57 protein-coding genes and 4 pseudogenes (1 of these 61 cut by a window edge) are annotated in these 53,986 nt (G+C 70.3%); 21 read left to right on the plus strand and 40 right to left on the minus strand.

Annotated features, from left to right (window positions below):
* On the minus strand, positions 1–518 hold a 518-nt coding region (locus ACGFSA_RS07330), incomplete at its 3' end, for a DeoR/GlpR family DNA-binding transcription regulator (RefSeq protein ID WP_393300953.1).
* Between the two features lie 182 nt (positions 519–700).
* Between ACGFSA_RS07330 and ACGFSA_RS07335 the strand changes: the two genes are divergently transcribed.
* Positions 701–961: a hypothetical protein gene (locus tag ACGFSA_RS07335; protein WP_393300956.1), complete on the plus strand. Its 261-nt coding sequence runs from the start codon at positions 701–703 to the stop codon at positions 959–961.
* Between the two features lie 14 nt (positions 962–975).
* Positions 976–1,353 carry a VOC family protein gene (locus ACGFSA_RS07340; RefSeq protein WP_393300959.1) on the plus strand — a complete coding sequence of 126 codons (378 nt, stop codon included), beginning with the start codon at positions 976–978 and terminating at the stop codon, positions 1,351–1,353.
* A gap of 100 nt (positions 1,354–1,453) precedes the next feature.
* Here ACGFSA_RS07340 and ACGFSA_RS07345 read toward each other — a convergent pair whose 3' ends face one another.
* Complete coding sequence (locus ACGFSA_RS07345; protein WP_393300962.1) at positions 1,454–1,864, minus strand: (2Fe-2S) ferredoxin domain-containing protein; 411 nt, start codon at positions 1,862–1,864, stop codon at positions 1,454–1,456.
* Positions 1,865–2,214: 350 nt separating this feature from the next.
* Here ACGFSA_RS07345 and ACGFSA_RS07350 point away from each other — a divergent pair, with 350 nt between their 5' ends.
* A complete protein-coding gene (locus tag ACGFSA_RS07350; RefSeq protein ID WP_393300965.1) occupies positions 2,215–2,799 on the plus strand; it encodes a TMEM165/GDT1 family protein in 585 nt (194 codons plus the stop codon).
* Between the two features lie 81 nt (positions 2,800–2,880).
* On the opposite strand, the gene ACGFSA_RS07355 is transcribed toward ACGFSA_RS07350, so the two are convergent.
* From ACGFSA_RS07355 to ACGFSA_RS07370, 4 genes are all read right to left on the minus strand, one after another.
* A complete protein-coding gene (locus ACGFSA_RS07355) occupies positions 2,881–3,399 on the minus strand; it encodes a methylated-DNA--[protein]-cysteine S-methyltransferase (RefSeq protein ID WP_393300968.1) in 519 nt (172 codons plus the stop codon).
* 12 nt (positions 3,400–3,411) lie between these two features.
* Positions 3,412–4,884 (minus strand): AlkA N-terminal domain-containing protein, encoded by a 1,473-nt coding sequence (locus tag ACGFSA_RS07360; RefSeq protein ID WP_393300971.1) that lies wholly within the window; start codon positions 4,882–4,884, stop codon positions 3,412–3,414.
* Positions 4,885–4,933: 49 nt separating this feature from the next.
* Entirely contained in the window at positions 4,934–5,470 is a 537-nt protein-coding gene (locus ACGFSA_RS07365; protein WP_393300974.1) for an O-acetyl-ADP-ribose deacetylase, read from the minus strand.
* Positions 5,471–5,646: 176 nt separating this feature from the next.
* Positions 5,647–7,062: a phytoene desaturase family protein gene (locus ACGFSA_RS07370; protein WP_393300977.1), complete on the minus strand. Its 1,416-nt coding sequence runs from the start codon at positions 7,060–7,062 to the stop codon at positions 5,647–5,649.
* Positions 7,063–7,148: 86 nt separating this feature from the next.
* Here ACGFSA_RS07370 and ACGFSA_RS07375 point away from each other — a divergent pair, with 86 nt between their 5' ends.
* Entirely contained in the window at positions 7,149–8,021 is an 873-nt protein-coding gene (locus ACGFSA_RS07375) for a nucleotidyltransferase family protein (RefSeq protein ID WP_393300980.1), read from the plus strand.
* Positions 8,018–8,443: a VOC family protein gene (locus tag ACGFSA_RS07380; protein ID WP_393300983.1), complete on the plus strand. Its 426-nt coding sequence runs from the start codon at positions 8,018–8,020 to the stop codon at positions 8,441–8,443. The genes ACGFSA_RS07375 and ACGFSA_RS07380 overlap by 4 nt, the downstream gene beginning before the upstream one ends.
* A 286-nt stretch (positions 8,444–8,729) precedes the next feature.
* On the opposite strand, the gene ACGFSA_RS07385 is transcribed toward ACGFSA_RS07380, so the two are convergent.
* The gene (locus ACGFSA_RS07385) at positions 8,730–9,557 is read right to left on the minus strand and encodes an inositol monophosphatase family protein (RefSeq protein ID WP_393300986.1); all 828 of its coding nucleotides are present in this window, start codon (positions 9,555–9,557) and stop codon (positions 8,730–8,732) included.
* 78 nt (positions 9,558–9,635) lie between these two features.
* Positions 9,636–9,945: pseudogene (locus ACGFSA_RS07390) on the minus strand (gamma-glutamyltransferase); the annotation flags it as partial.
* Positions 9,946–10,056: 111 nt separating this feature from the next.
* Between ACGFSA_RS07390 and ACGFSA_RS07395 the strand changes: the two are divergent.
* From ACGFSA_RS07395 to ACGFSA_RS07410, 4 genes and pseudogenes are all read left to right on the plus strand, one after another.
* Positions 10,057–11,241 carry a M23 family metallopeptidase gene (locus ACGFSA_RS07395; protein WP_393300989.1) on the plus strand — a complete coding sequence of 395 codons (1,185 nt, stop codon included), beginning with the start codon at positions 10,057–10,059 and terminating at the stop codon, positions 11,239–11,241.
* A 249-nt stretch (positions 11,242–11,490) separates the two neighbouring features.
* Positions 11,491–11,703 carry a DUF4287 domain-containing protein gene (locus ACGFSA_RS07400; protein ID WP_266979691.1) on the plus strand — a complete coding sequence of 71 codons (213 nt, stop codon included), beginning with the start codon at positions 11,491–11,493 and terminating at the stop codon, positions 11,701–11,703.
* 759 nt (positions 11,704–12,462) lie between these two features.
* A pseudogene (locus ACGFSA_RS07405) lies at positions 12,463–12,820 on the plus strand (NUDIX hydrolase); the annotation flags it as partial.
* A gap of 93 nt (positions 12,821–12,913) precedes the next feature.
* Positions 12,914–13,432: an MFS transporter gene (locus ACGFSA_RS07410; protein ID WP_393300993.1), complete on the plus strand. Its 519-nt coding sequence runs from the start codon at positions 12,914–12,916 to the stop codon at positions 13,430–13,432.
* Here the strand turns inward: ACGFSA_RS07410 and ACGFSA_RS07415 are convergent.
* Both ACGFSA_RS07415 and ACGFSA_RS07420 read right to left on the minus strand, forming a co-directional pair.
* Positions 13,336–13,770, minus strand: a complete 435-nt coding sequence (locus ACGFSA_RS07415) for a hypothetical protein (RefSeq protein ID WP_393300996.1) — start codon at positions 13,768–13,770, stop codon at positions 13,336–13,338. The two genes, ACGFSA_RS07410 and ACGFSA_RS07415, sit on opposite strands and share 97 nt — an antisense overlap.
* Before the next feature lie 89 nt (positions 13,771–13,859).
* Complete coding sequence (locus ACGFSA_RS07420; RefSeq protein ID WP_393300999.1) at positions 13,860–14,372, minus strand: SGNH/GDSL hydrolase family protein; 513 nt, start codon at positions 14,370–14,372, stop codon at positions 13,860–13,862.
* A 46-nt stretch (positions 14,373–14,418) separates the two neighbouring features.
* Between ACGFSA_RS07420 and ACGFSA_RS07425 the strand changes: the two genes are divergently transcribed.
* Positions 14,419–14,574, plus strand: coding sequence for a hypothetical protein (locus ACGFSA_RS07425; protein ID WP_393301002.1), 156 nt, complete (start codon positions 14,419–14,421; stop codon positions 14,572–14,574).
* Between the two features lie 393 nt (positions 14,575–14,967).
* Entirely contained in the window at positions 14,968–16,032 is a 1,065-nt protein-coding gene (locus tag ACGFSA_RS07430) for a biotin/lipoate A/B protein ligase family protein (RefSeq protein WP_393301005.1), read from the plus strand.
* Between the two features lie 449 nt (positions 16,033–16,481).
* Here the strand turns inward: ACGFSA_RS07430 and ACGFSA_RS07435 are convergent, their stop codons facing one another.
* On the minus strand, positions 16,482–17,165 hold the full coding sequence (locus ACGFSA_RS07435; RefSeq protein ID WP_393301008.1) for a response regulator: 684 nt from the start codon (positions 17,163–17,165) through the stop codon (positions 16,482–16,484).
* Positions 17,162–17,293: pseudogene (locus tag ACGFSA_RS07440) on the minus strand (sensor histidine kinase); the annotation flags it as partial. The pseudogene ACGFSA_RS07440 and the gene ACGFSA_RS07435, both read right to left, overlap by 4 nt.
* On the opposite strand from ACGFSA_RS07440, the gene ACGFSA_RS07445 reads away from it, so the two are divergent.
* Positions 17,274–17,675, plus strand: coding sequence for a hypothetical protein (locus ACGFSA_RS07445; protein WP_393301626.1), 402 nt, complete (start codon positions 17,274–17,276; stop codon positions 17,673–17,675). The pseudogene ACGFSA_RS07440 and the gene ACGFSA_RS07445 overlap by 20 nt on opposite strands.
* Entirely contained in the window at positions 17,672–17,986 is a 315-nt protein-coding gene (locus ACGFSA_RS07450; RefSeq protein ID WP_393301011.1) for a hypothetical protein, read from the plus strand. The genes ACGFSA_RS07445 and ACGFSA_RS07450 overlap by 4 nt, the downstream gene beginning before the upstream one ends.
* Positions 17,987–17,997: 11 nt before the next feature.
* Here ACGFSA_RS07450 and ACGFSA_RS07455 read toward each other — a convergent pair whose 3' ends face one another.
* Positions 17,998–19,434 carry an amidase gene (locus ACGFSA_RS07455; protein WP_393301014.1) on the minus strand — a complete coding sequence of 479 codons (1,437 nt, stop codon included), beginning with the start codon at positions 19,432–19,434 and terminating at the stop codon, positions 17,998–18,000.
* A 182-nt stretch (positions 19,435–19,616) separates the two neighbouring features.
* Here ACGFSA_RS07455 and ACGFSA_RS07460 point away from each other — a divergent pair, with 182 nt between their 5' ends.
* A complete protein-coding gene (locus tag ACGFSA_RS07460; RefSeq protein ID WP_393301017.1) occupies positions 19,617–19,949 on the plus strand; it encodes a hypothetical protein in 333 nt (110 codons plus the stop codon).
* A 251-nt stretch (positions 19,950–20,200) separates the two neighbouring features.
* On the opposite strand, the gene ACGFSA_RS07465 is transcribed toward ACGFSA_RS07460, so the two are convergent.
* From ACGFSA_RS07465 to hydA, 3 genes are all read right to left on the minus strand, one after another.
* Positions 20,201–21,760, minus strand: coding sequence for an NCS1 family nucleobase:cation symporter-1 (locus ACGFSA_RS07465; RefSeq protein ID WP_393301020.1), 1,560 nt, complete (start codon positions 21,758–21,760; stop codon positions 20,201–20,203).
* An 80-nt stretch (positions 21,761–21,840) separates the two neighbouring features.
* Positions 21,841–22,842, minus strand: coding sequence for a TIGR03842 family LLM class F420-dependent oxidoreductase (locus ACGFSA_RS07470; RefSeq protein ID WP_393301023.1), 1,002 nt, complete (start codon positions 22,840–22,842; stop codon positions 21,841–21,843).
* Between the two features lie 11 nt (positions 22,843–22,853).
* Positions 22,854–24,254: a dihydropyrimidinase gene (hydA, locus tag ACGFSA_RS07475; RefSeq protein WP_393301026.1), complete on the minus strand. Its 1,401-nt coding sequence runs from the start codon at positions 24,252–24,254 to the stop codon at positions 22,854–22,856.
* 579 nt (positions 24,255–24,833) lie between these two features.
* On the opposite strand from hydA, the pseudogene ACGFSA_RS07480 reads away from it, so the two are divergent.
* Both ACGFSA_RS07480 and ACGFSA_RS07485 read left to right on the plus strand, forming a co-directional pair.
* Positions 24,834–25,304, plus strand: a pseudogene (locus ACGFSA_RS07480) (mechanosensitive ion channel family protein); the annotation flags it as partial.
* 19 nt (positions 25,305–25,323) lie between these two features.
* The gene (locus ACGFSA_RS07485) at positions 25,324–25,662 is read left to right on the plus strand and encodes a hypothetical protein (RefSeq protein ID WP_393301029.1); all 339 of its coding nucleotides are present in this window, start codon (positions 25,324–25,326) and stop codon (positions 25,660–25,662) included.
* Between the two features lie 64 nt (positions 25,663–25,726).
* Here ACGFSA_RS07485 and ACGFSA_RS07490 read toward each other — a convergent pair whose 3' ends face one another.
* The 3 genes from ACGFSA_RS07490 to ACGFSA_RS07500 form a co-directional block, all read right to left on the minus strand.
* Positions 25,727–27,010, minus strand: a complete 1,284-nt coding sequence (locus tag ACGFSA_RS07490) for an aspartate aminotransferase family protein (protein WP_393301032.1) — start codon at positions 27,008–27,010, stop codon at positions 25,727–25,729.
* The gene (locus ACGFSA_RS07495) at positions 27,007–27,849 is read right to left on the minus strand and encodes a nitrilase-related carbon-nitrogen hydrolase (protein ID WP_266979781.1); all 843 of its coding nucleotides are present in this window, start codon (positions 27,847–27,849) and stop codon (positions 27,007–27,009) included. Before ACGFSA_RS07495 ends, ACGFSA_RS07490 begins: the two co-directional genes overlap by 4 nt.
* A 379-nt stretch (positions 27,850–28,228) precedes the next feature.
* Positions 28,229–28,501, minus strand: a complete 273-nt coding sequence (locus ACGFSA_RS07500) for a helix-turn-helix domain-containing protein (RefSeq protein ID WP_393301035.1) — start codon at positions 28,499–28,501, stop codon at positions 28,229–28,231.
* Between the two features lie 75 nt (positions 28,502–28,576).
* Here ACGFSA_RS07500 and map point away from each other — a divergent pair, with 75 nt between their 5' ends.
* Positions 28,577–29,344, plus strand: coding sequence for a type I methionyl aminopeptidase (gene map, locus ACGFSA_RS07505; RefSeq protein WP_393301038.1), 768 nt, complete (start codon positions 28,577–28,579; stop codon positions 29,342–29,344).
* Positions 29,345–29,447: 103 nt separating this feature from the next.
* Here the strand turns inward: map and ggt are convergent, their stop codons facing one another.
* Positions 29,448–31,250, minus strand: a complete 1,803-nt coding sequence (gene ggt, locus ACGFSA_RS07510) for a gamma-glutamyltransferase (protein WP_393301040.1) — start codon at positions 31,248–31,250, stop codon at positions 29,448–29,450.
* Between the two features lie 104 nt (positions 31,251–31,354).
* On the opposite strand from ggt, the gene ACGFSA_RS07515 reads away from it, so the two are divergent.
* Positions 31,355–32,098, plus strand: coding sequence for a hypothetical protein (locus tag ACGFSA_RS07515; RefSeq protein WP_393301043.1), 744 nt, complete (start codon positions 31,355–31,357; stop codon positions 32,096–32,098).
* 237 nt (positions 32,099–32,335) lie between these two features.
* On the opposite strand, the gene ACGFSA_RS07520 is transcribed toward ACGFSA_RS07515, so the two are convergent.
* The 5 genes from ACGFSA_RS07520 to ACGFSA_RS07540 all read right to left on the minus strand — a co-directional run bounded on the left by ACGFSA_RS07520 (position 32,336) and on the right by ACGFSA_RS07540 (position 37,936).
* Entirely contained in the window at positions 32,336–32,863 is a 528-nt protein-coding gene (locus tag ACGFSA_RS07520; protein WP_393301046.1) for a hypothetical protein, read from the minus strand.
* Complete coding sequence (locus ACGFSA_RS07525) at positions 32,860–34,296, minus strand: ATP-binding protein (protein ID WP_393301049.1); 1,437 nt, start codon at positions 34,294–34,296, stop codon at positions 32,860–32,862. Before ACGFSA_RS07525 ends, ACGFSA_RS07520 begins: the two co-directional genes overlap by 4 nt.
* Positions 34,293–34,976: a response regulator gene (locus tag ACGFSA_RS07530; RefSeq protein WP_393301051.1), complete on the minus strand. Its 684-nt coding sequence runs from the start codon at positions 34,974–34,976 to the stop codon at positions 34,293–34,295. The genes ACGFSA_RS07525 and ACGFSA_RS07530 overlap by 4 nt, the downstream gene beginning before the upstream one ends.
* A 102-nt stretch (positions 34,977–35,078) precedes the next feature.
* On the minus strand, positions 35,079–36,767 hold the full coding sequence (murJ, locus tag ACGFSA_RS07535) for a murein biosynthesis integral membrane protein MurJ (RefSeq protein WP_393301054.1): 1,689 nt from the start codon (positions 36,765–36,767) through the stop codon (positions 35,079–35,081).
* Complete coding sequence (locus tag ACGFSA_RS07540; RefSeq protein ID WP_393301057.1) at positions 36,764–37,936, minus strand: lipid II:glycine glycyltransferase FemX; 1,173 nt, start codon at positions 37,934–37,936, stop codon at positions 36,764–36,766. The genes murJ and ACGFSA_RS07540 overlap by 4 nt, the downstream gene beginning before the upstream one ends.
* Positions 37,937–38,161: 225 nt before the next feature.
* Here ACGFSA_RS07540 and ACGFSA_RS07545 point away from each other — a divergent pair, with 225 nt between their 5' ends.
* Positions 38,162–39,382, plus strand: a complete 1,221-nt coding sequence (locus ACGFSA_RS07545) for an Ig-like domain-containing protein (RefSeq protein WP_393301060.1) — start codon at positions 38,162–38,164, stop codon at positions 39,380–39,382.
* A gap of 153 nt (positions 39,383–39,535) precedes the next feature.
* Here the strand turns inward: ACGFSA_RS07545 and ACGFSA_RS07550 are convergent, their stop codons facing one another.
* From ACGFSA_RS07550 to ACGFSA_RS07575, 6 genes are all read right to left on the minus strand, one after another.
* Positions 39,536–40,402 (minus strand): amino acid ABC transporter permease, encoded by an 867-nt coding sequence (locus ACGFSA_RS07550; RefSeq protein ID WP_393301063.1) that lies wholly within the window; start codon positions 40,400–40,402, stop codon positions 39,536–39,538.
* A complete protein-coding gene (locus ACGFSA_RS07555) occupies positions 40,399–41,043 on the minus strand; it encodes an amino acid ABC transporter permease (protein WP_393301066.1) in 645 nt (214 codons plus the stop codon). Before ACGFSA_RS07555 ends, ACGFSA_RS07550 begins: the two co-directional genes overlap by 4 nt.
* Positions 41,044–41,060: 17 nt before the next feature.
* Positions 41,061–41,972 (minus strand): glutamate ABC transporter substrate-binding protein, encoded by a 912-nt coding sequence (locus ACGFSA_RS07560; RefSeq protein WP_393301070.1) that lies wholly within the window; start codon positions 41,970–41,972, stop codon positions 41,061–41,063.
* Positions 41,973–41,986: 14 nt separating this feature from the next.
* A complete protein-coding gene (locus ACGFSA_RS07565; RefSeq protein ID WP_393301073.1) occupies positions 41,987–42,730 on the minus strand; it encodes an amino acid ABC transporter ATP-binding protein in 744 nt (247 codons plus the stop codon).
* Positions 42,731–42,853: 123 nt separating this feature from the next.
* Positions 42,854–43,294, minus strand: coding sequence for a DUF6278 family protein (locus ACGFSA_RS07570; protein ID WP_393301076.1), 441 nt, complete (start codon positions 43,292–43,294; stop codon positions 42,854–42,856).
* A 129-nt stretch (positions 43,295–43,423) separates the two neighbouring features.
* On the minus strand, positions 43,424–43,555 hold the full coding sequence (locus ACGFSA_RS07575; RefSeq protein WP_393301079.1) for a hypothetical protein: 132 nt from the start codon (positions 43,553–43,555) through the stop codon (positions 43,424–43,426).
* 419 nt (positions 43,556–43,974) lie between these two features.
* On the opposite strand from ACGFSA_RS07575, the gene ACGFSA_RS07580 reads away from it, so the two are divergent.
* Together ACGFSA_RS07580 and ACGFSA_RS07585 are read left to right on the plus strand one after the other, a co-directional pair.
* Positions 43,975–45,207: a Cmx/CmrA family chloramphenicol efflux MFS transporter gene (locus ACGFSA_RS07580; protein WP_393301082.1), complete on the plus strand. Its 1,233-nt coding sequence runs from the start codon at positions 43,975–43,977 to the stop codon at positions 45,205–45,207.
* 62 nt (positions 45,208–45,269) lie between these two features.
* Positions 45,270–45,542: a mycoredoxin gene (locus ACGFSA_RS07585; protein WP_393301085.1), complete on the plus strand. Its 273-nt coding sequence runs from the start codon at positions 45,270–45,272 to the stop codon at positions 45,540–45,542.
* A 73-nt stretch (positions 45,543–45,615) separates the two neighbouring features.
* Here the strand turns inward: ACGFSA_RS07585 and ACGFSA_RS07590 are convergent, their stop codons facing one another.
* The 9 genes from ACGFSA_RS07590 to ACGFSA_RS07630 all read right to left on the minus strand — a co-directional run.
* Positions 45,616–46,395 (minus strand): exodeoxyribonuclease III, encoded by a 780-nt coding sequence (locus ACGFSA_RS07590; protein WP_393301088.1) that lies wholly within the window; start codon positions 46,393–46,395, stop codon positions 45,616–45,618.
* A gap of 48 nt (positions 46,396–46,443) precedes the next feature.
* Entirely contained in the window at positions 46,444–47,100 is a 657-nt protein-coding gene (locus tag ACGFSA_RS07595) for an MBL fold metallo-hydrolase (RefSeq protein ID WP_393301091.1), read from the minus strand.
* Between the two features lie 13 nt (positions 47,101–47,113).
* A complete protein-coding gene (locus ACGFSA_RS07600) occupies positions 47,114–48,436 on the minus strand; it encodes an alpha/beta fold hydrolase (protein WP_393301607.1) in 1,323 nt (440 codons plus the stop codon).
* A gap of 333 nt (positions 48,437–48,769) precedes the next feature.
* Entirely contained in the window at positions 48,770–49,366 is a 597-nt protein-coding gene (locus ACGFSA_RS07605) for a hypothetical protein (protein WP_393301094.1), read from the minus strand.
* Between the two features lie 13 nt (positions 49,367–49,379).
* On the minus strand, positions 49,380–50,543 hold the full coding sequence (locus ACGFSA_RS07610; RefSeq protein ID WP_393301097.1) for an ROK family glucokinase: 1,164 nt from the start codon (positions 50,541–50,543) through the stop codon (positions 49,380–49,382).
* A 188-nt stretch (positions 50,544–50,731) separates the two neighbouring features.
* Positions 50,732–51,586 (minus strand): ATP-binding cassette domain-containing protein, encoded by an 855-nt coding sequence (locus tag ACGFSA_RS07615; RefSeq protein WP_393301100.1) that lies wholly within the window; start codon positions 51,584–51,586, stop codon positions 50,732–50,734.
* Positions 51,553–52,605: an ABC transporter permease gene (locus ACGFSA_RS07620; protein ID WP_393301103.1), complete on the minus strand. Its 1,053-nt coding sequence runs from the start codon at positions 52,603–52,605 to the stop codon at positions 51,553–51,555. Before ACGFSA_RS07620 ends, ACGFSA_RS07615 begins: the two co-directional genes overlap by 34 nt.
* Positions 52,602–53,585 (minus strand): sugar ABC transporter substrate-binding protein, encoded by a 984-nt coding sequence (locus tag ACGFSA_RS07625; RefSeq protein WP_393301106.1) that lies wholly within the window; start codon positions 53,583–53,585, stop codon positions 52,602–52,604. The genes ACGFSA_RS07620 and ACGFSA_RS07625 overlap by 4 nt, the downstream gene beginning before the upstream one ends.
* Before the next feature lie 194 nt (positions 53,586–53,779).
* Positions 53,780–53,986, minus strand: the 3' end of a protein-coding gene (locus ACGFSA_RS07630) for a sugar ABC transporter substrate-binding protein (protein WP_393301109.1). Its footprint extends 810 nt past the window's final position; 207 of the gene's 1,017 nt are visible here — the last part of the coding sequence; the start codon falls outside the window, past its right edge; it ends in the stop codon at positions 53,780–53,782.

A 53,986-nucleotide genomic window follows, 5' to 3' on the forward strand; every position in this document is an offset into this window, starting at 1 on the left:
CGGATGGCCTGGTCCGCCAGCGGGCCGACCAGGGCGGCCGACCTGGTGGGGGCGCCGCCCGTCAGCAGCAGCGTCGGAGCAGCGGCGCCCCGTTCCCGGCCTGCGGCCCGCAGGAGATCGGCGACGGGCAGTGAGTTGGTCACCACCGTGAGACGGGGGACGTGCAGGAGTCGCTCCGCCACGGCGTAGGACGTCGTCCCCGCGGAGATCGCGACCACGCTTCCCGGTTCCACGAGGGCGGCCGCAGCCGCGGCGACGGCCGCCTTGGCCGTCGATTCGAGCGTGAACTTGGCCTCGAACCCCGGCTCGTCGGCGGTGGTCCCGGATGTCGCCACGGCGCCGCCGTACACCTTCTCCACGGAGCCGGCGCGGGCCAGGGCGTCCAGGTCGCGGCGGATGGTCATGTCCGAGACCCCGAGCTGGTCGACGAGGTCGGCCACCCGTACGGCTCCGTCGCGGCGCACGATGTCGAGAATCAGTGCCCTTCGCTGGGGTGCGAGCAGTCCTGCGTCCGTCACGAGCCCATCCCTGATCGTCTGTGTGCCGAATCCACCATGAACGTCACGATGGACACACGGAAAGCATCACAATTCAACAAATCCAGATTACCGCAAGGCCGGGCAGCGTGGCCCCGGCCGTCCGGTGCGGACCTCGTCAACCGATCCGACCGGCTCCCACCTCGGCCTGTGTTCTTCGGCAGGTGAGGTTCCAGCGAAGCCCATTCGTCATCAGAAAGATCACCCCCACACCGAACGGAGCGACCGGCCGAGAGGCGGGTTACCCGACCCATCCCGCGCTCGACGTCGACCGCCCGGCCAACTGCCGTGCCCGGACGCCCCGACAGGCCCTCGGCACGGAAAAGATCTTTCCCATGCTCGCCTCGTCCGGTACGGTCGCGGAGTTGTTTTCGCTGCTGGGAGCCCATGAGCTGCGCGCGTGGCCCCGGCGGCCCGCCAACTGAGAGCAGGTTTCTTTATGGCATGTCGTATCGGTGAGCTTGTGCTCGGTTGCCGCGACCCCGAACTGTTGGCGCAGTTCTGGTGCGAGGTCCTGGGCTACGTCGTGGTCGGCCGCGAGGAGGGCTGCGTGGAGATCGGGACGCCGGAAGGGTTCGGCGGTCCGCAGCCCACGATCTTCTTCAGCGTCCGGGACGAGCCGGAGCCGGGGAAGTCCCGGCTGCACATCGACGTCAACCCCACCGACCGCGACCAGGACGCCGAGCTCGAACGCCTCCTGAAGCTCGGTGCCCGCCGGGCCGACATCGGCCAGGCCAGGGACGAGCAGTGGCATGTCCTGGCCGACCCCGAGGGCAATGAGTTCTGCCTGCTCAAGGCCCGCATCAAGCCGCTCTGACGCTCGTCCGAGGCTCATCGGTCATGCCACGGCCTGCGGTGCCCCCGCGGCCGCGGCATGATCCGCCGGACAGCCCCTCAACAAGATCTTCATGAGTCTTCTAGGCCCTGTCCAGTTCCTGCGCGATGCGGCGCGAGGGTCGGAACGTGTAGAGGTCGAGAATGTCGGGGGCGTCCGCGAGGCCGGGGCCGCCCGCCTCGACCCAGGTGACGATGTCGGCGACGGCATCCGGGTCGTTGACCAGGCCGAGCCAGACCGGGCGGCCACCCGCCCTCCTGCCCTCGGCCGACGGCTGCACGACGATCACATTGGCCTGTTCGCACGCGTCCAGACATTCGACGGCCCGCACCGTGGCGATCTCGCCGAGTGACCGGCGCAGCGTGGCGAGCTGTCCGGCATGGTCCACGTCCGGGATCTTCGGCGTACCGCAGCAGCAGCCGCGGCAGACGCTGACGGTGGGGTGGGGCGCGCCCTGGGTGGGCGCGGCGGCCTTGCGCGTGCGGCGGCTCATGCGGGAACGCTCCAGGTGGTGGCGCGGATGATCACCGTGGGACTCTATCGAGCACTCTCCGCAATCGAACACCTGCACCCCATCTCGCGGCGGTCGAGTGAACCGGTGAGGTAAGGTAGGTGGTCGCGAAGGGGAGTAGCCCCGCAAACCGGTCGTCGACACACTGGAACCCCCGGGTTCCCGGTGGCCGGGCTCGTGGATCATTACGGGCGGGCGAGACCTTCGGTCAGGTATGACACGCCCGCACCCTGTGGGCGCTGCAGTCATGCCGGGCCGAGTGGTCCTCCGAAAAGCCCGAGTGGCGCTTCGCGGAAAGGCCCGGGCCCGGCTCTCACAGAAAGCCACCCGGAATGCATCTCGACCCCCTGGCGATCGTCACCGCCTTCGGGCTGATCTTCCTCGCGGAGCTCCCCGACAAGACCATGTTCGCGTCGCTGGCCATGGGCACGCGCATGCGGCCGCTCTACGTCTGGTTCGGCACGTCGTCCGCGTTCCTCGTGCATGTCGCGATAGCCGTCGGCGCGGGCGGTCTGATCGGGCTGCTGCCCGACTGGATCGTCAAGCTCGTCTCGGCCGCCCTCTTCGCGTTCGGCGCGTTCATGCTGCTGCGTGCCGGGGGCGGCGACGGCGACGAGGAGAGCGAAACCAGGACCGTGACCGGCTTCTGGCCGGTCTACTCGACCGCGTTCATGGCGGTGTTCATCAGCGAATGGGGTGACCTCACCCAGATCACCACCGCCAACCTGGCCGCCAGCAACGGCACCTGGTCCACGGCCATCGGGTCCGCGGCCGCCCTGATGTCCGTCTCGGCGCTGGCGCTGGTCGCCGGGCGCTTCATCGCCAAGCGGGTGCCGCTCAAGACGGTGCAGCGCATCGGTGGCCTGTGCATGCTGGGGCTGGCGATCTGGTCGGTCGTCGAGATCTTCATGGCCTGAGCCGGTTCCATATCGCAGCCACCACGAAGCCCGACGGCCGCCCCGTGCGTCCGCCGGGCTTCGGCGTGTCCGGAGCCCGGTCTAGAAGAGCGCCGGTGTGTCGCCCTCCGTGCCGTTCTCGAAGGCCAGCAGCCGCTGCTTGCGATCGAGTCCGCCGCCGTAGCCGGTGAGGCTGCCCGACGCTCCGATGACCCGGTGGCAGGGGACGATGATCCCGACCGGATTCTTGCCGTTCGCCAGGCCCACAGCGCGGGAAGCACCCGGCTTGCCCAGGTTTTCGGCGAGTTCCCCGTACGAGCGTGTCTCGCCGTACGGGATCGACCGGAGCTGCTCCCAGACGCTGCGCTGGAACGGGGTGCCGTCCAGGTACAGGGGCAGGTCGAACTCCCGCAGCTCGCCCGCGAAGTAGGCGTCCAGCTGGCGGATCGTCTCCGTGAAGGGGTGCGGGTCCGGGTCGCCGAAGGTTTCCTCGGGCGGGCGGTGCCGCTGCCCGGTCATATAGAGGCCCGAGAGGACGCCGTCGGTGGCGACGAGGGTCAACGGACCGTACGGGCTGTCGACGACCGTGTGCTGCCGGGTCGCGGCGCGTGTCGCAGTCATGAGTGAACTCCCTTATACGGGAAGGTGATTGATCGGGTGATCGTCGACGGTCCAAAGATACTGGACCGCGTACGCCCGCCAGGGACGCCAGGCCGCCGCGCGTGCGGTCAGGGCCGCGGGGGTCGACGGGAGGCCGAGTTCCTCCGCCGCCCGCCGGATGCCGAGGTCGGTGGGGAGGAAGGCGTCCGGGTCGCCGAGCGCTCGCATCGCGATGACCTCGACGGTCCAGGGGCCGAAGCCGGGCAGGGTGATCAGTTCGGCCCGGGTCCTCTCCCAGTCGGTGTCGGTGCCGAGTTGCAGCGCGCCTTCGGCGAGTGCGCCGACGAGGGTCGTGAGGGTGGTGCGACGGCTGCGTGGCAGCGCGAGCTGCTCGGGGTCGAGCCCGGCGAGCGCTTCCGGGGTCGGGAAGAGGTGGGTGAGACCGCCCTCGGGGTCGTCGACGGGGACGCCGTGGGCGGTGACCAGGCGGGCCGCGTGGGTGCGGGCGGCAGCGGTCGAGACCTGCTGGCCGAGCACCGCCCGTACGGCGAACTCCGCCCCGTCGACGGTGCGCGGCACCCGCCGCCCCGGCGCCTTGTCGACCAGCGGGGCGAGCAGCGGATCGGCCCGCAGTTGATCGTCGACGGCCACCGGGTCGGCGTCCAGGTCGAGCAGCCATCGGCAGCGGCTGATGGCGAGGGTGAGATCGCGCGGGTCGGTGAGCGAGAGCCGGCACGCGATGTGGTCGGGGCGCGGAGTGAGGGCGACGATGCCGTGCCCGTACGGGAGGGTGAGCGTCCGGCGGTAGGCGCCGTCGCGCCACTCCTCGACGCCGGGGACCGCGGTCGCGGCGAGGTGGCCGAAGAGGTTGGAGGGATTGAGCGGGGCCCGGTACGGCAGCCGAAGCGTTATCACTCCCGGCGTCGCCGGCGGTTTCGCGGACCGGGCGGCGCGGGTGCGCAGTTCGCTCGGCGCGAGCGCGAAGACCTCACGGACGGTGTCGTTGAAGGTACGGACGGACGAGAACCCGGCCGCGAACGCCACGTCGGCCATGGCGAGTTCGGTCGTCTCGATGAGCAGCCGGGCGGTCTGGGCGCGCTGGGCGCGGGCGAGGGCGAGCGGACCGGCACCCAGCTCGGCGAGCAGCTGCCGCTCGATCTGCCGGGCGGAGTAGCCGAGCCGGGCGGCCAGCCCCGGCACACCCTCGCGGTCGACGACCCCGTCCCCGATGAGCCGCATCGCACGGGCGACGGAGTCGGCGCGGGCGTTCCACTCGGGGGAGCCGGGGCTGGTGTCGGGCCGACACCGTTTGCACGCCCGGAACCCGGCCTGCTGGCAGGCAGCGGCACTGGGGTAGAAGGTCATGTTCTCTACCTTGGGCGGCACGACGGGGCAGCTCGGACGGCAGTAGATCCTGGTGGTCAGGACCGCCGTGAAGAACCAGCCGTCGAAGCGGGCGTCCTTGGACTGGACGGCCCGTACGCAGCGCTCGGTGTCGGTGTACATGGCTCAAGCATGAGCCACCCGACCGCGCCGGACTGGCGGAAATCCGACATCAGCCTTGCGCTGCCAGGGCCTCTTCGAACTCCGTGTACGCACGTTCGTCGAACAGGACGAATCGCACCTCCTCCACCGGAGCTCCCGCCTCCGCCAGGACCGTGCGGACGGCGATCCGCGCGCCGTCGTCCAGGGGCCAGCCGTAGATACCGGTCGAGATCGCGGGGAAGGCGACGGTCCGCGCACCCAGCCCGGCGGCCACCCGCAGTGATTCCCGGTAACAGGAGGCCAGCAGCGCGGAGCGGTCCTCGGCGCTGCTCCATACCGGCCCGACCGTATGGATCACCCATCGGGCGTCGAGCTTCCCGGCCGTGGTCGCCACCGCCTGACCGGTCGGTAGCCCTTTTCCGTACTGCGAGGCGCGCAGCTCGCGGCAGGCGGAGAGGATCTCCGGGCCGCCGCGCCGGTGGATCGCGCCGTCGACTCCGCCGCCGCCGAGCAGCGAGGAGTTCGCGGCATTGACGATGGCGTCGACGGACTGCAGGGTGATGTCGCCGCGGACGAGGGTCACCGTGACGGGCGGGGGTGTGCGCATGCTCCCATCATGCCGTCCCCGGGGCTGCTCCGCGGGACGGGAACCCCGCCGTACCGCGTTCACCGGCAGGCCGCCGGGTGTGCCGCATGACCGGCCGGCCGGGCAGGACGCCGGTGGCCGAGGTTCGCGGGGCGGTGTGCTCGGGTGCCTTGCCCCGCAGCCTCGTCGGCCTGCCCTCAGGTCGCACGGAGCCTGCGCCACACCGCCTTCGCCGCGTGGTGGCCGGACATCCCGTGCACGCCGGGCCCGGGCGGGGTGGCCGAGGAGCACAGGAACACCGCCGGGTGCGCCGTCGCGTACGGCACGCGGGCGAGCTTGGGCCGGAGCACCGTCTGCAGACCGGCGAACGCACCGCACGCGATGTCACCGCCGACGTAATTGGCGTTGCGCGCGGCGAGTTGCGGAGGGCCTGCGACGGCGCGGGCGAGCACCAGATCACGGAAGCCGGGGGCGAACCGCTCCAACTGCCTCTCGATGACCTCGGTGGCGTCGCCCTCCCAGCCCGCCGGGACATGTCCGTACACCCAGAAGACGTGACGGCCCTCGGGCGCGCGGGACGGGTCGACCAGGCTGGGCTGTGCGGTGATCAGGAACGGCACGCTCGGGTCGCGGCCCGCCACGGCTGCCCGCATCGCGCTGTCGATCTCGCCTGCCGTGGGCCCGACATGGACCGTGCCGGCCCGCCGGGCCTCCTTCGCGGTCCAGGGGACGGGGCCCGACAGCGCATAGTCGATCTTGAAGCAGGAGGCGCCGTACCGGTAGTCGCGGTAGGCCTGGCCCAGTCCGGCGATCCGCGCGAGGGCGGTCGGCGAGGTGTCGAAGACATAGGCGCGGGCGGGCGGGAGCTCGTCGAGGCGCTTGACCTCCGTGCCGGTACGGATCGTGCCGCCCAGTTCACGTACGTACGAGGCGAGGGCGTCGGAGATGGCCTGTGAGCCGCCGCGCGGCACCGGCCAGCCGTTCTCGTGAGCGGCGACGGCGAAGAGCAGCGCGATGCCGCCGGTCGCAAGGCCGCTGGTGGGGGCTATGGCATGGGCGGCGAGTCCGGCGAACAGGCCGCGCGCCTTCGCGCCCCGGAACCGGCGGGCGAGGAGCGTGGCGGGCTGGATCGCGTCCAGCCCGAACCGGACCCAGCGGTACGGATCACGCGGCAGCCCGATCCACGGCGTGCGCAGGAAGTCCTCCGCGAGCGTGTCCCAGTGGCCGAGGTACGGGGCGAGCAGCCTGCGGTACGCCCCCGCGTCCTGCGGTCCGAGCGACATGGCGCTCTCCCCCACCGAACCGGTGAGCACGGCGGCGGAGCCGTCCGGGAAGGGGTGAGCGAGCGACAGCTCGGGCTGGAGCCACTCCAGGCCGTGCCGGGCGAGCGGCATCCGGGCGAACGCGGGCGAGCCGATGCCCAGCGGATGCACGGCTGAACACGGGTCATGGCGGAAGCCGGGGAGTGTGAGCTCCTCGGTACGGGCGCCGCCCCCGACCGTCTCCTGCGCCTCGAACACTTCCACGGAGAAGCCCCGGCGGGCCAGTTCGGCTGCGGCGGTCAGTCCATTGGGGCCCGCCCCCACGACGACGGCATCGAGCATCGATGGCACCTTCGGACTCCTTCGTCAGCCGACGGCAAGAAACTCCAGGATATTCCGCTGCGCCGACAGCCGAACCGCGGGTACCGTCCGGGCCGATGAATACGGAGTCGGCAGCAGAACGAGTTCGCGCATCGATGGTCGACGACATGGCGGCCCGGCTGACCGCGGTGTCCGGTGTCCGGGCCGTCGCCCTCGGCGGCAGCCGCGCCCGCTCGACGCATCGCCCGGACTCCGACTGGGATCTCGGCGTCTACTACCGCGGGACACTCGACCTGGTCGCCCTGACCGCACTCGCCTCTCAGGCGCAGGGCTCCCCGGTGGAGGTGGCCGGTCCGGGCGGCTGGGGTCCATGGGTCGACGGCGGCGCCTGGCTGCGGATTGACGGCACGGCGGTGGACTGGATCCTGCGCGATCTGGACCGGGTCGAGAGCGTCTGGTCCGACTGCCGCGAGGGCCGCTTCGAGGTGGGCGTCCAGCCCGGCCATCCGCTGGGCTTCTGGTCGCCCTGCTATCCGGGCGAGGTCGCCCTGGGCCGCGTACTGGCCGACCCCTACGGCGAATTGACGGAACTTCAACAGCAGACGCGCGACTATCCGGAACTCCTGCGCAGGGCGCTGTGCGACGCCGCGTGGGAGGCGGACTTCTCCGTCACGGCGGCACGCAAGTCGGCGGTCTCCGGGGACACGCTCCATGTCGCGCTCTGTCTGTCGCGGGCATTCGGCATTCTGGCGCAGGCTCTCCACGCCCACCACCGCACCTGGTGCCTGAACGAGAAGGGGGCGCTGGCCGCGGCCGCGCTGCTGCCGGAGACTCCGGCGGACTTCGCCGAGCGGGTCGGTGGGGCGCTGCGCGGCCTGGACTCGGCCGCGGTGGAGACGGCGGCGTCCGTGGCGCGCGATGTGCGGGCGGTTCTCGGGTGGGAAAGGGGCTCCGCCGGGGACCGGGCCCGGTCTAGGATCCCGGCATGATCGCCGAACTTCAATGCGTGGTGCTCGACTGCCCCGATCCCGTACGTCTGGCCGAGTTCTACCGGTCGGTCCTCGGCGGCCGGCTCAACGAGCCGGACCGGCGGTGGGCGCTCGGCGAGAACTGGACGACGCTGCACACCGACGCCGGTCTCGTCCTGGCGTTCCAGCGGGTCGCGGACCACCGGCCGCCGCAGTGGCCGGACCCGGCGCGGCCCCAGCAGTTCCACTTGGACTTCGGTGTGCCCGATCTGGACGCGGCGCAGGCGGAGGTCGTCGCGGCGGGCGCGACCGTGCTCGACGACGGGAGCGAGGGCGGGAGCGAGGGCGGGGAGGCGGACGCGGAGCGGGCGGAGCGGCCGTGGCGGATCTATGCCGATCCGGCTGGGCACCCGTTCTGCCTGGTGCTGCACCGGGTGGCGTAGCCGCTGCCGCTCAGTCGTGCCGGATGGCGGTGGCACAGCGTGCGAGCAGGTCGCGCAGGGCGTCGCGTTCCTCCGGGGTGAACGCGTCGGCAAGTCGGCGTTCTCGATGCGTACCGCCTGCTCGTCGGCGATCCGCAGCGCTTCCCGGCCTGCTTCGCTCAGCCAGGTCTCCAGCATCTTCTGATGCCACGGGTGCGCCGACCGGGCCACCGGACCTCGTTCTTCGGGGCCCGGCCCGCCGCGGTGACCCGCGCGCTCATCGCCTGACCGGGACCGCCTGGGAAGGTCAACCCCCGGCGCGCAGCGCCGCCAGGATCCGTTCGGCCGTCGCCTTGTCGCGGGCGGCCGTGAACGGCAGGTCGTTGCCCCCGGCGATGCGGAACGGGGCACCCGAGAGCGTGGCCTGGGCGCCGCCCGCCTCGGTGACCAGGAGCAGGCCCGCCGCATGGTCCCAGGCGTACTCCCAGTTGAAGGCGACCGCGTCCTGGTCGCCGCGGGCGACGGCCAGGTATTCGAGGCCCGCGGAGCCGCACGGACGGGCGTGGATGCCGTCGACGAACAGGCCCAGCAGGGCCCGCTTCTGGGCTTCGGTGGTGTAGTCGGGGTGCGACATCGCGACTTCGAGTGCGGCGCCGGGCGCGGGCGATCCGGAGCGTATCGGCACACCGTTGAGTACGGCTCCCCGGCCGCGTACCGCGACCGCCATCTCGTTCAGTGCCGCGGCGTACGTCCAGGAGGCAAGGAGTTCGCCATGGTGGGCGAGGGCGACGAGGGTGCAGAAGCCGGGCTCGCCGCGGACGAACTGGCGGGTCCCGTCGACCGGATCGACGATCCAGACCGGTGCGTCGCCGTCCAGGGCGTCGTACACCTTCGGATCGGCGTGGACCGCCTCCTCACCGACGACCACCGAACCGGGGAGCAGCCGCGTCAGGGACGCCGTGAGGTGTTCCTCGGCAAGGCGGTCGGCGGTGGTGACGAGGTCGTGCGGGCCGCTCTTCTCGACGATCTCGTGTGCGGCGAGCTGCCGGTAGCGCGGCATGATCTCGGCGGCGGCCGCTGCGCGGACCGCCTCCTCGACCTCGGTCAGGTCCCCGGCAAGAAAGTCATCGATCATGGCTCCAGCTAAGCACGGTCCACCGGGAACCCGACGACCTGGTCATGACGCGCAGGTGGCCGGTCAGCGACCGACGGCTTATCCCTGCATGCCGCGGGGGGTTCGCGGCGGCGGAGAGCACCCCGGTCTCCGGATCGCGGGCGACGGCGCATATCCGCCCTTCCGGCCACGGGTCGCCCACGGTGACGTCATGGCCGCGGCGGCGCGCCTCCTCGACGACCACCGGACCCATGCGCTCCTCGACGGTGACGCTGCCGGGCCGCATGCCGCGCGGGAAGACCGAGCCGGGGGAACTGTCGTTGTGCCAGTTGGGAGCGTCGATGGCGCCCTGCAGGTCGAGTCCGCCGCGTACCTCGACGCGCAGGGCGACGGCGAGGAAGAAGTGCACCGATTCGCCCTCCGGACGGTCACGGAAGCCGGTACGGGACAGCTCTTCGGAAATCGACCATTCCTTGGAACAGCAGGAAGCGGACACACGCCCAGCGGCTAGGTTCGACACATGTCACGGACCGGCACAGCTCTTCTACTCCTGAACGCCGCCTTGATCCTCCTGGCTCTGACGGCCGTCCACCGGTACCTGTTCCGGCGCCTCGTCAAAGACGTCTCCCACGAGGGCTCCCCCTGGCGGCGTGCCGGCACGGTGCTGGTGTGGCTGCTCTCGGCGACCACAGCGGTCCTGCTGTTCGCCGGGCCCGCCGAGCCGCCGTTCGAGATCACACGGGTCCTCACCCCGGCGGGTGAGGTCTGGCTGCCGCTGCTGATGTACCTCACCCTCGCGCTGCTCCTGGGCGAACTCGTCCGCCTCCTGCTCCGCCGGGGCCTCACCCGACGGGCCGCCACACCGTCGCCGGACGACCCCGACGCCCCTGACGGGAAGGCCCCCTCCCGGCGGCTCTTCGTCGCGCGCACCGTCGCGATCGGCGCCACCGCCTTCGCCACGGCAGGCGTCGCCGCCGGGGCAGGCGGAGACCCGGGCGTACAACCTCCGGGGACGCGCGGCGTCGAGCTCTCGCTGCCCTTCACCGGGCTGTGGCGCGCCAGGAACAGCCCGGCACGGCGGATTCCAAGTCATGGGACCGAGATGTTCGGCAGCAGTCACGCCATTGACTTCATCGGCGTGGACGACCGCCACCGCACGGCCGGCCACCGCAGTTGGCGGACCTTCTTCGCCACCGAACCGCCCGAGCTCTTCCACAGTTTCGGCCGACCGGTCCTGGCTCCCGCCGCCGGCACCGTGACCGCGGCCCACGACAGCGAGCCCGACCACGAGGCACGCCGGTCACAGCTCGCCCTGATGCCGTACATGCTGGGCCAGGCCGCACGGGTACGCCGAGGGGCGAACGCCATCGCAGGGAACCATCTGATCATTTCGCTGTCGGAGCACGGCCCCTACATCGCCCTGGTGCACCTCAAGTCCGGCTCCCTCCAGGTGTCCGCCGGACAGCGAGTGGTGGCCGGCCAGCACCTCGCGAACTGTGGCAACTCCGGCAACTCGACCCAGCCCCATGTGCACATGCAGGTCATGGACAGCTCCGACCTCTCGGTCGCCCGAGGCATGCCGATGCTGTTCCGGCGCTTCCGTGAATGGCCCGGCGGCCCGGGTGGGGATTCCCGGGTCAGGGAGTTGGCTGTGCCGGACGAAGAGGCGGTCGTGGAAGCGCTTCCCGCCCCGGCCCGGGACTGACCGGTCCCACTCGTCCGTCGGCCGGCCGGCCCGGTTGCCGGGCGCGGCGCGCGGTGCGCCGCCAGCATGGCGGCGAGCCCCCACGAGCAACCTCCCCCCGTGCCGCGACCGCGACCTCGACCGACCCCGACGTGTTCATGAACGCGGAAGTACCGCTCCGGCGCACGGCAGTTGACGGGACCGCGCCCCGCCCGTCGGCCCCCATCCCGGAACCCGTCAACGGCCGGTGCACCGTGGCAGACTACGGTCATGACTGAAGCCGTGAAGGGCCCCGCCAGCTACTTTCCGTCGATCGAGAAGACGTACGGCCGGCCTATCCCGGAGTGGAAGGACCTCATCCGGTCCTCGCCCCTGACCAAGCACATGGAGCTGGTCTCCTGGCTCAAGGCCGAGCACGGCCTCGGCCACGGCCACGCCAACGCCCTCGTCGCGCACACCCTCGCGGAGGACAAGGGCAAGTAACGGCGCCGTGATCGCCGGAACGCCTCGACGCTCACGGCTCGCCTGGCCAGGATGGAAGAATTACACGAAATGGCCGGGTCTCCGGCGGCCTCCATGCCGTCCTCGACAGCGGCTTCGGCCTCGGCTACGTCCGCTACCTCATACCCGAGCTGTCCCACCATCCGGCGCTTGCGCAGCGCGTCGCGGTTCGGGTTGGAGTCGTAGCCCTTGTCGCCGAGCAGGGCGTCGGGTTGGCGGCGGGGCCCGCCGGGTCGGCCGAGTCGCCGCCCGCCCCTGGCCTGGAAGTGAGGGTGGCCGACGATGCGCAGCTCGGGGTCAGCGTCCGCTGCGGGGCCCCGACTGGCCTGGTGAAGGACACCGATGCGCCGGACGGCGCGGTGCTGGTGGCCCGTTGATACCGAATTGGCCGTCAAGATCCACCGCTGCGCGCGGAAAGAGAACTGCCGTGGTCAAGAAGCACGGGAGGAAGCAGCACGCCCATCAGAAAGTCGGCGCGCACCGGGGTCTCACGCCAGTCGGCGGCCGCCGGTTGCGTCGCCCCATATCGCCGGGGAGACGCCCCAAGTGCGCCTCAACTCCTCCACATTGGTCTTCGGATCGCTATGCGTAGGGGGGTGGGGGGATGGACCCGATCGCGCTCGCGGCAGGAACCGCCTTGGTGAGCGCCATGGCAACGGATGCATGGCTGCAGGCGAGGTCTGCGACGGTAGCAATGTGGCGCCGGATACGTCCGGACCACGCCGATCGTCCTCAGCGACCGGGGGATCCCTCGAAGCGACCGTGATCCGCGAACTCGCCGAGGAGACCGGCCTGACCGCCCGGCTGGACGACGTCACGCTCCTGGGCACGCTCGTCGACCACGTCGAGGACGTCGTGGGTCACCGTCGGCGCCATCGTCAACGCCTGGCGGGGCCAGCCGGCCACGCAACCGGACGAGAGCGTCGGCGACTGGGCCTGGCACCCCCTGGACCAACTGCCCGACGACCTGTTCGTGTGCAGCGCCCAGATCCTCACCGCCTGGCGCCCCGACCTGCCCATCGACCACACCCCCGCGCACTTCACCCCCTACGCCTACCGCACACCGCGCTCGGTGACCGCGGTGGACGACATCGCATGAACGATGATGGCGACAAGCCTGGGCTGTGCTGCCGCGATGGGATCCATTCCGCTGGCGGCCGCATACGGCCAACTGGCCCTGACGCAGCTGTGAGTGGCAGCATTCCCCGTCGGCTCCTGCCACGTCGTCGGTATGGCAGCAAGCCTGTCCTCCATCCCCCACCTTCTTCCGCCGCACCGGCTTTTGGAGGCCATCGCCAAACTGGCCAGCGCCAACACGCTGGCCGACATCGGCGGCCCGGCACTCGCAGGAGCGCTGATCGGGCTGATCGGAGCCGCCCGCACGGTCGCCGCCGACGGGGTCTCCTACCTTGTCACCGCCTGGTGCACCCTGCACATCCGCACCTCCGAGCCCGCCCCGCGTCCGCGCACAGCCGCACCGTCGCTGCGCAGCGAAATCCGCGCCGGCCTCGCATACACCTGGCGCCATCCGGCGATCAGCCCGCTCGTGACCACGAACGCCATCACGTCCACCGTCCTGGCCGGCACGGCCGCGCACGTCGGCCGGGCGGCGGCTCAGGCCTGCCCGCGCTCCGCCCGGTCGCGGACCTCCGCCAGCAGTCGCCGTACGAGCTTCCCGTGCGCCCCCGAACCGATCACCAACTGCCGGTAGGCGAAGCCGAGCGGCCCCGGGGACACGGCGTACGTACCGGCGACCAGGACCGTCCCGGAGCCGTCCGGCCGCGGCACCAGCTCGAACAGCAGCGTGTACCGGGACAGGAAATGCCGGCCCGCAAGGACCGCCCGGCGGCCCGGCGCCGACTCCACCACGCGCATGCCCGGCAGCGTCGAACCCTCCACGAGCGCGGGCCCCGAGGCGGCCGCCGGCTCCGCCCGGACCAGCCGCGCGTACGCCTCGCTGCGCCCGCCGCGCTTCCGCCCGACCACCTCGGTCAGGGCCCGCCACACCTCGGCCGCGCCGGCCGCGACCGGCACCCGGTGCTCGTCCACGAAAGGCAGCCCGAAATCGGCGCCCCCTGGCGCCCCACCCGGCCCCGCTCCCCGCGTACCCGGCGTGTCCGCCCGTCCGTGCCGCCCACTCACAGCGCCACCTTCCCCGCGACGATCCGCGCCCACGCACGGTATCCGTGGGCCAAGGGGTGGAAGCGGTCGCGCGCGAAGAACTCCGGCCCCATCGGCAGTACGTCCGTGGAGCCTATCCAGGTCACGCCCGCGATCCCCGCGCACACCCGCTGCGAGACCTCGTCCAGCGCAGTGGCCCGCTCGGCCAGGTACCGCCCCAGCGTCCCCGGCACCGAGGGGAACTCCCCGAACGCCGGTATCCCGGTCACCACCACCTCCTCGGCCCGCCGCGCCAGATCGCCGACCACGGCCGCCAGATCGTCCCCCCAGTTCTGCGGGCTTCGCCGGCCGAGGACGTCGTTGACCCCGGCCAGCAGCGCGGCGACCTGGAGGTCCGAGCCGACCTCGTGCAGCAGCCGGTACCGGATCCGGCGCACCGTCGCCCCGTACTGGCCGCGCACCGACCACTCCACCGGCCGCCCCGTGCGCTCGCTGAGCTCCCGGGCGAGGTTCCCGGCTTCCCTTCCCATCCCCGCGCCTCGCCGCGCTTGACCACTGATTTGGGGGCCATTCCCGGTGTCTGTCCACATAGCCCACCGGCTCTTTGCCGTACACGACTGCGCTCTCGCCGCCGGCCTCGCCCAGCGAATCGCAGCGAAGATCGGTCCCGAGCGCGTCTTCCTGCCGTTCTGCGACACCAACGGGGCACAGATCCGGACGAGCGACACGTAGCGGCAGCCACTTTGGCGCGGGCTTCGAAGATCATGGCCCCAACATCGTGCTTTACCTGAGCAAGTCCAAGGACTGAGCCTCAGTGGCCTTGAGGCTGCGGGTCCACTCGTTACAGGCGAGCAGGAAGACAGGCGAGGCGAGCATTAGGACCGACCGGCAGATGGGGGGTGGGAGAAGGAGCGGGGCTGGGTGCGTGCAGCTGCAAGGCGGAGGATTGAGACATGGCGGAGCCATGGTGATTGACGACAACGCGGCAGATGTGCGTGCCCAGCCCCGCGACGCCGCCCCCCATGTGCCGGTCGGTCTAAGGTGCAATACGAAGCGTGTGCGCATGTATCAAGATTTCGGAGCAGCAGGCTCAGGACACGCCGCGCACTGGAAGGGAACGAAGCCGTGCATGGCGAGTACAAGGTGCCCGGTGGCAAGCTTGTCGTCGTAGATCTGGACGTCGAGGAAGGCGTACTGCGCAACGTGCACGTCGCTGGGGACTTCTTCCTGGAGCCCGACGAGGCGCTCCTCTTGATCAACAGGGCCCTGGAGGGTGCTCCCGCTTCGACGGACGCCACAGGCCTGGCGGCCCGAATCACGGCGGTCCTGCCCGAGTCGACCGTGATGCTCGGGTTGACCGCGGAGGGCGTCGGCATCGCCGTTCGGCGAGCCTTGGCCCACGCGACCGAGTGGAGCGACTACGACTGGCAGCTGGTGCACATGGAGCCGCAGGCCCCGGCCCTGCACATGGCGCTGGACGAGGTCCTCACCGCTGAGGTGGCCTCCGGGCGACGGGCACCCACGCTGCGGGTCTGGGAATGGGCCTCGCCTGCTGTGGTCATCGGCAGCTTCCAGTCGCTGCGCAACGAGGTGGACCCCGACGGGGCGGCGAAGCACGGGATGACCGTGGTACGCCGCATTTCTGGTGGTGGGGCCATGTTTGTAGAGCCCATGAGCACGATCACGTACTCTCTGTCCGTGCCGGAGTCGCTGGTGTCGGGCCTTTCCTTCGCCGACAGTTACGCCTACCTCGACGACTGGGTGCTGGGCGCACTCGGCGACATGGGCATCAGGGCCTGGTACCAGCCCCTCAACGACATCGCCACAGAGGTCGGCAAGATCGCCGGCGCCGCCCAGAAGCGGATGGTCGGCGCCGACGGTGGTCCTGGAGCCGTCCTGCATCACGTGACCATGTCGTACGACATCGACGCCGACAAGATGCTCGAAGTCCTACGCATCGGCAAGGAGAAGATGTCCGACAAGGGCACCAAGAGCGCCAAGAAGCGCGTCGACCCGCTCCGCCGCCAGACGGGCCTCGCTCGGGAGCAGGTGATCGAGAACATGATCGCCTCCTTCCGTAACCGCTACGGGCTGACCGCCAGCGAAGTCACAGCGGAAGAGAAGGCCCGGGCGGAGGAGTTGGTGCGGACGAAGTTCGCCACCGAGGAGTGGACCGCGCGGGTGCCGTAAGCACCCCGGCGGGAGCAGGCGCTTGCCCGTGATCACGCAGGCTCGTAGTGTCTTCCCCGTCCGACCTTCGTGGAACCGGGCAACTCCATCACGTACTCGCTCTCCGTTCCCGATTCCCGCTGCGCCGCCAAACCGGTTTGCCCCGCGAGACCGTCATCGACCGCATGGTGGGGTCCTTCCGCAACCGCTACGGGCTCACGCATGGACGCGTCACTCCTGAGGAACTGGCGCGCGCGGAAGAACTGGCCGCCACCAACCAAGTACAGCAGTGCGGAGTGGACAGCACGCGTTTCGTAAGGGCTCGCGGAGAATCAACATGCGGGTGGGAGACCTGCCTCGGTGCCGGCGGGCCGGCTGTCCGTACTGGTCCAGTAAGCACTGCTCCGTGAGATCGGCCGCCGGCCGCGGGAGCTTCCGGCCGGTGATTCCGTCGAGCGACCCGGAACGTCTCAGAGGTGCGGCTCCCGCAGCACGACGAGACCCGACTCGTAGGCGAAGACGACGAGTTGGGCCCGGTCGCGGGCGCCCAGCTTCGTCATCGCCCGGCTGACATGGGTCTTCGCGGTGAACGGGCTGATCACCATGTGCGCGGCGATCTCCTCGTTGGTCAGCCCCCGTGCGGCCAGCGCACTCACCTCGCGTTCGCGGCGGGTCAGGGTCTCGAAGCCGGGGGCCGTTGCCCGGTCGGGCGGCCTGGAGACGAACTCGCCGATCAGCCGGCGGGTGATGGCGGGCGACAGCAGCGCGTCGCCGCGGGCCGCGACGCGGATGGCCTGGAGGAGTTCGGCGGGCTCGGTGTCCTTGAGAAGGAACCCGGCGGCCCCGGCGCGCAGCGCGTCGAAGACATACTCGTCGAGCCCGTAGTCGGTGAGGATGACGACATGGACGCCGGCCAGCAGCGGGTCGGCGGCGATCTCGCGGGTGGCCTCGATGCCGCCCATCACGGGCATCTGTACATCGACGAGGGCGACGTCCGGGGTGTGGTGGCGGGCGAGTTCCACTCCCTGACGGCCGTCGGCCGCCTCGCCGACCACTTCGATGCCGTCCTCGGCGTCCAGCAGGGCGCGGAACCCGGCGCGCATCAGGGCCTGGTCGTCGACGATCAGCACCCGGATCGTGTCCTGGTGGTTCATACCGCGCTTCCCGTTGTCCGCAGGGGCAGTTCGGCGCGTACGGAGAAGCCGCCGCCCGCGCGTGGTGCGGCGGCGAGGGTGCCACCGAGGGCCCTGACGCGCTCACCCATGCCGGTGAGGCCGGTGCCCGAGGGGGCGGCGCCCGAGTGGGCGGCGGACACCCCGATCGGCACCGCGTTCGGCGCGCTGCGAGCGGCGGCGCAGCTGGGCGCGGGGCTGCTCAGCGACGAGGACGTGGCGCTGGTACGGGCGTCGGTGGCGGCCTGGGACGGTGTCGCCCCGCTCCCCCTGCACGGCGAGGAGGTGCCGGACCGGGCGGAGCGGCCGGGAGCACGGCTTGCGCTGCTCGCGGCGCGTGCCCCGTACCGGATCACGGACGAGGACGTGGCGGCCTGGCTGGCGCCGCCGTTCACCGATCACTGCCTGGTTCATCTGATCGCGTTCGGCGCGATCTGCGCCGTCGAACGCATCGAGGCCACCTTGACCGCAAGGACCGAGGAGCGCGCATGACCGTCACCGACGCGTGGAACGGACCGATCGGCCTGCACGGGGCTGACCATCTTGACCGCTGCAACACCAACCGGAAGGTGCTGGGCGCGGCGGGCTTCGAGGAGATCGGCGTCGCCCCCGTGACGGCCACGGCCTGCTGGGGGCGGGACGCTACGGACGCGGTGGACTTCTTCGTCTCCCGTACGCCAGGGCTCACCGTCTCCGACACCACCCGGGCCTCGATGACAAAGGCCCTGCTGCCGTACGAGACGGGGGAGGGCGTGCTGCTGCGGGCGGGGGTGTGGGTGGTCGGCGCCCGCCGCACGCTCTGACCGGCGGTGCGTCAGGCGCCCGCGGAGGCCGGCGGCCGGTGCTCGTACCAGCGCTGATCGGCCTCCAGCTGGGCGGCGAGGGAGATCAGCAGCTCCTCGCTGCGGGAGGGGCCGAGCAGCTGGGCGCCGATGGGGAGCCCGTCGGCGGTGAAGCCGGCCGGCACATTGATGCCGGGCCAGCCCAGCACGTTCCACGGCCAGGCGTACGGGCACGCCTCGGTGATCGCCACGTCGGTGCGCCAGGCGCTCAGGCCGTCGAATGTGCCGATCCGGGGTGGGGGCGCGGCGGTCGTCGGGGTGAGCAGCACGTCGAACCGGGCTCCCACCCGGGGCGCGTGGAAGAACGCACCGATCCTGCGCTGCTGGCGCACCTCCCGGGCCCGGGCCGCCCGCACCACCCGGCCCCCGAGCCGGGTGCCGGTGCGCAGGGCGCTGCGGGTGCGCGGGTCGAGGAGGGCGGGTTCGGGGTGGAGCGCGGCAAGTTCGGCGATCCCAACCGTGGCACGGGGGAGGAAGCCGAGACCGATCAGCCGGTAACGGGGCCTGGCCTCCTCGACCTGATGGCCGAGCCGGGCGAGCGCCTCAGCGAGTGCGGTGACAGCCCGTCGTACGTCGGGGTGGGGGGCGGTACCGGTGAGAGTGAACGGGGGCTGCCACGCGAGGGCGATCCGCAGCCGGCCGGGGTCGCGGCCGGCGGCGGCGGAGGCCGCGACGGGCGGGGGCCGGTGCAGGTCGTCGGGGTGAGGTCCGGCGGCCGCGTCGAGCAGCAGGGCGGCGTCGGCGACGGTGCGGGCCAGCGGTCCGTTGACGGTGAGGCCCTGGAAGGCGTCGTGGTGCGGGTGGACCGAGATCCGGCCGCGCTGCGGTTTGATGCCGACGAGATGGGTCCAGGCGGCGGGGATACGGACGGACCCGGCGCCGTCCGAACCGAGGGCGGCGGGCACCAGCCCGGCGGCCACGGCCGCGGCGGAACCGCCGGACGAGCCGCCGGGAGTGTGGTCGGTGTTCCATGGGTTACGGGTGGCACCGAAGGCGGGTCCTTCGGTGAAGGGCCACTGTCCGAGCTCGCAGGAGTTGGTCTTCCCGACGATCACGGCCCCGGCGGCGCGCAGCCGCCGGACGACCTCGCTGTCGGCGGTGGCCGCGGGCAGGTCGCCGCGGCAGCCGAAGTAGGTGGGCATTCCCGCGACATCGGTGTCGTCCTTGACGGCGACCGGCACCCCGAGCAGGGGCAGCCGCTCCCCTGCGGCGAGGCGCCGGTCGGCTTCGGCGGCCTCCGCGAGCGCTTCGGCGGCACGCAGGTGCCGGAAGGCGTTGAGGGTGCTCTGGCTCGCTTCGATGCGTTCGAGGGCGGCGGACACCTGCTGGGCCGAGGTGGTCCGGCCGTCGGCCAGCTCGCGTGCGCTGTCCGCCAGTCCGGTCGACTCCGTGAACTCTGCTGAGGACATGGCCTGTACGCCTCCCGGATTTCGGCGCGTGCCCGCGCCTTCCGAATCTGTCCGCCCAAGCGAACTTACTGGAGGGTAACGATTAGTGGCCGGTCCACTCAACCGTTCAACGGGGAGTGTCAGTTCCGCTTGCTGGTTTCTCCGGCAGGAGTGGACAGAACCGAACGGCTGGGGTGGGGCCCGTGGAAGCAGAGTTCGCGGGAGAGCTCGAGACGCACCTCACGGTGCGCCTCGGTACCGCGGCAGGCGCCATGGATGCGCGTGCACGCCTGGAACACCGGGCGGGCCGGATCGGGCTGAAGCTCAGCCGCATCGTCCTGGACCGCGGTTCCCTTCCCGACCAGCCCATGCTGACCGGGACCGGGCGCGGCACCCGCACCGAGCGGCGGGCCACCGCCCTGCTCCGTTCGGCCGAATCGCGGGCGACGGGCTTCCCCGTCATACGGGTGAAGATCGAGGCCTCGGACAGACTCCCCATGCACAGCTTCATCGTTCGCATGTCGTCTTCCTGGTGACGGACTCGGTGCCCCGACACCGTCCCCCACCGTCCGTGACAGGAAACAGGGCTGGTCCTCACCCTGTGTACGCAGGTGGGCAGCCGGTCCGGCCCGGGCACTTACGACGTACGTCGCGGCCACGGGCAAGCCGTATCCGCTGAGGATCGACGTACGCAGCGACTCGCCGGGGGCGAGCGCGACCGTGGGCTTCTCCGCGTTCGACAAGCCGGTGCCCACGGCCACGCCCCCACCGGCCGACACGCTCGACATCAGCGCACTGATGAGCCGTTCCCAGCAGCCGGTGTGACGCCGGACCGCCCGCTGAGCAGCACGTACAGCAGCAGCGAGGAGGCCAGACCGACCGCCCAGCCGTAGTCCGCGAGCGGTTTCAGGAACGGGATCAGGCCGTCAGCCGGGAACGGGCCCTTGCCGGGGGCGGAATGGGAACCGCCGATGGCCAGGACGCCGCCGACCGCGAAGGCACCGACGGCGCGCCAGTTCCAGCCGTCCGTGTACCAGTAGCGGCCGCCGGGGCGGTAGAGGTCGGCGAGGTCGAGGACGGTGCGTCGGACGATCCAGTAGTCGGCGATCAGGATGCCGGCCACCGTACCGAGCAGACCGCCGACCAGGCCGAGCCAGGTGAAGATGTACAGCTCCGGGGTCTCGGTGAGCTTCCACGGCATGATCAGCACACCGACGACACCCGTGATCAGCGCGCCCGTACGGAAGTTGATGAGCTTGGGTGCGAGATTGGCCAGGTCGTACGCGGGCGACACGACGTTCGCCGCGATGTTCACGGAGATCGTCGCGATCAGCACGGTCACCAGGGCGTAGAGCAGTCCGAAGACGTTGTCCGTCCTGGCGACGAGCTGGACCGGATCCCAGATGGCCTCTCCGTAGACGGCCTGCGAGCCGGAGGTGACCAGGACCGAGAGGAGCGCAAAGAGCGTCATCGTGGTCGGCAGGCCCAGCGTCTGGCCCCAGATCTGGGCGCGCTGGCCGGCGCCGAAGCGGGTGAAGTCGGGGATGTTCAGGGAGAGCGTGGCCCAGAAGGCGATCATGCCCATCAGGGAGGGGAAGAAGACCGGCCAGAAGTCCGCGCCCCAGCCGAGCTTCGAGGGCTGGTCGAGCAGCGGGCCGAAGCCGCCGGCCTTGACTGCGACCCAGACCAGCAGCACCAGTGCGCCGACGATGACGAACGGCGCCGCCCAGTTCTCGAACCGCCGCAGGGTGTCCATCCCCCGGTAGATGATGGCGAGTTCGACCGCCCAGAAGAAGGCGAAGCAGAGCCAGAGCGTCCAGGGCTGCCCGCCGATCTCGGAGGCGTTCGCCCAGCCACCGAACATCTTCCCGAGCAGGGTGAAGATGCCGACGCCGCCGATCCAGGTCTGGATGCCGAACCAGGCGCAGGCCACTGCGGCCCGGATCAGCGCGGGCAGGTTGGCGCCGCGCACACCGAAGGAGGCGCGGGCCAGCACGGGGAACGGGATGCCGTACTTGGGTCCGGCGTGGCCGGTCAGCAGCATCGGGCCGAGCACGATCAGGTTGGCCAGCGCGATGGTGAAGACGGCCTGCTTCCAGTCCATGCCGAGGGCGACGAGACCGGAGGCGAGCAGCCACGACGGGATGTTGTGGGCCATCCCGACCCAGAGGGCGGCGAAGTTGTACGTGGTCCAGTTGCGCCGCTCCAGGGGAACGGGCAGCAGGTCCTCGTTGATGAAGCGGTTGTCGGCGGGGACGGCTCCGGGGGCGAGTTCCACCCGGTCCGGCGGCGCGGATATGCGGTCCTGATGTGGGATCGGTGGAGTGGGTGGGACGGTGGACGTCATGGCGGCTGGACCCTTCGCTCGGGAGCGGTGCCGTGCGGGGCTGGGGAGGGGGCGCGTACAGCCGTGGGGGGAGGCGCGGGTCAGGCGGACAGGGCGGGGATGATCTCGGAGCCGTACGCGTCGATCGTCGCTTCGCGCGCATCGTGCATGTTGTAGACCGCGAACTGGTCGACGCCCAGGTCGCGCAGCGCCCGGAGTTTCTCGATGTGTGCTTCGGCGGGGCCGAGGAGGCAGAACCGGTCGACGATCTCGTCGGGGACGAAGGCGGTGTCCGGATTACCGGCGCGCCCGTGGTGGCTGTAGTCGTATCCGGCACGTCCCGCGATGTACTCGGTCAGTGCTTCGGGTACCAGGCCGGAGTGTTCGCCGTACCGGGACACCAGGTCGGCGACGTGGTTGCCGACCATGCCGCCGAACCAACGGCACTGCTCGCGGGCGTGGTCGAGGTCGTCGCCCACATAGGCGGGGGCGGCGACGCAGATGGTCACGGAGTCCGGGTCGCGTCCCGCCTTAGCCGCCGCGTCCCGTACGGCCTTGATCATCCACTCGGTGAGGAACGGGTCGGCGAGCTGCAGGATGAATCCGTCGGCCTTCTGTCCGGCGAGGGCGAGCGCCTTCGGACCGTACGCGGCCATCCAGACAGGCAGTCTGCCGTTCTTGACCCAGGGAATCTGGACCGGCTGCCCGTCGACGGTCGCCTCCCGGCCCTCGGCGAGGTCGCGGATGACGTCGATGGCCTCGCCGAGGCGGGCCAGGGTGTTGGGCTTGCGTCCGGCGACGCGCATCGCGGAGTCGCCGCGGCCGATGCCGCAGACGGTGCGGTTGCCGTACATGTCGTTGAGGGTGGCGAAGGTGGAGGCGGTGACCTCCCAGGTGCGGGTGCCCGGGTTGGTGACCATCGGGCCGACGATGAGGCGTTCGGTGTGTTCGAGGATCCGGCTGTAGATGACGAACGGTTCCTGCCAGAGCACCGCCGAGTCGAAGGTCCAGCCGTAGCGGAACCCGTTGCGTTCGGCGCGGCGCATCAGGCCCACGACGGCCGAGGCGGGCGGGTCGGTCTGGAGGACGAGTCCGAAGTCCATGGCAGGTGCTCCTAGTCCAGGTACTGACTGGTGGCGCGCGGGGTGTAGATGCCGTGGCCGGCGCGCCCGGTGAACTTCCTCCGGTCGATGACGACTTCGCCGCGCGAGAGGACGGTCTCGACCTGTCCGGTGATCCGCTTTCCCTCGTACGCCGAGTAGTCGACGTTCATGTGGTGGGTCTCGGCGGAGAGGGTCTGCTCGGCGTGCGGGTCGTAGATGACGACATCGGCGTCTGCGCCCGGGGCGATGGTGCCCTTCTTCGGGTAGAGGCCGAACATCCGGGCCGGGGAGGCGCAGGCGATCTCGATCCAGCGGCGGCGGGAGATGTGGCCGTCCACGACCGCCTGATGGAGGAGGTCCATCCGGTTCTCCACGCCGGGCATGCCGTTCGGGATCTTCGAGAAGTCGCCGCGCCCCATCTCCTTCTGGCCGGAGAAGCAGAACGGGCAGTGGTCGGTGGAGACGACCTGGAGCTCGTTGTTCCGCAGGCCGCGCCAGAGCGCCTCCTGGTGCTCCTTGGGCCGCAGCGGGGTGGAGCAGACGTATTTCGCGCCCTCGAAGTCCGGCTCGGCGAGGTTGTCGGTGGAGAGGAAGAGGTACTGCGGGCAGGTCTCGCCGAAGACCGGAAGTCCCTTGTGGCGGGCGGCCGCCAGCTCGGCGACGGCCTCGTCGGCGGAGACGTGCACGACGTACAGCGGGGATCCGGCGACACGGGCGAGCTGGATGGCACGGTGAGTGGCCTCGGCCTCCAGGGCCACCTTGCGGACGTCGCCGTGGTAGCGCGGGTCGGTGCGGCCCGCGGCCAGTGCCTGCTCGACGAGGACATCGATCGCGATGCCGTTCTCGGCGTGCATCATGATCAGCCCGCCGTTCCCTGCGGCTCGTTGCATGGCGCGCAGGATCTGGCCGTCGTCGCTGTAGAAGACACCGGGGTACGCCATGAACAGCTTGAAGGACGTGACGCCCTCCGAGACGAGGAGGTCCATCTCCTTGAGCGAGGACTCGTTCACATCGGAGAGGATCATGTGGAAGGCGTAGTCGATGGCGCAGTTGCCGTCGGCCTTCGCATACCAGGCGTCGAGTCCTTCGCGGACCGCGCGCCCCACGGTTTGGATGGCGAAGTCGACGATCGTGGTGGTGCCGCCCCAGGCGGCAGCCCTGGTCCCGGTCTCGAAGGTGTCGGCGGCGTAGGTGCCGCCGAATGGCATCTCCATGTGCGTGTGCGCGTCGACACCGCCCGGGATGACGTACTTGCCGGTGGCGTCGATGGTCCGGTCGGCGGTCCAGCTCGTGGCCGCGTCGGTGCCGTGCGCGGCGAGCGCGGCGATGCGGCCGCCCTCGATGAGTACGTCGGCGTGGAGTTCGTCGGACGCGGTGACGACGAGGCCGCCGTGGATGACGGTGCGGCTCATGTACCCCTCCTCACTCTGGCGGAATGGGTCTACGCACGTAGACATGGTGCGTGGTGAAGAACGTAGAAGTGGGTTACCCACTGTGGCAATACCGCTGCGGCTAACCGCTGAAGACGTTTCCGTTTCCGGGCATGGCGTACACCGTCGGCCCAAAGCCGGCGCCGCCTCACGTCGTATACATCGGTACGGGAGATGGCGGCAGGTGAGCCGTCCGGCCTGGCCGGCCGACTCCGGGTGAGCGCATGTGCGTCTCTCGGCACGGCGGGCCCCCTGCTCCGGCACGACCGGACCACAGCAGGAAGGCCCCCGCACTCTGATCTGCCATCAGTATTCCCGCCCTGCGTGAGCCGACGCAGGGTCAGCCGCAGCGCATTCGAGCGCGTACGGCAGGACGGGCGATCGCGTCGGAACCCAGTCCGTACATCCCTGTCTCCCGACGCGAACCGCACACGCGAGAATCGAACAGGTAAATCGGTGACGAAGCATCCCGTCCGGCGCCCGGAAACGGCGGCGGTTCCCCCCATCAGTCGTGTTCCCCATAGAACGGGGGCGCAGCGGTGAACCGGGCCCTCACTCTGCATCAACTGGCGGAACACCGTGGTGCGTCAGTTGTCGAACAACCTCGTGATCATTCCGAACGCCCGGCTCGCCGGCACCAACATGACCAACTTCAACCGGCCGGAACAGCAACTTTCGATCACGGTCCAGGTGGGTGTCGGCTACGACAGCGACCTCGAACACGTCGAGCGCGTCACGACCGAAGTCGTCGAGAACGTGATGACCGACATCACCGGCGCCGTACCCGACCACGAACCGGCCGTCCGGTTCCACACGTTCGGGGACTCCAGGATCAACTTCACGGTCATTCTGGGGGTCGGCGAGTTCAGCGACCAATACCGGATCAAGCACGAGTTCATCAAGCGCCTGCACGCGCGATTCCGGGCCGAGGGCATCACGGTCCCCGCTCCGACGCGCACCGTGACCGTGCAGCCGGGAGCGACGCCGGTCACGATCCCCCACCAGCGCGAGGCGACGCAGTCGATGTCGTAGCCGTAGTCGCGTCGCCGTCATGCGGCCGATCGCGACTGGCCGCGACGTCCTCGAACACGTCCACGGTCCGGTCGTACGCGGTCAGGCCGGTCTCCTGCGGGCCCTCACCGGCGGCGGGGCGGGCGTCGCGGATCCGGTCGAGGTCGGTTCTGCCGAGCAACAGCGGATCGACGGCGGAGTCCCAGATGGTCGCCTCGAGGTCGAGCGCGGCGTCGATCCTGGCGCGGTCGCCCGCGTCGTACGCCTCATACATGCCGGTGACGACGGCCCATACGGCTTCGGTGTCGGCGAGCGAGGCACCGGGGCGGGCAGTGGACGGGAGGGGGTCTCGGACATGGTGGAGCTCCTGAGCCGGTGAACGGGGGTGTGATGGCGGCCAAGCTACACAGGCACGACCGACCGGCCCGCACACCCCCGTCACCTCACCCGACCGCCCGCAGCGCGGCGGCGAGGATCTCCGCGCCCTCCTCCGCCTCGGCGATGGACAGCGACAGCGGCGGGGCGATCCGGAGCACGCTGGTGTTGTGCCCGCCGCCCTTGCCGATGAGCAGCCCGCCCTCGCGGGCCGCTTCGAGCACAGCGGTTGCCGCCTCCGGGTTGGCCTCGTCGGTGCCGGGTTTCACCAGCTCGATGCCGATCATCAGTCCCCGGCCACGCACCTCCCGCACGCACTCCGAGCCCACGCCGATCGCCCGCAGCCGCTCGATGAGCAGTCCGCCGACGCGTCGGGCGTTGCCCTGGAGGTCGTGGTCCAGCAGGTACGACAGGTTGGCGAGGCCCGCCGCCATGGTGACCGGCGAGCCGCCGAACGTCGAAATGGAGTTGGCGTCCAAGCAGTTCATGACGTCGGCGCGGGCGACGACGCCACCGATCGACATGCCGTTGCCGATGCCCTTGGCGAAGGTGAGAATGTCCGGCGGGCCGTTCCGGGAGTGCGCCTGCCAGCCCCAGAAGTGTTCACCGGTACGGCCCCAGCCGGTCTGCACCTCGTCGGAGATCCACAGGATGCCGTGCCGGTTCAGGACTTCGCGGAATGCCGCGAACAGGCCGTCGGGCGGGGAGGTGAACCCGCCGACTCCCTGGATGGGTTCGGCGATCAGCGCGGCGGCGCCGCGAGTGTGCCCGAGCAGGTCCTCCAGATCGGCCACGCACGCCTTGATGAACTGTGCGTCGCTGAGTTCCGCGTACGGGCCCCGGGTCCGGACCCCGCCGTGGACGTACAGCGTCTGCAGCGGGGACAGACTCGTCGGCGACCAGGCCTTGTTGCCGGTGATGGCGACGGCCGAGAACGACCTGCCGTGGTAGCTGTTGCGCATCGCGAGGATCTGGTTCGACCTGCGGTACGTGGTGGCGAGCAGCAGCGCCGTGTCGTTGGCCTCGGTGCCCGAGGTGGTGAAGAAGACCCGGGCGTCGGGGATGCCGGAGAGCGTGGCGATGCGCTCGGCGAGTTCCACCATCGGCCGGTTGAGGTACAGCGTCGAGGTGTGGATGATCCGCCCGGCCTGCTCGGTGACCGCCTTCGTCACTTCGGGCAGCGCGTGAGCGGTCATCGTGGTGAGGATGCCGCCGAAGAAGTCGAGGTAGCGCTTGCCGTCCGCGTCCCAGACATGGCGGCCCTCACCGTGGGTGATCTCCAGCGGATGCCGGTAGTAGAGCGCGAGCCATTCGGGGCTGACGGCGAGGTGGCGGTGGTGGAGACTGCTCACGGCTCCACCAGTCCCTCGTACGCGTCGGGGCGGCGGTCCCGGTAGAACGCCCACTGCTGGCGCACTTCCTCGATGAGACCGAAGTCGAGGTCCCGGACGAGGAGTTCCTCCTCCTTGTCGCTGGCCACCTCCCCGACGAACTGGCCGCGCGGGTCGACGAAGTAACTGGTGCCGTAGAAGTCGTTGTCGCCGTACTCCTCCTGGCCGACGCGGTTGATCGCGGCGACGAAGTACTCGTTGGCCACGGCGGACGCGGGCTGTTCCAGCTGCCAGAGGTAGCTGGAGAGGCCGCGCGAGGTCGCTGACGGGTTGTACACCAACTGGGCTCCGTTGAGTCCGAGTTGACGCCAGCCCTCGGGGAAGTGCCGGTCGTAGCAGATATAGACACCGACCTTGCCGACGGCGGTGTCGAAGACCGGCCAGCCGGCGTTTCCGGGCTTGAAGTAGTACTTCTCCCAGAACCCCTTGACCTGCGGGATGTGATGCTTGCGGTACTTGCCGAGGTACGAGCCGTCGGCGTCGATCACCGCGGCGGTGTTGAAGTAGAAGCCGGACTGCTCGATCTCGAAGACCGGCACGACGATCACCATGCCCGTCTCGCGGGCGAGCTCCTGCATCCGCCGGACGGTCGGCCCGTCCGGGACGGCCTCGGCCCAGCGATAGTGCTCGGGCTCCTGCACCTGGCAGAAGTAGGGGGCGTTGAACACCTCCTGGAAGCCGATGATCTTCGCCCCCTGCCGGGCGGCCTCGCGAGCATGTTCCTCATGCTTGGCGATCATGGATTCGGTGTCGCCGGTCCAGGTCGCCTGGACGAGTGCGGCGCGTACGACGTGGGACATGAGCTGCTCCTTCGACGCGGCGTCAGAGAGCCTCTACGCGTTTTCTACGCACGTAGATTCGGTACACAGGAGGAGAACGTAAGCCCCGCCACACGGCGGGGCAAGACCATCGCCGTGAACCGGCCGAGTCGATCATGTTTCGTACCCGTGCGGTTCACACTCTCTCTTCCTTCCCCCGGGGAGAGCAGATGCCACGCCGACGGACCAACCCGGCACGGAAGCAGGTACGGGTGACCGGCTCGTGGACGGTGCTCCACACCGTGCGACCGGCGCTCGCCGTAGCGGCGTTCAAGGACAGCGCCCCGCCGGCCGTCGCCACCGCCGCGGGACAGCCCGGCGCTACCCGGCACTGCCCGGCGCTGCCCGGCGCCGCCCGGCGCTACCCGGCCAGCCGGACGGACGTGTCCGGTTCCTCGGCGCAGCGGATCAGCAGATCGTCCATGGAGAGGCCGAGAGCGCCGGCCAGGGCCGCAACGGTGAAGAACGCGGGGGTCGGGGCGCGACCGGTCTCGATCTTGCGCAGCGTCTCGGCGGAGATTCCGGCGTTCGCGGCGATCTCGACCATGCTGCGTGCGCCTCGCGCCTCGCGGAGCAGGCGGCCGAGCCGTTCGCCGCGAAGGCGCTCTTCCGGGGTGAGAGGCGTTCGTACCATGCCACCATTCTAGTCCCGTCGTTATTCTCATACCGCCGTTATTCTCATACCGCTTCGACCGGTATAGTAATTGGCATGGTGCAGCTCAAGACGGATACATCCATAGAAGCGATGCGCGAGACCGGGCGGATCGTGGCCCAGCTCCTGACGGCCGTACGGGAAGCGGCGGCAGTCGGTGTGTCGCTGCGCGAACTCGACGAGGTGGCGCGCGGAGTACTGCGCGAGGCCGGCGCCGGATCGCCGTTCCTGAACTACCGGCCGCACTTCGCACCCACCCCCTTCCCCGCGGTGATCTGCACGTCCGTCAACGACGCGATCGTGCACGGCATCCCGACCGACCAGCGGCTGCGCGACGGCGATCTGGTGAGCATCGACGCGGGCGCGACGCTCGACGGCTGGGTCGGCGACTCGGCCGTCAGCTTCACCGTCGGCCGCGCCCGGCCCGCGGACACCCGGCTGATCAACACGGCGTTCGCAGCACTGGACGCGGGGATCGCGGCGGCGGTCGTCGGCAACCGGATCGGAGACATCGCACACGCGATCGGAACGGTCTGCCGGAAGGCCGGATACGGCATTCCGGAAGGGTTCGGCGGCCACGGCGTGGGCCGCTCCATGCACGAGGACCCGGCCGTCCCCAACGAGGGGCGACCGGGCCGTGGCATGCCGTTGCGGCACGGAATGGTGCTGGCGATCGAGCCGATGCTGATCGGCAGCGGGCACGACGCGTTCCATTCGGACCGGGACGGCTGGACGCTGCGCACCTCCGACGGCAGCCGCGCGGCGCACGCCGAGCACACGGTGGCGATCACGGACGAGGGGCCCCGCATCCTCACCGCCCTCTGAGCAACCCGTCCCCATGTCCCCGGCACGGCCACGGGGCCGGTCCGTGGCCGCCTTCCGGACCCGAACCAGCCCCGTGGGTCACTCTATTGACGCATGATCACATTCAGTCGCTCGGCGTCACGACCATGGCGGATCCGCCGCCGCGCCGCATCTTCTCCGCCGCCGCGAGCCACCGCCCGTCCGGCAGCCGCTGCACACCGGTGGCCGCCCCGATCTCCGGGTTCAGCTTGAAGGCATGGCCGAGCGACTCCAGTTCCGTCCGCAGCGGACTGTTCCACAGCGCGGGTTCGAGCTCGGTCGTCGGCGAGTTGCGCTGACTGGCGCGTGGCGCCGCGATCGCATCGACGAGCGGAAGACCGCGGTCGACCGTACCGATGAGCGACTGCAGCACCGTGGTGATGATCGTCGCGCCGCCCGGCGACCCCAGGGCCAGTACCGGCTGCCCGTGCTTCAGCACGATCGTCGGCGAGATCGACGACCGTGGCCGCTTGCCCGGACCGGGCAGATTCGGGTCGTGCACCGCCGGGTTGGCGGGCGCGAAGGAGAAGTCCGTCAGCTCGTTGTTGAGCAGATAGCCGCGTCCCGGCACCGTGATGGCGCTGCCGCCGGTCTGCTCGATGGTCAGGGTGTACGCGACGACGTTGCCCCACTTGTCGGCGGCCGTCAGATGGGTGGTGTTCTCCCCCTCGTACGTCGTCGGGGCGGCCGTTCCACGGTTCGCACAGTCGGCCGGACGGCGCGGGTCGCCGGGGGCCAGCGGACTGGTCAGCACCGCGTCGTCCTTGATCAGGCACTCCCTCGAGTCCGCGAACCGCTGGCTCAGCAGTCCGCGCGTCGGTACGTCCTCGAAGGCCGGGTCGCCGACCCATCGCCCGCGGTCCGCGAACGCGATCCGGCTCGCCTCGATGTAGCGGTGCAGGTACTGAACCTCGCTCGCCCGCGAAAGATCGGTGTTCTCAAGGATGTTGAGCGCCTCGCCCACGCTCGTACCGCCGGACGAGGACGGCGCCATGCCGTACACGTCGAGCCCCCGGTAGCCGATCTTGGTCGGGGCCTGCCGCAGGGCACGGTAGGAGCGCAGGTCCTTCGCCGTGAGATCACCGGGGCGCACGACCCGGCTCGACTTCGGGTCGACAGGCGGGTTGCGGACAGTCCGGACGACGTCGTCGGCCAGATCGCCGCGGTACAGCTCGTCGATGCCGTCGCGGCCCACCTTCTCGTACGTGCGCGCAAGGTCGGGGTTCTTGAAGACGGAGCCGACCACGGGCAGTTGTCCGCCCGGCAGGAAGAGCTTCGCGGTGTCCGGGAAGTCGGCGAACCGGGCCTGGTTCCCCTCGGTCTGCGAACGGAATGTGGCGTCGACGACGAAGCCGTCCCTGGCGAGCCGCTCGGCCGGCTTCAGCAGCCCGCTCAGTGGCTTGCTGCCCCAGGCGTCGAGCGCGGTGGCCCAGGTGGCCGGGGTGCCGGGCGTGCCGACGCCCAGACCACTGGTGACGGCGTCCGCGAAGGCGAGGGGCTTGCCGTCCTCCAGGAAGAGGGAGGAGTCCGCGCTGCGCGGCGCGGTCTCGCGGCCGTCGATGGTCTCCACGGTGTGCTTCTTGGCGTTGTAGTAGACGAAGTAGCCGCCCCCGCCCAGGCCCGCCGAGTAAGGCTCCGTCACGCCGAGCGCGGCCGCGGTCGCCACGGCGGCGTCCACGGCGTTGCCACCGTTGCGGAGCACCTCGATCCCGGCGGCCGTGGCGTCCGCGTCGACGCTGGCTACGGCGCCGCCGTAGCCCACGGCGACGGGCGATTTGGGGGGCGGCGATATCGGCGGTGCGGACGAGGGCGGTGCGGCCGCCCCGACCGAGACGACAGCGGCGAGAACACCCAACAACGACACATTCCGCGCGACGGAACGTCGCATGCGCACCTCCAGTGAAGGATCGTCCGCGCAGGGTAACTCCGCCTCCTACGTCTCGTCAGGACCGCAGTGAACATTGATCCGATTCACCGATAACATGCCCGCCCATGACTGACGACGTACGCAACATCGTGCTCGGCGTAATAGCCGCCGGCATCAGCGCCACCCTCGGCTGGATCGCCCGTACCTACCTCTGGCGCCGCAGGCTCCGCCGCAAGCAGGCGTTCTTCGGACTGCCCGGGAACTCCGAGTGCCTGCTCGTCGTGAACCGCGACGCGGGCGGCGACGGCGCCGTCCACCGCCGCGACGTCTTCGCCCTGCTCGAACTCTCCGCGCTGATCAAGGACTGCTCGGCGCACGCGCAGATCCTCTCGCACGACGTCGCCCAGCAGGGCTTCGGCGAGCGCACCGAGTTCTGCGTCGGCGGTCCGGGCTCCAATCGCCGGATGGCCGCCCATCTGCATTCGCTGCTGCCGGGCGTGAAGGTGAACACGGATCCGGAGCCGGGCCCGGACCGCGGCGCTTTCCAGATCGGCTCCGAGCGCTACCGGGCGGAGAAGGGTGTCGCCGAGTACGTGGTGCTCGCCCGGCTGACGACTGGTCAGGAGACCTGCCCGGTCTTCCTGTTCTGCGGGCAGGTGGCGATCACCAATCAGGCGGCGACACGCTACCTGGCCCGCAATTACGAGAAGCTGTCGCGCAAGCACGGCAACAACACGTTCTGCCTGCTGCTGAAGGTGGTCAACTCGGCGGCGTACGGCCCCGATGTGGTGGAACTGGTTGCGGACGTGACACGGGCGGCACAGACACCCGTACCCGCGCCGCGGACCTCGCACCGCGCGTCGAGCTGATCCGCGGCGACTTCGGTCCGACCGCCCCCGGCCCACACCGGCGCGGGCTGCACCGGGCGTGTTCGAGCCCCGACACCTGGGAGAACTCGCCGTCGAAGGTCAGTCACCGGCCCACCGCCCCCGGAAAACGCCCTGATCAGCGTGATCGCCTCTTCGAGCGCCCGGGACGGCAGCTCCGGGCCCCGGCCGGGGGGCATCCGGCCCGACGGTCTCGTCCCCGAGTCGGCCCGCGGATGGTCAGACGGTGCAGTGGGTGGGCCCGACGGAGCCGTCGGTGCCGGACAGCGTCACCGCCGCACCCGGATCGGGCACGCCGGAGTGGACTGCCGTGCAGATCAGCTGCTGCTGGGCGAGTCCGGAAAGTCCGGTGACAGGGCTGTCCAGTCGGACCAGCACCCCGCTCCGAGTCGCGGTCATGCTCAACCCGCCAGGGCTCTGGGGGAGTTCCGTAGTCAGTCCGGCATCTTTCTCCGCTCTGGAGGGGCCCCCGAAGAGCAGGACGAGCGGCTTGCCCACCGGGCTCTTCAGATCCCCTGCACCCGAGGAGGCGGCCTGTATCGGTATGTCGATCTGCCGTACGACGGGCAGCAGCGTGCCCGGGGAGGACGAGGAGATGAAGTACAGCAGCGTGCCCTGCCGGCTCCCCGGGGCCACGTCCACGGTCGCCGGATCGCCGACCTCGACCACGTCCGAGGCCCGGATGCCGCACCCGGTCGCCGACAGCGCGAACGCCGTCAGCGCGACCAGGGCGCGCAGCCGCCTCACTTTCCCTCCCGTGGCAGCTCGACGGTGAACACCGCACCGCCTGACGGGATGTTGGTGGCGTGGACCGTGCCACCGTGCAGTCGTACATTCTCCTGCGTGATCGCCAGACCGAGTCCGCTCCCCGCCGACCGGGTACGTGCCGCGTCGGCCTTGTAGAACCGGTCGAAGATGTGCGGCAGCACGGCTGCGTCGATCCCGGGGCCGCTGTCCGCGACCTCGGTCACCAGCAGGTCCTTCCCGTCCCGCCGCTCGGTCCACATCCGTACGGCAACCGGCTCGGCGCCGTGCCGCAGTGCGTTGCCGACCAGGTTGGCGACGATCACGTCGAAACGGCGTGGATCTAGCACCGCCCTTATACCGTAAGGGAGTTCGGTGTCTACCCGGTCCTCCCAGCGTCTGCTCTGCAGGGTCTTGCGGATCATCTCGGCGACATCGACCTCGTCAGGATGGAGGTCCGCGGCCTTCGCGTCGAAGCGGGAGATCTCCATCAGGTCCTCGACCAGTGTCGCCAGCTTCCCGGTCTCCGCGCTGATCAGCCGCACGGCTGCCGCAGTGTCGGCGTTCAGGTGCACGGCGTCCTCGTCGAGGACCTCGGTGACGGCGAGCATCCCGGCGAGCGGGGTGCGCATCTCGTGCGAGACGTCGGAGGCGAAGCGTCTGGCCCGTTCCTCCGCCCGCCGGAGCTCCTCCACGGACTGCTGGAGCTTGGTGGACGACTCGTTGAACGTCCATGCCAGATCGGCGAGTTCGTCCGATCCCTTCACCTCGATGCGGGTGTCGAGCTCGCCGCGGCCGATACCGGCGGCGGCCCGCCGGAGGTCACGTACCGGTCGCAGCACACTGCGGGCGGCAAGCAGTGCGGGCACCAGCGCGATGAGGAGGGCGGGCAGGGCGCCATCGCGGGCCGCGGTGACCATGGCGCTGACATTGGCCTCCTCGGTGAGGAGCGGCATCACGGCGTAGAGAACGAGCCCGGTGGGCTGACGCCCCTCGCCCCGGTCGAACATCACGGGCATCCCGATCGTCAGCCGGGGTTTACCGTCCTTGACGACCCGCTGGAACGAGGCGTGCGCGGTATTCCGGGCCGCATCGCGCAGTTCACGTGTGATCACGTTGGAGACGGGCCGGTCCGAGGACGAGACCCTCAGGTCCGCGTATTCGGCGAAGACGATCCAGGTGTGCGGCTTGCCCTCGCGGGCGAGGGTCTGGCACATCGTCTGCAGCCGGGTCGCGTCGACCGGCAGGGTCACCGCCTGCGCGGAGATCCGGTCCCGGAACTGGGCGACCGCCGTGTCCTGCGCCTGCTGAAGGATCGCGGACCGGGCCTCGCGGTAGGTCAGGGTCGCGGTGGTGACCGCGCTGATCGCCGCGACCAGCAGAAAAGCGGATATGAGGCGGATGCGCAGGCCGAACCGGGCGGCCAGAAGTCTCATGCGAGCGGCCCGAATCGGTAGCCGAAGCCACGGACGGTCTGGATGTAGCGGGGGCTGCCCGCCACGTCCTCGATCTTCTGCCGCAGCCGCCGCACACAGGCGTCGACGAGCCTCGCGTCGCCGTGGTAGCTGTGCTCCCACACGTATTCGAGGAGTTGCTGCCTGCTGAAGACCTGCTCGGGCGAGGCCGACAGGTACAGCAGCAGCTTCAGTTCGGAGGGGGCGAGCAGAAGGCGCTCCCCCGCCTTGGCGACGGACAGCCCGGCGCGGTCGACGGCGATTTCACCGTGGAACTCGATGCCGCTGCGGCCGGCCGGCTCGACGAGCCGTCGCAGCACGGCCCGGATCCTGGCCTCGATCACCTCGGTACGGGCGGGTTTGACGATGTAGTCGTCGGCCCCGGCCTCCAGCCCGACGACCACGTCGAAGTCGTCGCCGCGTGCCGTGAGCATGATGATCGGCAGCTGGCTGGACTCCCGTATGCGACGGCAGACCTGGACGCCGTTCATGCCGGGCAGCATCAGATCCAGCAGGACGAGATCGGGCCGGAACTCCGCCAGCGCGCCGAGTCCCGCCTCCCCGCTCTCCACGGCCCGGAGTTCATGCCCGCGCCGGCGCAGCCCGAGCTCGACCCCTTCCCGTACGGAGGGGTCGTCCTCGATCAGAAGCACACGCGGCATGGCACCAGTATCCCAACGATCATGATCGAACCTGTCCAGCACATCATCAGGCCCGTCCGGGCAGGGAGAACGGATGGTCGGCCGGACGCGAGCGGCACCCTCTCACCGGCCCCCGACCCCGCGGATCCGCGCACGCCCCGCACCCAACATCGCGCTGACCTCGCTCAACCGCAGCGGCCGGGCCAACACCCCTACCACTGCCAGCAGCGCTGCCGTACCCGCCCCCGCGGCCGCGAAGTCCCCGAATCCGTCGCACGCCCGGGCCACCCCGTACGCCAGGGCTCCCGCCGGCACACACGCCACCACCAGCCGCGCTTGCGCCCACAGCCCGGCCGAGCGCCACAGCGCCGGCCGCGGTCCCCCGGCGCCCTGAGACACCCTGCGATGCAGCACATACCCGGTGACCGCGAACCCCGCGAAGAGCGCCACCGAGTACGCCCCCGCCATCCCCGTCACCGCCCACCGTGCGGGCAGCGTCAGATAGGCGAGCGCCGACAGCCCGGCGTTGAGCGCCGCGATCACCAGGTTCAGGAAGAACGGCGTACGGGTGTCGCTCATCGCGTAGAACCCACGGGACAGCACGTACTGCCCGGAGTACGCGATGAGCCCCGGCGCGAACGCCATCATCATCCCCGCCATCACCGCGATATCGGCGTCGCCGGTCCGGCCGTATCCGAACACGGCCCCCATCACCCACGGCGCCAGCGCGAAGAACACACCCGCCGCGGGCACCACCACCGCGGCCGTGGTCCGCAGCGCGTACGAGACATCGCGGCGCACCCCCGCGAGGTCGCCGTCGGCCGCCGCCCGGCTCATCCGCGGCATCAGCGCCGTGACGAGCGAGACGGTCACGATGCCCTGCGGCACCACCCAGAGCTGAAAGGCGTAGCTGTACGCGGTGTAGCCCGCGCCGCCCATCACCCCCTGCTCGACGGCGTGCTGTCCGGTGATGGTGGAGAGCCGGGTCACCACCCAGTAGGCGCCCTGGTTCGCCAGTACCAGCATGACGAGCCATCCGGCTGACCGCAGCGGGCGGGTCAGACCGCTCCCCCGCCAGTCGAACCGGGGCCGCCAGCGGAACTCCGCGGCGCGGAGCGCGGGCACCAGGGCCAGCGTCTGCACGACGATCCCGGCGGTCGTCCCCCAGCCCAGCAGCCGGGCATGGGCGGCGGTCAGCTCCCCTCCGGAACCGGCCACGACCGCCAGATAGAGCCCGAACACCGCAATGATGACTACGTTGTTGAGGACGGGTGTCCACATCATCGCGCCGAACCGGTTCCGGGCGTTCAGTACTTGGCCGAGGAGGGTGAAGAGCCCGTAGAAGAGGATCTGTGGCAGGCAGTAGCGGGCCAGTGCGATCGTGAGCTCCGCCTGCTCCCCGGAGTAGTCCGTGTAGGTGCCGACGATCAGCGGGGCGCCGACGACCGCGAGCGCGGTGAGGGCGACGAGGCCGACCGTGCAGACGGTGAGCAGCCGGTCGGTGTACGCGGCGCCGCCGTCGCTGTGTTCCCTGGCTGCCCGCACCAGCTCCGGGACGAAGACGGCGTTGAGGGCTCCGCCGATCAGGAGCATGTAGAGGATGTTGGGGACGGTGTTGGCGACCGTGTAGCCGTCGGCCGTGAGTCCGGTACCGAGGGCGGCGACGACGACCGCCGAGCGTATGAACCCGGTCGCCCGCGAGACGACCGAGCCCGCGGCCATGACGGCGCCGCTGCGCAGCACCGAGCCCGGCTTCTGCCGTCCCTCCGGCCCCTCCTGCGCGACCGTCCCGGTCGTCTGCGCGGCGGTCACCGGCGGGCCAGGTACGCCTGGAACGCCCTGTACAGCGTGTTGTTGGCGGCTCCGCCCACCGATGTCTCCCACTCCCCGAGGGTCTCGACGACCTGCCCACCGGTGCCGAGCTTCCAGCGCAGCAGTCCGAAGGAGCGGTCGTCGGGGTCAAGGGTGGAGGGTACCCCGCGCATGTCGTACAGCTCGGCGCCGAGGGCGTGCGCATCGAGCATCATCCGCCACTGGAGGGCGTTGCTGGGGCGGACCTCGCGCCGGTGGTCGGCGGACGCACCCGTCTGGTACCAGACCTGCCGCCCGGCGCTGATCATGGTGTGCGCGGCGAGGATCTCGCCCTCGTGGACGGCGAGATAGAGCTGCATCCGGCCGGGCTGTTCGGCGTTGAGCACGGCGTACTGCCGCTGGAAGTAAGCGAGGGAGCGGCCGAGCCTGAAGCCGTCGCGCTCCTCGGTGATCCGCAGCAGCCGGTGGAACTCGGGCAGCTCCGCCGCGCCACCGACGACGATCCGGACACCGGACTTCTCGGCCTTGCGGATGTTGCGGCGCCACTCCTGGTTGAGCCCCGCCCACAGATCGTCAGCGGAGCGTCCGGCGAGCCGCACCTGGAAGACGTAGCGCGGCTGCGCGTCGGCGTCGTTGCCGGCGTCGCCGTCCCCGCCGCACCGCCGCCAGCCGCGCGCCCGGAGCCGGTCGGCGACTGCGGTGCCGAGCGGGTCCACCTCGGCCGCCAGCACATCGCGGACCCTCCGGCCCGGCCCGGTGGCCGCCTTGAGCCGGGCGGTGTCCCAGCGCCGGTACGCCGGTGACGGCCCCATCCGTACGGCGAAGGCCCCCGCCTTCCGCAGATGCGCCATCAACGGCCGCAGCCAGCGGTCGATCTCCGGATCGGCCCAGTCGGCCACCGGCCCTTCCGGCAGATAGGCAAAGTATTTACGGGTGCCCGGGAATTGCCGGTAGAGGACCAGGGCACTGCCGGCCAATTCGCCGTCGGCGCCGTGCCATCCGACCATTTCCGACGTCCATTGGTCCTTCACTCCGGCCCAGGACGGATACTGCAGAAAGCTCGCTCCGGGCCGCGCGGTCACACCCGCCCGGTGCTCGGCGGCGGTGAGGCTGCGTATCCGCATCCCCTCTTCACCTCTGCGGTCACCGGTCGCGAGCAGCGCTGACATGTCCGTGGCCTCCCTGGTCCCGCCCCTCCATTCGGCTCGGCGGGGCTGCGCAGGATGCTCACAGCGGTCCATGACGGGTCTGAGCGGCGCATGTGACCGAACGATGACAGTTGCGCTCCATTCCTTGTCACACAACGGAATCCATGGCTTGTCAGGGATTCGAGGAACCTAAAATCTGGTGAATGCCTCTCCACCGGTGAGAAGCACAGCCCTGGAGGTTTTTCGTTGTCCGCTGCACGCCGGCACATACGCCGTACCGCACCCCTGGCCCGCCCGGCCCGGCTCACGCTGATAGCCGGAACGGCGGTGCTCAGCGCCGCGCTGACCGCCTGCTCCGGCGGGGCTGCCGCATCGGACGCCGGTTCCGGTCACGCCGCCGGGACCTCTCAGGCTCCGGACACCAGGATCTCGGTGAACCTCCAGGGCACCAGCGCCACCGCGGGCAAGCCGGTGAAGGTGACGCTGGCCGACGGAAAGCTGAAGACGGTGAAGGTGACCGCCGCCGAGGGCGACGCGCTCACCGGCCGGATATCCGGCGACGGCCGCAGCTGGACCTCGAACCGGGTCGCCGCACCCGGCACCGAGTACAGCGTCGAGGCGACGGACACCAAGGGTGGAACGGACCGCGCCGGCTTCTCGACAGCCGAGGCCGACAAGGTCAACAAGCTGACGCTCGCCCCCGGCAAGAACACCACGGTCGGCATCGCCCAGCCGCTGTCGATCGTCTTCGACAACCCGGTGAAGGACAAGGCGGCGGTCGAGAAGGCACTCAAGGTGTCCACGTCGAACGACACCGAGGGTTCCTGGGGCTGGCTGGAGGACTACTCCGGCAAGGAGCGCGTCGACTGGCGACCCAAGGATTACTGGAAGCCCGGTACCCGCGTCACGCTCGACGCCGATCTGGGCGGCATCGACTCCGGAACGGCCGGCGGCTGGTTCGTGCGCGACTACCGGACGACCTTCACCATCGGCCGCGACCAGGTGGTCAAGGTCGACCTCGACCGTCACCGGCTGGCGCTGCACCGGGACGGGAAGACGGTCATGGACGTGCCGATGTCGGCGGGCACCCCGGGCGGCCAGAAGGCGTCCTGGCGGGGCACGGCCGTACTGATGGCGAAGGAGGGCACCATCAACATGCGCTCCGAGACCGTCGGTCTGGGCGATGCGTACGACAAGATGGTCGACTCGTCGATGCGGCTGACCTGGTCGGGGATGTACGCCCATGCCGCGCCGTGGAACTCCGCGTACTTCGGGGTCGCCAACCACAGTTCCGGCTGCGTGGGAATGAGCGATGCGAACGCCGCGGAGCTGTACAGGAAGGCCCAGGTCGGCGACCCATTCGAGATCACGGGCGCGGACGCCAAGGGGACGGTCGCGGAGGGCAACGGCTACGGGGCGTGGAATGTGTCCTGGTCCGACTGGCAGGCGAAGAGCGCGCTCAGCTGACCCGCTTTCCCGGCACCCGGAACCCGGGCACCGCGAGGCTCCATCGCCGGGCGCGGACCCCTCGTACCTGTCCGTTCCGTTGCGCGAGAAGTGATCACCGGCTGCTGCCGGGCGGGTACCGCTCCTCCGGACCGCCGTACGGCCGGTGTCGGGCTACTGCACTCCCGGCAGCACCGTTCCTGGTTCGGCCGGTGCGACTTCCACGGCCTTCGTCTTCGGACTGCTCCTCTCCTGCTTGGCCACCCAGGTGGCGAACCAGGAGAGGAGCATGCACATCCCGATGTAGATCGGCGAGATCACCATCACGACGGGGATGAAGGGAAGATCGTAGTCGAGGTTGGACGCGATGAGTTTGCCCGCGTGGAGGAACTCCTCGTACGTGATCAGATAGCCGAGCGAGGTGTCCTTCAGGGCCACCACCAACTGGCTGATGATGGTGGGCAGCATGGCGCGAACCGCCTGCGGGGCCAGCACGAAGGTCATGACCTGCGTCTTGCGCATCCCCAGTGCGTACGCGGCCTCGCGCTGGCCACGCTCCACCGAGTTGATGCCGGTACGGAACACCTCGGCGAGCACCGACCCGTTGTAGAGGGTCAGTCCGGCGACCAGCGCGGGCAGCGGCTGCACCTTCAGCGCCACGAAGATGAAGAAGATCATCACCAGGACGGGCATGGCCCGGAAGAACTCCACGACGAGCGTGGCCAGCCAGCGCACCGCCCGGTGTTCGGAGAGCCGGCCGACGGCCAGGACCGCCCCGAGGGCCAGTGAGAGCACCGCCGCGCAGGCGAACGCCTTGAGTGTGTTGCCGAGTCCGCGCAGCAGGAGTTCCTGGACGCCCTTGTACTCGAAGGGGGTCCACTTGGCGCTGGTGAACTGTTGTGTCTCGAAGAGCTGATAGACGATCCAGCCGACCAGGGCGATGATCACGGCCGTCGAGACGATTCCGTACACGAAGTGGCGTTTACGGGTCCGCGGGCCCGGGATGTCGTAGAGCGCGGTGGCGGCCGCCGCGTCGGTCATCGGGCCACTCCGTAGCGCTTCTCCAGCACGTTGAAGAGCGCGCTGATGGACAACGTGATAATGAGGTAGCCGACGGCGATCCAGACGAAGGTCCAGATGATGCTGTAGCCCAGCTCGTTGAGGGTCTTGTAGGTGCCGAGCAGTTCGGTGACGCTGAACGCCCCCGCGATCGCCGAGTTCTTGGCGAGGGCGATGAGCGTCGAACCGATCGGGGGGATCACCGAGCGGAACGCCTGCGGCAGCACCACGTTGCCCAGCGTCTGTCCGAAGGTCATTCCGAGACTGCGGGCCGCCTCGCCCTGCCCCTGCGGCACGGTGTTGATGCCGGAGCGGAGCACCTCGCAGATGAATGCGGAGGTGTAGCAGCCGAGTGCGAGGATCGCGAAGACCTTGAACGGCAGGACCAGGCCGAAGCGCGGCAGACCGAGCAGGACGGCGAAGAAGAGCAGGGTCAGCGGGGTGTTGCGCAGCACCGTCACCCAGGCGGTGCCGAACACCCGCAGCGAGCCGACGGGTGCCACTCGGAACGACGCCATGACGAGGCCGAGGACCAACGCCAGGATCGAGGCGTAGACGGTGAGTTCGAGGGTGCCGAGGAAACCTTTGGCGTAGAGCGAGAAGTTCTGTGTGAGTACGTCCATGGTCGTGGCCCGTCCCCTCAGGTCGCCGGGTAGCGGTCGATGGGCGGCGGAGTCGGTGCGGGCACTCCGGACAGGCCGAGCGTGGCCTCGAACGCCTTCTTCCAGTTGCCGTTCTTCTGGTTGGCCTCCAGGGCATCGTTGAGCGCGAACCGGAGCGCGTTGTCACTGCGCGGGACGCCGATGCCGTACGGCTCCTCGGAGAACGGCTTGCCGACCACCTTCAGCTCCTTGGGCGCCTTGGCCGCGAAGCCCAGCAGGATGGCGTCGTCGGTGGTGACGGCGTCGACCTGGTACGTCAGCAGGTTGTCGACGCAGATCGAGTACGTGTCGTACGCGACCAGGATCGCCTTCGGGTAGTCGGCCGCGATCCGCTGGTACGGGGTCGAGCCCGCGGCCGAACAGACGGTTCTGCCGGCCAGGTCCTGCGGGCCGTTGATGTCGTGCTCGTCCGTGCGGACGAGCAGCGACTGGCCCGCCAGGAAATACGGCCCGGCGAACCCGACGAGCTTCTTGCGCATGTCGTTGATGGTGTAGGTGCCGACGTAGTAGTCGATCTGCCCGTTCTGCAGCGCGGTCTCGCGGTTGGCGGAGGCGATCGTCCTGAAGCGGATCGTCTTCGGGTCGAAGCCGAGCGAGGCCGACATCATCCGGGCGATCTCGATGTCGAAACCGGAGTAGATACCCGTGGCCGGGTCCTTCTCGCCCAGATAGGGCTGGTCCTCCTTGGCCCCGACCTGGAGATATCCGCGTTTCTTGGCTTTGGTCCAGGTCTTCGATTCGGGCAGCCGGAAATTGGTGTCGACCGTGTAGACCGGCAGCCGGCCGGGCTTGGGCCCCTTCACCGGGGGGCTGCCCTCCTTCCCGCAGCCGGCGGCGAGGACGGCCAGCAGAAGGCCCGCGCAGGCGGCCAGAATTTTTCTCGTACGCAACAGGGAACCTCCCGTCAGTGCTTGAGGATCTTGGACAGGAAGTCCTTGGCCCGGTCGGTCTCCGGGGCGGTGAAGAAGGCCTCCGGGGTGCGGTCCTCGACGATGCGGCCGTCGGCCATGAAGACCACGCGATTGGCCGCGGACCGGGCGAACCCCATCTCGTGGGTGACGACGACCATGGTCATGCCGTCCCGGGCCAGCTGCTGCATGACCTCCAGCACCTCGTTGATCATCTCCGGGTCGAGCGCCGAGGTCGGCTCGTCGAAGAGGAGTGCCTTGGGGTCCATGGCGAGGGCGCGGGCGATGGCCACCCGCTGCTGCTGACCGCCGGAGAGCTGGGCGGGGTACTTGTCCGCCTGGGAGGCGAGCCCGACCCGCTCCAGCAGTTCCCGGGACCGCAGGTCGCACTGGTCCTTCTTGCGCTTGCGGACCTTGAGCTGGGCGAGCGAGACATTGGCCAGCACGGTCTTGTGCGCGAAGAGATTGAAGGACTGGAAGACCATCCCGACTTCGGCCCGCAGCTCCGCGAGTCCCTTGCCCTCCTCCGGGAGGGGCCTGCCGTCGATGGCGACGTAGCCCGACTCGATCGTCTCGAGCCTGTTGATGGTCCGGCAGAGCGTCGATTTGCCCGAGCCGGAGGGGCCGATGACCACCACCACCTCCCCGCGGCCGACGGTGAGATTGATGTCCTGCAGTACGTGCAACTTTCCGTAGTACTTATTGACGTTCCGCAGCTCGATCAACGGATCGACGGCCATGCGCTGCCCTACCCACTTATCGCTGTGTCGAGGTCAGCGCAAACTATCCATCCCGGCAAGGCACTTCACACCCGACACGCACAAATGGGGCATAAGGCGTTTTATTGGGTTTCGGAGTTTCCCCTAGCCTTCGGCCGACTCCGCGTACACCTGCGAGAGCTCAGGGCTGCCGGCCATCGCCCAGTCGAGCCCGGCCTCGACGACATCGATCTCCCGCCCGGAGGCGAGCCGCACCACCGGCTGCCCGCTGGGCCAGATGTGCCAGACGGCGCCGGGGACGTTCCGCACCAGGACGGTGCCGAGGTACAGTCCGGCGTCGTTACCCAGCCAGGGCAGCTCCTCCGGGTCGTCCCGCCAGCGGGGCGGCAGTTGGTCGAGTGCGACCAACGAGGCCGGAGTGTCGTCGAGTTCGAGCCCTCGCTGCCCTGCTCGGACACGCAGCAGCTCGCACTCGGCGAGCAGCTCGGCCACGCCGTCCGGGTCGGCCTCGACGGCGGCCGCGAGGCCCGCTCCGTGCCTACCGTCGTGACGCTTACGCCAGTTGTCCAAGAAGGGGATGTTCATACCACTCAGGGTCGCATCCCGGCCCGGTTACGCACCACAGGCGCGCGGCCTGTCGTTCGAGTGCTGAACCAGGTGCGCACGCCCACCCGTGCGCCGCCGCGCGCGCCGCCGCTACCGCCGGGCAGGCCGTCACACCCGCCCAACCCGGCCGTCGGACGGCGGGCCGAAGTACTCCGCAGTATCGGCGAGAGTCAACTCCCGCAGGGCCAGGCCCGTCAGAGGAGTCCTCAGCACCTGTGCACCCACGATGTCATCCGTCATGACCGCGGAGCCCAGGGTTGTCCCGTAGCCAGGTACCTGTGCAGGCCATTCTCTTTGAAGGGGTGGAGGCGGAGTGATCCGGACTGGTACGTTCGCCATCATGTCCAGCCCCGAGGCGAACAGACTCTAGCCACCGGTCCCGCCGGTGGCTGACCCGCTGTCGAGTCGATCCCGCACGGCCGATCAGGCCGGAGGATCGATTCCGTCCGGCTGCCGCCGCAGGACCACCGCAGTGTGGGCTGCGCTTCCCCGTATGCGCTCGTGCGCAGATTCCCGACCACGACGGCTGCCTGCCGCGTTGTCGCGTCACGTCCGTGAACAGACCTGGCGTTCTTCCGCGTTGCCGCTCGACCTGTCGGGTGGGCGCGGCCCACACCCCCTGCCTGGTCCGTCCCTCAGTCTGCCCATGGGGTTCCTTCATGCCATTTGCTGTCTACGCGCTCGGGCTCGCCGTCTTCGCCCAGGGCACCTCCGAGTTCATGTTGTCCGGTCTGGTCTCGGACATCGCCGACGACCTGCACGTATCCATCCCGGCCACCGGCCTGCTGACGTCGGCGTTCGCGGTCGGGATGGTGGTCGGCGCACCCGCGATGGCGCTCCTCAGCCGGAACTGGCCCCGGCGTCGCGCGCTGCTGTTCTTCCTCTCCGTCTTCACCGCCGTCCATGTCATGGGCGCGGTCACACCCGGATACGGCGTGCTGCTGGCGACACGGGTCGTCGGAGCGCTGGCGAACGCGGGTTTCTGGGCCGTGGCGCTGGTGACCGCGGTCTCCGTGGCCGGACCCGGCGCCCGAGCTCGCGCCACGTCGGTCGTGGTCGGCGGTGTCACCGTCGCCTGTGTCGCGGGGGTGCCCGCCGGCGCGGTGCTGGGCGGGCACTGGGGGTGGCGCGCCGCGTTCTGGGCCGTCGCCCTCGTCTCCGTACCGGCCCTTGCGGTGATCGCCAGGACGATCCCCAGCGAGCGGGCCGGGTCCCACGCGGTGGGCGGGCGTGCCGAACTGCGCTCCCTGACCGAGCCGCGGCTCGGTCTCACCCTGCTGACGAGCGCGCTCGTGCAGGGCGCGACCTTCTGCGCGTTCTCCTATCTGGAGCCGCTGGTCACCCAGGTCACGGGGGTCGGCGCCGGGTGGGTGCCTGCCGTGCTCGCGCTGTTCGGGGTCGGCTCGTTCCTGGGTGTCACCGTCGCGGGCCGGATCGTCGATGCGCGACCGGTCGCCGTCACCACCGCCGGACTGGTGGCGCTCACCGCCGGCTGGGCCGGGCTCGCACTCACCGCGGGGAGCCCGGTCGCGGTCGTCGCGCTCGTCCTGGTCCAGGGCATGCTCGCGTTCGGCACCGGAACAGCGCTGATCTCGCGGGTGCTCCAGTCGGCGTCCGGTGCGCCGACGCTGGCAGGCTCGTTCTCCACGGCCGCCTTCAACGTGGGCGGCGCGCTGGGGCCTTGGCTCGGCGGCATCACGATCGGTGCGGGGTTCGGCTTCCGGTCGCCACTGTGGGTGAGTGCGCTGCTGATGGTCCTGGCGCTCGGCGCGACCGCGGCGTGGTCCGCATACGACGCCCCGTCCGGCGCTGAACGGGCGGGGCGGTCCGAGCCTTCGCGAGCAGCCAGCAAGCGGGACAATGACAGGAATCACCGTATCGGCGGCCACTGACAATCGGTCCGGGCCGCATCTGAGATGCTCGCCCTCGTACGTGGGCGAACAGGGGGAAGCGCATGACCGAGGAGCGCGACGGCATGGTCGTCTACTGGCGGCCCGGCTGCCCGTACTGCATGAAGCTCCGCCTGCGGCTCCGGTTCACCCGCCTCAGGTACACCGAGGTAAACATCTGGCGGGATCCCGAGGCGGCGGCATTCGTCCGCTCGGTCGCCGACGGGAACGAGACCGTTCCGACGGTGTCCGTGGCGGGGCACGCGATGGTCAACCCGTCCAAGCGGCAGGTGCTCGACGCGGTCCGGGCCCATGCGCCGCAGCTTGAGGCGTCGTAGGTCCGGACCCCCGGACGTTGCTGATCAAGGCGCCCTTGTGCGCCGGGATCAGCGGGACGTCAGCGGACGGCGGTCACAGGTCCAGATCGACGACCACCGGCGCATGGTCGGACGCGCCCTTGCCCTTGCGCTCCTCCCGGTCCACATAGCTGTCCTTGACCGCCGCCGTGAAGGGGGCGTTGCCGTAGACCAGGTCGATCCGCATACCCTTGTTCTTCGGGAAGCGCAGCTCGCGGTAGTCCCAGAAGGTGTACGGGCGGTCGTACTTGAGCGGGCGCGGCATCACGTCCGAGAGGCCCTCCGCGCGGAGGGTGGCGAGGGCGGCGCGCTCGGCGGGGGTGACATGCGTGGCGCCCTCGAACAGGGCGGGGTCCCAGACGTCCTCGTCGGTCGGCGCCACGTTGAAGTCGCCGAGGACCGCGAACGGCTGGGTACCCGCGGCGTCGGGGGCGACCGCCTTCTGCAGGGCCTCGAACCAGCGCAGCTTGTAGGCGTAGTGCTCGTGGGCGACCTCGCGGCCGTTCGGCACGTACACCGACCAGAGACGGACCGGGCCGCAGGTCGCCGAGATCGCCCGGGGCTCCTGCACGCCCTCGTAATCGGGGCCGCCGGGCAGCCCCGTGACGACGTCGGCCAAGCCCGCCCGGGAGACCAGCGCGACCCCGTTCCACCGGCCCGTGGCGTGGACCGCGGACTCGTAGCCGAGCTCGCGCAGCTCGTCCGCCGGGAACTGCTCGGCCGCGCACTTGGTCTCCTGGATGCACAGCACGTCCGTGCCGGTGCTCTCCAGCCAGGCCAGCAGCCGCGGGAGGCGGGCGGTGATCGAATTGACGTTCCACGTGGCGATGCGCATGTACGTAAACCTAGCGGCTCCCACTGACAGTCGCCGCCCCGGCGCCGGTCACAGGCCGGTCGAGTCACCCGGGGCCAGCCGGCCGTGGTCGGTGCCGCCGAGGCTGCCGATCTGCCGGTCGTAGATCGGGCGGGCGAGATCGGTGAGCAGCGCGTCGTGGATGTCGATGGCGCGCCGCGGCTTGACCTCGCGTACGTAGTCGATGACCTCGGAGATCTTGTTCCAAGGGGCCATCACCGGGAGCATCAGGGTGTCGACGGGGTGGTCGGGCACGGTGAGCGCGTCGCCCGGGTGGAAGAGCGAACCGTCCACCAGGAAGCCGATGTTGGTGATCGGCGGGATGTCGGGGTGGATCACCGCGTGCAGTTCGCCGTGCACCTGTACGTCGAAGCCGGCCGCGGAGAACGTGTCCCCGTGCCCGACGGTGTGGACGCGCCCGGGGAACGCCGCGGAGAGCTGGTCGGCGACGCTGCGCAGGGTCCAGATCTGCGCGGCCGGGTTGGCCTCCATACCGGCCCGCAGCCGGTTCTCGTCGAAGTGGTCGGGGTGCTCGTGCGTCACCAGCAGCGCGTCGGCGCCGAGCGCCGCGTCCTCCTCCGAGAAGCCGCCGGGGTCGATGACGAGCGTGCGCCCGTCCTTCTCCAGGCGGATGCAGGAGTGCGTCTTCTTCGTCAGGGTCAGGTGCACGGGGTTCGCAGCGTTCATGGTCCCCATCCTGCTACGGGTGGGGACGGGTTTCTTCCTGAATCACGGTCTGGGCGATCGTGAACGCGGCGCCCGCGGCCGGTATGCCGCAGTAGACGGCGGTCTGCAGCAGCACCTCCTTGATCTCCGCGGGGGTCAGCCCGTTGCGCAGGGCCGCCCTGATATGCGCGGCCAGGCTCTCCAGATGGCCGGAGGTGACCAGCGCGGTGAGCGTGATGCAGCTGCGGGTGCGGCGGTCCAGGGCCTCGCGGGTCCAGGTCTCCCCCCAGGCGTAGCGCGTGACGAGCTCCTGGAACTCGCCGGTGAACTCGTCGGAGGCGGCCATGACCCGGTCGACATGGGCGTTGCCCAGCACCTCGCGGCGTACCCTCATGCCCGGTTCGTACGGGTCGGCGCGGCCGCTGGTCACGGCCTCCGGCTGATCCGCGGCGGGGGCGATCTCCGCGATGGGCAGCACGGGGGCGGAGAGCGCGGGGCCGGTGCTCGGGGCGGGGATGGCGGCGAGGGTGTCCTGCCAGCTCGTCGAGAAGTGGGTGACGAGCAGGTCGGTGACGGCGGCGGGCTGCTCGACCGGGGCGAGGTGCGAGGCTCCGGGGACGAGGGCGAGCCGGGCGTCCGGTATGCCCGCGACCAGGGTCCGGGCCTCGGCGGGCCCGGTGACCCGGTCCTCGGCGCCGACCAGCACGAGGGTCGGGACGCCGATGCGGCTGAGCTCGGTACGGATGTCGAAGGCGGCGAGCGCTTCGCAGGCGGCGATGTAACAGCCGGGGTCGGTGGTGCGGACCATCTGGACGGCCCACTCGACGATCGCGGCCTGGGCGGCGGCGAAGCCGGGGGTGAACCAGCGTTCGGGCGCGCTGCGGGCCATCGGATCCAGGCCGTTGGTGCGGACGACCACCCCGCGCTGCCGGAACTCGTCGGCGCTGCCGAACCGGGGCGAGGCGGCGACCAGGGCCAGCGAGGCGACCCGGTGCGGATGGCGCAGCGCGAGGTCGGCGCCGATCGCGCCGCCGATGGAGCAGCCCGCGTATCCGAAGCGCTGGACACCGAGACCGTCGAGGGTGGCCAGCAGCCGGTCGGAGAGCTCACCGACGGCGGTGGCCGGGTGGGCGGGGGCGCCGCCGTGGCCCGGCAGGTCGAAGCGGAAGATCCGCCAGTGCTGGGAGAGCTCCGGTATCTGCCGGTCCCACATGTGCCAGGTGGTGCCGAGCGACGGGCCGATGACGAGGACGGGGGCATCCTGCGGCCCGTCGAACCGGTACTGCAGGGTGTGCACTGGCTGCGCGTGGGAGGCCTGCGGAGGCGGGGCGGGCTGCGTCGGCGGAACGGGCTGCATGGGCGGCATCTGCTGGGCCGGTGGAACCGGCTGCAGGTGTGCGGCCTGGAACGGGGTGTGCGACTGTGCCTGCGACGGCGGCGCCGGTGTGGTCTGCGGTCCGTGGGACGGATCCACCGGCTGGAGGTGCAGCCCGGGCTGCGTGCCCTGCGCGGCGGCGTACGAATCGACGGGCTGCAGGCCCGGGAACGGCTCCACTGTCTGCGGCCCCTGGAACGGCTGCGCCGGTGGTGCGGACTGCGGCCCGGGGAAGGACTGCGCGGACTGCGGGGTCTTCGTCTCACTCACATCGCTCACTCGCTCCAGGTTAGTGAGCGCCCTGTAGGCCTCCGGTCAGGGGGTGGCCGCAGACACGACATAGACGACAGGAGATGCCGGATCGGTCATGTCGACGGTGATGCTCTGGGTGGGACGCGGGTTCTTGTTGGTGTGCGTGGTGCCCGCCCAGTCGGCGCCGGGGCCGAAGTACCAGTCGGCGATCTTGGCGTCGCGGGCACCGACGGTGACCTCGCTGTCCTTCAGGGCGGCGCGACCGCTGCCGAGACCGCTGAGGAACCGGTCGAGCCCGGCGGACGTCGTGCGGAACTGCACGTACATCCGGCTGGCCTTCCAGTTGTTGGTCTCGTAGTACTGGACGTCCCGGGCGTTGCCGGGGATCGGCAGTTCGAAGGTCCTGCGCTGCATCCGGGACGGCCAGCCCTCGTGCATCCCCTGTGCGGCGGCCTCGGCCTCCTTGTCCTGACCGGAGCGGCGGCTCTGCCCTGCGGAGACCAGCAGATAGCCGGCGGGGACGCCGATCAGCAGCACGATGATGGTCGCCGTGATCAGGCGTCGGCGGATCGTCCGGCGCCGGTCCTGCGGGGGCCTGCCGCCGTCCTCGCCGGGCGGCGAGGACTGGCGCGGCACAACGGGGTGCTCGACTGTGGTCATGTGCTGGGAATCCCTAGGAGGTGCGGGTGTTGCGCGTGGAGCGGATGGTGCTCGCGGCCTGGTCGTAGATCTGCGCATACCGCTCGTACCGCTCGACGCGACGGCGGTTGGTGCGGCGGAACCTCCGCGCGACCAGCCGGGCCAGGTCGGCGGCGCCGACCATACCTGCCTCCGGGCCGAGCTGCGCCTTGGCGATCCGGGCCTCGGGGCGGTAGCCGCGGCCGGTGAGATGGCGTTTGAAGGCGTCCCTGGCGGGGCCGATCAGCAGATCGTCCGCGGCGCTCACACCGCCGCCGATGACGAAGCAGGAGGGGTCGAGCGCGGCGGCCAGATTGGCGATGCCGACGCCGAGCCACTGGCCGATGTCCTGGAGGAGCTCGATGCACATCGCATCGCCCTCCCGGGCCAGTTCGGTGATGAGCGGCCCGGTGATCTCGGGGATGTTCCCCTTGACGCGCTCGATGATGCCGTGGGCGACCGGGGAATCCGCGGCGGCCAGCTCCCGGGCCTCGCGGACCAGGGCGTTGCCGGAGCTGTACTGCTCCCAGCAGCCGCGGTTCCCGCAGGGACAGCGGTGCCCGCCGGGCACCACCTGCATGTGGCCGAACTCACCGGCGACGCCGTACTTGCCGCGCTTGACCTGACCGTCCTCCAGGATCGCGCCGCCGATGCCGGTGCCGAGCGTGATCATGACCAGATGGTCCTCGCCGCGCCCGGCGCCGAAGCGCCATTCCGCCCAGGCGGCGGTGTTCGCGTCGTTGTCGACCATGACGGGGACGACGAGACGGGAGGCGAGGGCGTCCCTGAGGGGTTCGTCACGCCAGGCGAGGTGCGGGGCGAACAGCACCTTGGAGCGGTCCGCGTCGACCCAGCCCGCCGCGCCGATGCCGACGGCGTGCACATCGTGCCGGTCGGAGAGATCGAGGACCAGCTCGACGATGGTGTCCTCGACGACCTTGGGGCTCTTGGACTTGTCGGGTGTCTCGGTGCGCAACTGCTCCAGGATGTTGCCGTCGGCGTCGACGACACCCGCCATCACCTTCGTACCCCCGATGTCGATGCCGACGGTGGGCACCCGGGGCGCGGTGAGGTGCGAGCGCCGCTCGCGGGTGCCGACGGTCCGCAGGACGGTGGCGCGGGCGGAGCCGCGGTGTGTGAAGTCGCGGTACGTGCTCATCGTCCCTGCGGGGTCTGGGGGGCCGGGTGGTGGTGCTCCCGGCGACGAACGGCGCCCGTCAGGCTCGATTCTGCCACTGCCGGGGCGCCGGGGCGGGCGGCCCGGGTCCGCGGCGCCCCGGTGGCGCCCCGCCCCAGGGGGTGTCCGGCGGATCAGGGTCGACCCCGGCCGTGATCCGCCGGACACCCCTAAGGAGTGTCGTCGGTGTCCGGGCGCCCCGGTGACGTGGCCCGCCGCAGCTCGTGGCTGAGCTCCTCGAGCTCGCTGCCCCCCGCCATCTGGCGGGTCAGCTCGTCCAGCGTGATGCCGTCCTTGGCGTGGCTGCCGGACATGGCACCTCGCTTGAGCAGCACGAACCGGTCACCGACCAGATACGCATGGTGCGGGTTGTGCGTGATGAGAACCACGCCGAGTCCGGCGTCCCGGGCGGCCGCGACGTACTTGAGCACGACCCCGGACTGCTTGACGCCGAGCGCCGCGGTGGGCTCGTCCAGGACGAGCACCTTGGCACCGAAGTAGACGGCGCGCGCGATGGCGACGCACTGGCGCTCGCCGCCGGACAGAGTGCCGATCGGCTGGTCGACGTCGCGCAGGTCGATGCCCATGCGCAGCAGTTCGGAGCGGGTGGTCTCGCGCATCTGCCGGACGTCGAGCGTCTTGAACGGGCCGACACCCGTCGTCGGCTCGGAGCCGAGGAAGAAGTTCCGCCAGACGGGCATCAGCGGGACGACGGCCAGGTCCTGGTAGACCGTGGCGATGCCCCGGTCGAGGGCGTCGCGCGGATTGGCGAGCGTGGTCTCCTCACCGTCGATGAGGAACGTGCCGGCGTCGTGCCGGTGCAGGCCCGCGATGATCTTGATGAGGGTGGACTTGCCCGCGCCGTTGTCGCCCAGTACGCAGGAGATCTCGCCCGCGCGGACCTCCAGCGAGACGTCCTGGAGCGCCTTGATGTTGCCGTAGAACTTGCTGACGTGGTCCAGCTCGATCAGCGCCGGGGGGGCCGGGGTCGTCATTTCGTCGCCTCCGCGCGCTTGCGTACCCATGCGTTGAGCAGGGTGGCCAGGAGCAGCATGGCTCCGAGGAAGAACTTGAACCAGTCCGGGTTCCACTCCGCGTACACGATGCCCTTGCTGGTCATGCCGAAGATGAACGCGCCGACCGCCGAGCCGATGGCGGAGCCGTAACCTCCAGTGATCAGGCAGCCGCCGATGACGGCCGCGATGATGTACGTCAGCTCGTTGCCGACGCCCTCACCGGACTGCACCACGTCGTACGAGAACAGCAGATGCTGCCCGGAGACCCAGGCGGCGAAGGCGACCCCGAGGTACAGCCCGACCTTGGTACGGATCACCGGGACGCCGACCGCGCGGGCCGCGTCGGCCTCGCCGCCGACGGCGAAGATCCAGTTCCCGAAGCGGGTACGGAGCAGGATTCCGGTGGCGATCGCCACGAGCACCGCCCACCACAGGATGGTCACCTTGAACTCGACCCCGCCGACGGTCCACTCCGAGGCGAAGACCTTGCGGGCCGAGCCGAAGCCCTCCATGTCGCCGATGGACTTCGTCGACACGGTGCCGCTGATCAGCTTGGTGAAGCCGAGGTTGAGACCGGTCAGCATCAGGAACGTGCCGAGCGTGATGATGAAGCTCGGAAGTTTGGTGCGGGTCAGCATGAGCCCGTTGAACGCGCCGATGGCCAGGGTCACCAGCAGCGACACGAAGACGCCGACCCAGACGTTGGCCGTCATCTGGTAGCTGAACATCGACGAGACCAGCGCGGAGCTGGTGACCAGCACACCGGCGGAGAGGTCGAACTCGCCGCCGATCATCAACAGGGCAACCGGCGCCGCCATGATCCCGATGGTGGACGCCGCGTAGAGCACCGTGCCCAGGCTGGACGCGCGCAGGAAGCTGTCGGCGACGATCGAGAAGAAGAGGAAGACGGCCGCGGCGCCGACGACCGATCCGAGTTCGGGGCGGCCCAGGAGCCTGCGCAGCGGTGAGGTGCGCAGCAGCCGCTCGTCGGCCCCGGACGGGGCGGGTGGTTGCTCCGTCGTGGTCATCGGGTCCCCCGCTTCGTGTACTCCGCCAGCTGGGCGGCGTCCTTCGAGGTGATGATCTGCGGGCCGGTGAGGACGGGGCTGCCGCCGCCGAGCACATTGCGGTTGTAGCGGTAGAGCCAGAGCAGGTCGACGGCCTCGTACCCCTGGAGGTAAGGCTGCTGGTCCACGGCGAAGCCCAGGGTCTTGTCCTGGAGTGCGGCGGCGACCTTGGCGTTCAGGTCGAAGGTGTCGATCTCGGCCTTGGACCCGGCGGTCTGCTTCGCCTTCACAGCGGCGTCGGCGAATGGCGCACCCAGGGTGACGACCGCGTCGATGCTCTTGTCGGCCTGGAGCTTCGCCTCGATGGACGCCTGGACGTCGGGCATGTTGGTGCCCTCGACGTACAGGTTCTGCATCTGCCCGTCGAAGGTCTTCTTCGCCCCGGCGCAGCGCTGCTCGTGCCCGACGTTGCCCTGCTCGTGCAGGATGCACAGGGCCTTCTTGCGACCGCGCGCGTTGAGCTCGTCGCCGACGGCCTCGCCCGCGATGGACTCGTCCTGGCCGATGTGGGTGAGCGCGCCGAACGCCCTGGACTCCGCGGAGCCCGAGTTCACCGTGATCACCGGTATCCCGGCCCGGGTCGCCTTGGCGACGACGTCCTTCAACGCGTCGGGCTTGGCGAGCGTGACGATCAGCCCGTCGACCTTCTGGTCGATGGCGGCCTGGACGAGCTGGGCCTGCTGCTGCGCCTCGTCGTTGTGCGAGTACAGGAACTTGATGTTGTCCTTGACGGCCGCCTGCTTCGCACCGCTCTGGACGATGTCCCAGAAGGTGTCGCCATCGCCCGAGTGGGTGACCATGGCGAAGGTCCAGCGGGGTGTGTTCACCGCGGACCGGCCTTCGGCGGCGGCCTGGGCCGCGCGCTCCTCCGCCCGCTTGCCACCGGTGCTGCTGCATCCCACGAGGGAGGCCCCGAGCACCGCCGCAAGCACGGCGCCCATCGCACGTACCCCTGTCCGAACCCTTGCCACGACGTGGTGCCCTTCTTGTGCTGCTCGCTGTGCTGCTTGGTGCCGACCGGGGGTGTTTTCACCCGGTCCGGCTGGCCAAGTATCCCCGAGCCCGACTCGGCGCCGCCCGGCAGGGGCGGGCCGTGTGTGTCGGCACACAGTGGGCACGGCGGTCCGCACGCGGGTCACCGGGTACCGCGCGCGGTGTACTTCTCCAGCTGCGGTACGTCGGCGGCGGTGACGATCGCCGGGCCGGTGAGCACGGGCTTTCCGCCGCCGATGACGTTTCCGTTCGTCCTGTCGAGCCACAGTTCGTCGACGGCGAGATAGCCCTGGAGGTAGGGCTGCTGGTCGACGGCGAAGCCGACCTCGGAGGCCTTCAGCCGTTTGAC

Origin of the sequence: Streptomyces sp. NPDC048496 (assembly GCF_043200055.1) — a bacterium.
In the GTDB taxonomy this organism is placed as follows: Bacteria; Actinomycetota; Actinomycetes; order Streptomycetales; family Streptomycetaceae; genus Streptomyces.

What these genes read in the sequence shown, in the direction of transcription:
- ACGFSA_RS07530 (WP_393301051.1), bottom strand. Translation starts at nt 34,976, where the DNA reads ATGCCGCGTGTGCTTCTGATCGAGGACGACCCCTCCGTACGGGAAGGG.
- ACGFSA_RS07485 (WP_393301029.1), top strand. Translation starts at nt 25,324, where the DNA reads ATGCGGCCGATCGCGACTGGCCGCGACGTCCTCGAACACGTCCACGGT.
- map (WP_393301038.1), top strand. Translation starts at nt 28,577, where the DNA reads ATGGTGCAGCTCAAGACGGATACATCCATAGAAGCGATGCGCGAGACC.
- ACGFSA_RS07625 (WP_393301106.1), bottom strand. Translation starts at nt 53,585, where the DNA reads ATGGGCGCCGTGCTTGCGGCGGTGCTCGGGGCCTCCCTCGTGGGATGC.
- ACGFSA_RS07550 (WP_393301063.1), bottom strand. Translation starts at nt 40,402, where the DNA reads ATGACCGACGCGGCGGCCGCCACCGCGCTCTACGACATCCCGGGCCCG.
- ACGFSA_RS07595 (WP_393301091.1), bottom strand. Translation starts at nt 47,100, where the DNA reads ATGAACGCTGCGAACCCCGTGCACCTGACCCTGACGAAGAAGACGCAC.
- ACGFSA_RS07470 (WP_393301023.1), bottom strand. Translation starts at nt 22,842, where the DNA reads ATGGACTTCGGACTCGTCCTCCAGACCGACCCGCCCGCCTCGGCCGTC.
- ACGFSA_RS07400 (WP_266979691.1), top strand. Translation starts at nt 11,491, where the DNA reads ATGACTGAAGCCGTGAAGGGCCCCGCCAGCTACTTTCCGTCGATCGAG.
- ACGFSA_RS07580 (WP_393301082.1), top strand. Translation starts at nt 43,975, where the DNA reads ATGCCATTTGCTGTCTACGCGCTCGGGCTCGCCGTCTTCGCCCAGGGC.
- ACGFSA_RS07565 (WP_393301073.1), bottom strand. Translation starts at nt 42,730, where the DNA reads ATGGCCGTCGATCCGTTGATCGAGCTGCGGAACGTCAATAAGTACTAC.
- ACGFSA_RS07500 (WP_393301035.1), bottom strand. Translation starts at nt 28,501, where the DNA reads ATGGTACGAACGCCTCTCACCCCGGAAGAGCGCCTTCGCGGCGAACGG.
- ggt (WP_393301040.1), bottom strand. Translation starts at nt 31,250, where the DNA reads ATGCGACGTTCCGTCGCGCGGAATGTGTCGTTGTTGGGTGTTCTCGCC.
- ACGFSA_RS07600 (WP_393301607.1), bottom strand. Translation starts at nt 48,436, where the DNA reads ATGCAGCCCGTTCCGCCGACGCAGCCCGCCCCGCCTCCGCAGGCCTCC.
- ACGFSA_RS07605 (WP_393301094.1), bottom strand. Translation starts at nt 49,366, where the DNA reads ATGACCACAGTCGAGCACCCCGTTGTGCCGCGCCAGTCCTCGCCGCCC.
- ACGFSA_RS07540 (WP_393301057.1), bottom strand. Translation starts at nt 37,936, where the DNA reads ATGTCAGCGCTGCTCGCGACCGGTGACCGCAGAGGTGAAGAGGGGATG.
- ACGFSA_RS07360 (WP_393300971.1), bottom strand. Translation starts at nt 4,884, where the DNA reads ATGTACACCGACACCGAGCGCTGCGTACGGGCCGTCCAGTCCAAGGAC.
- ACGFSA_RS07395 (WP_393300989.1), top strand. Translation starts at nt 10,057, where the DNA reads ATGTCACGGACCGGCACAGCTCTTCTACTCCTGAACGCCGCCTTGATC.
- ACGFSA_RS07435 (WP_393301008.1), bottom strand. Translation starts at nt 17,165, where the DNA reads ATGAACCACCAGGACACGATCCGGGTGCTGATCGTCGACGACCAGGCC.
- ACGFSA_RS07590 (WP_393301088.1), bottom strand. Translation starts at nt 46,395, where the DNA reads ATGCGCATCGCCACGTGGAACGTCAATTCGATCACCGCCCGCCTCCCG.
- ACGFSA_RS07455 (WP_393301014.1), bottom strand. Translation starts at nt 19,434, where the DNA reads ATGTCCTCAGCAGAGTTCACGGAGTCGACCGGACTGGCGGACAGCGCA.
- ACGFSA_RS07365 (WP_393300974.1), bottom strand. Translation starts at nt 5,470, where the DNA reads ATGCGCACACCCCCGCCCGTCACGGTGACCCTCGTCCGCGGCGACATC.
- ACGFSA_RS07420 (WP_393300999.1), bottom strand. Translation starts at nt 14,372, where the DNA reads ATGGGAAGGGAAGCCGGGAACCTCGCCCGGGAGCTCAGCGAGCGCACG.
- ACGFSA_RS07495 (WP_266979781.1), bottom strand. Translation starts at nt 27,849, where the DNA reads ATGTCCCACGTCGTACGCGCCGCACTCGTCCAGGCGACCTGGACCGGC.
- ACGFSA_RS07615 (WP_393301100.1), bottom strand. Translation starts at nt 51,586, where the DNA reads ATGGGTACGCAAGCGCGCGGAGGCGACGAAATGACGACCCCGGCCCCC.
- ACGFSA_RS07610 (WP_393301097.1), bottom strand. Translation starts at nt 50,543, where the DNA reads ATGAGCACGTACCGCGACTTCACACACCGCGGCTCCGCCCGCGCCACC.
- ACGFSA_RS07380 (WP_393300983.1), top strand. Translation starts at nt 8,018, where the DNA reads ATGATCGCCGAACTTCAATGCGTGGTGCTCGACTGCCCCGATCCCGTA.
- ACGFSA_RS07385 (WP_393300986.1), bottom strand. Translation starts at nt 9,557, where the DNA reads ATGATCGATGACTTTCTTGCCGGGGACCTGACCGAGGTCGAGGAGGCG.
- ACGFSA_RS07340 (WP_393300959.1), top strand. Translation starts at nt 976, where the DNA reads ATGGCATGTCGTATCGGTGAGCTTGTGCTCGGTTGCCGCGACCCCGAA.
- ACGFSA_RS07350 (WP_393300965.1), top strand. Translation starts at nt 2,215, where the DNA reads ATGCATCTCGACCCCCTGGCGATCGTCACCGCCTTCGGGCTGATCTTC.
- ACGFSA_RS07515 (WP_393301043.1), top strand. Translation starts at nt 31,355, where the DNA reads ATGACTGACGACGTACGCAACATCGTGCTCGGCGTAATAGCCGCCGGC.
- ACGFSA_RS07375 (WP_393300980.1), top strand. Translation starts at nt 7,149, where the DNA reads ATGAATACGGAGTCGGCAGCAGAACGAGTTCGCGCATCGATGGTCGAC.
- ACGFSA_RS07570 (WP_393301076.1), bottom strand. Translation starts at nt 43,294, where the DNA reads ATGAACATCCCCTTCTTGGACAACTGGCGTAAGCGTCACGACGGTAGG.
- ACGFSA_RS07585 (WP_393301085.1), top strand. Translation starts at nt 45,270, where the DNA reads ATGACCGAGGAGCGCGACGGCATGGTCGTCTACTGGCGGCCCGGCTGC.
- ACGFSA_RS07555 (WP_393301066.1), bottom strand. Translation starts at nt 41,043, where the DNA reads ATGGACGTACTCACACAGAACTTCTCGCTCTACGCCAAAGGTTTCCTC.
- ACGFSA_RS07620 (WP_393301103.1), bottom strand. Translation starts at nt 52,605, where the DNA reads ATGACCACGACGGAGCAACCACCCGCCCCGTCCGGGGCCGACGAGCGG.
- ACGFSA_RS07355 (WP_393300968.1), bottom strand. Translation starts at nt 3,399, where the DNA reads ATGACTGCGACACGCGCCGCGACCCGGCAGCACACGGTCGTCGACAGC.
- ACGFSA_RS07465 (WP_393301020.1), bottom strand. Translation starts at nt 21,760, where the DNA reads ATGACGTCCACCGTCCCACCCACTCCACCGATCCCACATCAGGACCGC.
- ACGFSA_RS07445 (WP_393301626.1), top strand. Translation starts at nt 17,274, where the DNA reads ATGCCGGTGAGGCCGGTGCCCGAGGGGGCGGCGCCCGAGTGGGCGGCG.
- ACGFSA_RS07345 (WP_393300962.1), bottom strand. Translation starts at nt 1,864, where the DNA reads ATGAGCCGCCGCACGCGCAAGGCCGCCGCGCCCACCCAGGGCGCGCCC.
- ACGFSA_RS07575 (WP_393301079.1), bottom strand. Translation starts at nt 43,555, where the DNA reads ATGACGGATGACATCGTGGGTGCACAGGTGCTGAGGACTCCTCTGACG.
- ACGFSA_RS07450 (WP_393301011.1), top strand. Translation starts at nt 17,672, where the DNA reads ATGACCGTCACCGACGCGTGGAACGGACCGATCGGCCTGCACGGGGCT.
- hydA (WP_393301026.1), bottom strand. Translation starts at nt 24,254, where the DNA reads ATGAGCCGCACCGTCATCCACGGCGGCCTCGTCGTCACCGCGTCCGAC.
- ACGFSA_RS07525 (WP_393301049.1), bottom strand. Translation starts at nt 34,296, where the DNA reads ATGAGACTTCTGGCCGCCCGGTTCGGCCTGCGCATCCGCCTCATATCC.